The sequence below is a fragment of the Acinetobacter amyesii genome, assembly GCF_002018365.1.
GTDB classification, from domain to species: Bacteria; Pseudomonadota; Gammaproteobacteria; order Pseudomonadales; family Moraxellaceae; genus Acinetobacter; species Acinetobacter amyesii.
The window spans coordinates 57,672-115,342 of the sequence record NZ_MVKX01000007.1; the positions used below are offsets into that span (position 1 = coordinate 57,672).

The window sequence follows — 57,671 nt, forward strand, 5'->3', positions numbered from 1 at the left end:
TGCCACGCATAGGCATGATTCATGGCCCTTCTAAACGTCGACTACGCATCGGTTTAGTCCCACAATCAATTACAGGGCAAATAGATAGTGAAACAACTGCAACCTTAATGCATAGCGCAACACTCTTAGAACAATTAGGTCATCATGTTGAAGAACTTCAGTTACCTTTTTCCTTAAGCTTTGTTGAAGATTTCAGTGAATATTGGGGGATGTTGTCCTTTTTACTGAGTACCTTTGGCAAGAAAATCTTTGGCGCTGACTTTAATCCCAAAGAGTTAGATCACTTAACCGTTGGTTTATCGAAGTTGTATAAAAAGAACTTTTATAAAACCCCGCTATTTCTGTATCGATTAAAGAAAATGCAGCAGCAATATCGTGAAATCTTTAAGCATTATGACGTTTTGCTATCGCCTGTACTTGCACATACCACACCTAAAATTGGCTATTTGTCACCTCAATTACCGTTTGACCAGTTATTTGAGCGTATACAGAACTATGTGACATTTACACCTATCCAAAATGTGGTGGGTGCGCCGGGTATGTCGATTCCTATGGGAGAAACGCAAAACGACGGACTACCGATCAGTATGCAAATATCAGCCGATGTCGGGGATGAAAAAACATTAATTGAACTGGCATTTGAAATTGAAGAAGCTCAGCCATGGCGACGTATTCAAGATATGCCTCGAATTGCATAACAGCCCATGCAAGGATAAAAAAGGGAGCTGATGGGCTCCCTTTTTTTATTTTCAAATCTGCGAATCAAGGTTTTTCAATTGTTCACTGTATTTGAATACAAGATGCTTAATTAAAATGATACGTCAGTCCTGCATATACCGCCCGACCTTCGCCCGGTGTTAAACGAGCAGGATCTTTGCCGGCGTCGTTATAGCCCGGTGTAACGGTAGATGCATATTTTTTATTGGCCATATTTCTGAAATCCAACCACGCCATATATTGTTTTTGTGGTTGTATATAGCCGAATGATGCTCCCCAAATTTGCCAATCTTTTGCGTAGAAACTATTTGCATAGTCGGTTGCGACCTTTGCGGCATAAAGTGTATTAACCGCAGCATAAAAGCCTAAAGGATGTTCATATTTAAGTTCAGCCTGATAGATGTGTTTTGGTATACCTGCAAGTTCATTTTTTCCAAATACTGCATCATTTTTATAGTGAAAATCATTCAAGGTATAGGCTTGTTTCAGTTGAACTTGTCCATATGCATCATTTTGCCAAAGTAAACTGTTTAAACCGACTTCAAGCCCCTGATGAATGGTGTCTGAAGCATTCGATTCGGCAATAATCTTTTTAGGCTCTGATTGGATTTCAACAGCCAACAGTTCATTTTTAACCTGTGAATAGTAATATGCGATATTCCACTCACCCAGTGCATGTTGACCACGTCCACCTAGTTCAAGAGTGTTCGCTGTCTGACTATTCAAATGAATCGGAGCACTTTGGCGTCCCGTTGCTGCGCCACTACCATCGGGGAAGTATTGATCCGAACCCCAAATTAAAGCCCATGGATGTGGTGCTTCTAAGCTTCGACTGACATTGGCAAAGAGCTGTGTTTCTGGTTGGATTTGATATCGAAAACCTAGCGATGGCAGGACATTCCATTCACGAATATTTTCTTTATGGCTCTGCACAGGCCATGTCACTTCACTTTCACGATGGGTGTACGCCAATGCAACTCGACTATCGAGCCAAAACTGTGGGTGTAGTGCCAAGGCATTGGCATAATGTAAAACATAGTCACCACCTTGGTAGGTATAATGCCGCGTTTCTGTACCCGCAGCATACGCGCCTTGCGCTACACGCAAGCGTTCAACGACCTGACCATCTGGCAAATGCGTGGTGCTACGAAAACCTAAAGTATTTTGGCTTTCATGCCCCCATAGCATCCGGTCAAATTGGTAGTTAAATAAGGTACTGATATCGTCATAGTCAACATCTGTACTATACAACCCTTCTTGCAAATCCATCGGATAATGATGATAAGCCAGACCCAACTGTAAGCGATCGCCTGAGTCCAAAGTCATATTGGTTTTATTCGCCAACCAAATACTTCCCTGCTGCGGGCGATTATTATTCAGTGAGATATTTAGGGCTACTGCTTGTTTTGGATCTTGTTCAATCTGTTGTTGGGTTAGTCGTCCCGGTGTTTGGTGTTCAGTCTCTCGGTAACGCAGATAAAATCGTGTATCTAGGTTAGGATTTAATTGATATCCCACATTGGCCGATATACCTTTACTCTGGCTTGAGGAATGATCTTGAAAACCATCATCATCACTTTGCGTTAATGAAAGATAATAGTCTAAGTCACCGATTTGTTGTCCTGAGCTGATTTCACTTTTTTGATAACCGTGGCTACCCATTTCATGATGCACTGACAGTTTTGCTGCATTTTTTCCGGTTGGGCTGGCATAATTAATTAGACCACCCAAGCTTAATGCGCCACGTGTTAAACCATTAGCACCTCGTAAAACCTCTATATGGTCTACCCACAGCGGCTCAAGCAGTTCATAAGGTGTTCCTCCTGGTCCTGTAAATGGCAAATCATCTAAGCTCACATACAAACCTGAAGCATGTGCCCCCGGGGCGCGATTGATCCCCGAGCCACGTATCGACAGTTTCACCCCTTCATTTCCTGAAGATGCTGCGTAAATCCCCGGTTGATTTTTAAATAAATCAGCATTTGTACGCTTCGGTATATCTTGAATGTCTGCTGCAACGATCGCATTGGTTGCACCATTTACTTTAGTTAGTGCTTTTTTTATTTGTTCATCCATTGAACTTTGTTCAACGTTGATCGTGATTTCAGGTAATACATTGCTATCTGCAACACTATATTGTGCCATTGCAGTAAGCATCATCAGGCTTAAAAGCTTAAGTGACGTGTTGTTATATTTGGAAAATTGAGGGACATCCATGATTGCGTCTTCTAAGTGAAACGAAATTGACGGCAAGGATTGTAGTGTGTTTTATCATCATGTATGTATCAAAATATTTCAAAATTCATGATTTTTATCAATATCCTTCTTCGTATTTTTATATTCAAATGATTTGTTAAATGAAATAAAACAGATAATTATATTTATTAGTCAAAAAATAAAAGTTTCTAAATAAGATAAAAGCCCTCAATCGATAAAGATCAAGGGCGCGTATGAATTGAGAGTACGCATTGAAAGATTTTCGGAAAGTTAGATGTCAAATCCTGAACATACTTCCAATCACGCTCTCGTTAAATTGATATTGAAATTTCTAAGGCAATTTAAATTAAACAATTCTTTGTAACGGCATTAGAAGTTGTACATCGCGACCGCATTGATTCGGTTATCTTCACCCTTAGTACTGCCATTTGGCGCAGCACCAAAAGCTTCACGTTCACCATAGACATATTCCAGACCTAAACTAATCGGCTTAACAGGGCTGTAAAATACATTTGCCCATGCTTGCCACAAGTTTTTATTGGCCTTGGTTTTATCGACTAATGAGTTGACATAATCAGCATTATTATCTGCTTTCATATAACCATAGCCCAATGTTCCGCGCCATTGTGCTGATATTTGTTGAGTTAAACCTACTGTAATCGAGTCAAATTCATTGGTGGCGATGATGTCTTTATCCGCATTGGTCACAAAACCTTGGTTCGTCCATGACACAAAACTACTGTCGCCTTTGACATGGTAATAATCAGCTTTGAGCACTGTTTTATCCGTCAAATCTAGTTTTGCGCCTAGACCAAGCCCCCATGCAGTTTCTGTATCCGTATCCGTTTTCTTTTCAGCCCCCATCGCACGTGCGCTCAACATGAGTGTATCTGTCATTTTATGGTTTAAACGCGCTGTTAATGCAGGCAAACGCATATTTGAGCTGTCATCCTTAGAATCTTCCGCTGCGAGTACGAGATTTGTCTCTGGACTAAATTTGTGACTATAGCGAACTTGCGGTGTACGTTTAACAGCACCACCGACATAGCCTAATGCATCAATGGTTTCAGGCATATAATCAGGTACAGCAAAGTTAGACCATGTTTGCCCCACCAACCAATCACCATAGGTCAAATAGGCATGACGAATCCTCAGTCCATCATTTGCGCCCAAAAAGTCGACTTCAATTTTACCGCCTACCTCTCCCACTTGAGTCGGTGTTTTAAAGTCTAGTCCTAATCGTGTGGCAGCAAGTGTTGCTTTTAAACGATCTGAACTTTCAGCATTCCCTTCTAGCGGAACACTATTCATTTGGTTATACAGGCGAGATAAGCTGCCGCCTTCTGCCTGATAAGATGCATCTGCACGCACATTGCCATACAAGCTAAACTCAGCGCCCGATTTGGTATTTAAACTCAGGCTCGGTGTTTGAGTCGTTTTTTGAGTCTGTGCAGTAACTACAGGCCCTTGTTTTACGTCTTTGATTTCACTTGATAAGGTGTTTTGCTGCTGAACATATTGCTGCATCATGGCTTTTAATGCTTTGACTTCATCACGCAACTGTTCAACTTCAGCTTCGCTGACTGCCGCATGTGTCCACATGGGGAACGCGGCTGCACAAGCTAGTATCATCGGTTTAATTTTAAAGGTTTTTTTGACTAAATTTAGCTTTTGAGTTTTCATCCTGACCTCGATTTGGGCGATGCCCTTTCCTTATTTTTTGTCACAATTTCCCACTAGCCCTCATGCTGTGCATCAGGGCTGGAAACTTAAACTTTTGGGTAATGTTAAATCTGTAAATGATGACTTAATTCGCTGGATTTTTGATGGCTTGCGTATTGATCTTTGGCGATTGACCTTGAGTAGACGCTTCTACCGATGCTTGTAAATTCACCATAAAGATCGCCAATGCAGCAATGACACCAGGAATGGCAATCACCAAGAAGTTCATCTGATGCGGTAAATTCATCGTTAAAAGCGCACCAGTAAGTACCGGTCCAACGATTGCACCAATTCGTCCAATGCCCGATGCCCAGCCCATTCCTGTAGAACGTACCGTGGTTGGGTAGTACTGCGCGACAAAGGTATAAAGTAGGATTTGCGAACCGATGGTAGCTGCACCTGCAACAGCAATTAAGGTATACAGAACCATTTGCGGACTGTTAAAGCCCAGTAAGATTAAAGCCAATGCGCCACACATGAACATGATGCTCAGTACTTTTTTGATATGGAATCGGTCTGCCAAAGCACCACCACCAATAGCACCTACCATTCCACCAATATTCAGCGCAAAGAGGAAGATCATACTTGCACCAAGTGAATAGCCAGCTTGAATCATCAATTTTGGTAACCAACTTCCAAGTGCATAAACCATCAATAAGCACATGAAAAATGCAATCCAGAACATAAACGTACTGAAACTACGGCCTTGTTGAAATAATGCTTTTAATGGCGCTTTGTCTTCTTCAGAAACTTCATTGAGTACAAATTGAGTATCCGTTGTGAGGACTTGTTCAGGGGCAATTTTAGAGACAATTGTTCGAGTCGTATCAGTTTGATGCTTTGAGGTTAAATACATCAATGACTCAGGGAGGAATTTCCAAATTAAAGGCAGTGCAAGACATGGAATAATTGCAATATAAAACATGATTTTCCAGCCATATACTGGCACTAACCAAGCACCCAATAATGCTGAAGCCATACCACCAATGGCATAACCACTAAACATTAGTGCAACCAAGGTGCTACGTATACGTTTTGGTGCGTATTCTGTCATTAACGCGACCACGTTCGGCATAACGCCACCGATGCCTAGACCGGCAAGAAAGCGTAAAATACCAAACTCAACTGGGGTACTTGCAAAAGCGCCACAGAAGGTAAAACCACTAAAGATACCGACACAGATCATAATGGTCTTTTTACGACCAATTTTATCGGACAGTGTGCCAAAACACATGGCACCAAACATCATGCCAAATAAAGCCGTACTTGCCAGTAAGCCGGCTTGTACCGCAGATAAGGACCATTCTTGCATCAACAACGGTAAGGCAACGCCATAGATCACCAAGTCATAACCGTCAAAAATAATAATCAAAAGACACCAAATCAAAACACCCCAATGAAATGGCGTAAATTTGGCTTCATCAACCAAGGTATTAATATTAATTTTCTGGTTTTGCATAGCCCACCTCCTAATTGTGAAGCTTGTAAAATTCGCTTTTCACAATGAATAAGTCGGTGCTTAATGTCCAAAACCGATTAGGCATGTTTGTATACCTAAAAAGTTGAATGCAAATTAATTCCTTGATTCCGCTTTATTTAAATAGATCATTTCATAACTGCAGTTCATCTGAACGTCTATCGACAGTATATTCAAAACACAGCACGATCATATGGAATCGCTTCTAAATCATACACTTGATAAACACTATCAAATAAACCACGAATATCTTCGCTTTCATCCATATTACGCACAGTCATAAATACAGGGCTAATCGCGGCTTCATCTAAGATCGGAACAAAGGTTAAATGTGTTAATTGCACACTTTGGGCACTCATTGGGGTGATACAAACCCCTTCGTTCGCTGCAACAAAGCCCAATGCCAGTTGTAATTCACGTACTTCACGTACTTTTTTAGGTTCCAGACCATACTCTGAAAATATGCCACGCACTTGGGTCGAAAAGTTTGGTTTGTTGTGATTTGGATAAAAAATCAATTGCTGATCGATCAGATCTGCAAGATAGACTCCTTCCTTTTTTTGTGCCAAAGGATGACTAGCGTGTAAGGCAACTACTAAGCGTTCTTCACGCAGTAAAACCCGTTTAATTGCAGGGTCTGAAATACGCAAACGCCCAAAGCCGACATCTATACGACCTTCTTTTAATGCTTTGATTTGTTCAGTAGTGGCCATTTCCTCCATTTCTATTTTTAAATGTGGATGTTGTTGTTTAAATAAATACAAAATATTCGAGAGTAAACCAAACAATAAAGAGCTCACAAAACCGATTGTCACTGTTCTTTCTGTCAAACCAATTCGTTTCGTCATCGATTTAATTTCTTCTGCATTAGACAAAAGTTTTAAAGCATGATGATAAAAAAATTGGCCTGCTTCCGTAGTCTTAAGCGGACGGCTACCGCGTTCAAATAACTGAATTCCAAGCTCATGTTCCAAATTTTGAATCTGCCGACTCAAAGGTGGTTGAGCTATATATAGTTTTTCTGCCGCTTTGGTAAAACTCTGCTCTTCAACCACTGCGACAAAGTATCTTAAGTGTCTTAGTTCCATGGCTATCGATACCTATTAAGTATAATAAAATGCAAATTTGATCTTCGACGTGAAGATTTTATTCTTTTAAGGTATATCACATAGACAGGATTAAGCAACTTTAATCCCATCCAACAGATCAAAAACATCGTGCAGCCCATTACCTGAAAGAAACTTCAGTCGCTACACGAAACAACTTAAAAAGTATTGTTAGACAACCAAACAAGGAACGTGGCAGCCAAAGACCTCTTTTATCGAGTGATAGCCACCCATACTTAAATGCATACTTAAGGAGATATAGTATGAACCGTCAAGAGATTGATGTTCTGATTAAACAAATGAACGTAGATACAGCGACAGGGCCTGTTGACCAACGTGTACAGCAAGTTGTGGTACGTTTATTGGGTGATTTATTCCAAGCGATTGAAGATCTAGATATTACTCAAACTGAACTATGGAAAGGTCTTGAGTATTTTACAGATGCGGGTCAAGCAAACGAATTGGGTCTTTTAGCCGCAGGTTTAGGTTTAGAGCACTATCTAGATTTACGTGCCGATGAAGCTGATGCGAAAGCAGGTATTACAGGTGGTACACCACGTACCATTGAAGGCCCTTTATATGTGGCTGGCGCACCTGAATCAGTGGGCTTTGCTCGTATGGATGATGGTACGGAAACCGATAAAATTCCAACTCTGTTTATTGAAGGTACAGTAACAGATACCGAAGGCAACATCATTGAAGGTGCTAAAGTTGAAATTTGGCATGCCAACAGCCTAGGTAACTATTCTTTCTTTGATAAGTCTCAATCAGACTTTAACCTTCGCCGTACGATTCTTTCTGACCAAGACGGTAAATATGTTGCACAAACTACGATGCCAGTTGGTTATGGCTGTCCTCCAGAAGGCACAACTCAATTTGTTTTAGACAAATTAGGCCGTCATGGTAACCGTCCATCACATGTACATTATTTTATCTCTGCACCGGGCTACCGCAAGCTAACCACTCAATTCAACATCGAAGGTGATAAATACCTTTGGGACGACTTTGCCTTTGCAACTCGTGATGGTCTGGTGGCAACTGCTGTTGATATCACAGACGAAGCTGAAATTGCACGTCGTGGTCTAAACCAGCCATTTAAACACATTAGCTTTAATGTTGAGTTAGTTAAAGAACAAGCTGCAGCACCAAATACTGAAGTTGATCGTCGACGCGCTAGCGCTTAATTACTCAATCTAAGGAAGCCGAGCTGTCTCATCCAAGTTTGACAACTCGGCGACTATCCCCTCATTGGACAGTCGGAGAATGGACATGCCACGTATTCCTGTAATTAACACCAGCCATCTAGATCGTATTGATGAACTTCTTGTCGATAATTTTGACACTGGTGAATTTAAACTGCACCGCTCAGTATTTACCGATCAAGCGTTGTTTGATCTTGAAATGAAATACATTTTTGAAGGTAACTGGGTGTATTTGGCACATGAAAGCCAAATTCCAAATAACAATGATTATTACACAACTCATATTGGTCGCCAGCCGATCATCATTGCACGTAACCGTAATGGTGAACTGAATGCCATGATCAATGCCTGCTCACATCGTGGCGCACAGTTATGTCGTTATAAAAAAGGCAACAAAGCGACGTATACATGTCCATTCCATGGTTGGACCTTTAATAACTCAGGTAAATTGCTCAAAGTTAAAGACCCTGCCGAAGCGGGTTATTCAGATTGCTTTAACCAAGATGGTTCACATGACTTGAAAAAAGTCGCACGCTTTGAAAGTTATAAAGGTTTTCTATTTGGAAGCTTAAATCCTGATGTACCAAGTCTAGAAGAATTCTTAGGTGAAACTACCAAAATTATCGACATGATCGAAGGTCAGTCAGAAAATGGTTTAGAAGTTTTACGTGGTTCATCTACCTATACCTATGAAGGTAACTGGAAACTGACAGCTGAAAATGGCGCAGATGGCTATCACGTTTCAGCCGTGCATTGGAACTATGCAGCGACCACTCAGCACCGTAAAGAAGCGCAAGCAGCTGATAATATTCGTGCCATGAGTGCGGGTTCTTGGGGCAAGCAAGGTGGTGGTTCTTATGGTTTTGACAGTGGTCACATGTTGTTGTGGACCCAATGGGCTAACCCAGAAGACCGTCCAAACTTTAGCAAAGCCGATGAATATACTGAAAAATTCGGCGCGCCGATGTCAAAATGGATGATCGAGCGTTCACGTAACCTATGTCTTTATCCAAATGTCTATTTGATGGATCAATTCGGTTCACAAATTCGCGTTTTACGCCCGATTTCTGTCAATAAAACTGAAGTCACCATTTACTGTATCGCCCCTGTCGGTGAAGAGCCAGAAGCACGTACACGTCGTATTCGTCAATATGAAGACTTCTTTAATGCTTCAGGCATGGCAACACCCGATGATTTAGAAGAATTCCGTGCCTGCCAAGCAGGTTATGCAGGGATTGAACTGGAATGGAACGACATGTGCCGTGGTTCAAAACACTGGATTCATGGACCGGATGATGCAGCCAATGAAATTGGATTAAAACCGCTATTAAGTGGCATCAAAACGGAAGATGAAGGTCTTTACCTTGCTCAGCATCAATATTGGTTAAAAACCATGAAACATGCCATCGCTGAAGAAAAAGAACTAGCTGAACAAGTCGCAAATGAACAAGGAGATGTCGCATGAATGCAACTGCACATTTAGACAGCGTAAGCATTGAAGCTGTATCTCAGTTCCTCTATCGCGAAGCGCGTTTTTTAGATGATGAACAGTGGGATGAATGGCTAGCGTGCTATGCCCCATCTGCATCATTTTGGATGCCGGCTTGGGATGACGATGACCGCCTCACGGAAGATCCACAGTCTGAGATTTCTTTGATTTATTATCCAGACCGTCAAGGTTTAGAAGACCGTGTCTTCCGCATTAAAACCGAGCGTTCATCTGCCACGATGCCAGATACTCGAACCAGCCATAACATTAATAACGTAGAGATTATTGAACGTGATGGCGACAAAGTCACGGTGCGTTTTAACTGGAACACCTTAAGTTTCCGCTACAAAACCAACTATAGCTACTTTGGCATGTCACGTTATGAAATTGATTTTTCAGGCGAGCAGCCAAAAATCCTCAGCAAATATGTAGTTCTGAAAAACGATTATATCAACCAAGTTATTGATATTTATCACCTCTAAAAGCTTATTTCACTAAGCAAGGTTTAACTTTCAGCCAGAAGGATATTTGGCTGAAAGGACACGTTATACCAGATTTTCAAAAGGATATTCAGCCATGTCAAACCATAATGTTGCACTTCAATTTGAAGATGGCGTTACTCGTTTTATTAGTGTTGCTCAAGGTGAAACCTTATCCGACGCAGCCTATCGTCAAAAAATCAATATCCCTCTAGATTGCCGTGATGGCGCCTGTGGGACATGCCGTGCATTTTGTGAGTCGGGTACTTACGACATGCCTGAAGAATCTTATATCGAAGACGCTTTAACCCCCGAAGAAGCTGAGCAAGGTTATATTTTAGCTTGCCAATGTCGTCCAAGTTCAGATGCGGTTTTCCAAATCAGTGCATCATCTGACGTGTGTAAAACTGAAATTCATGAGTTTCAAGGCACATTGTCTCGTGTTGAAAATATGTCGGATTCTACGATTACCTTTGATATTCAACTGGATGAAGGTCAACCGGACATTAACTTCTTGGCAGGTCAATACGTCAATGTCGGCATTCCGGGGACTGAAGAAACTCGTTCGTATTCGTTTAGTTCAAAGCCGGGCAATCGTTTAACAGGCTTTGTGGTTCGTAATGTCCCTGAAGGAAAAATGAGTACCTTCCTGAGTGCCGATGCGAAAGCTGGCGACAAAATGACCTTCAAAGGACCTTTTGGTAGTTTCTATCTGCGTAATGTCGTCCGCCCTGTGGTCATGCTTGCAGGTGGTACAGGTATTGCGCCGTTTATGTCTATGTTACAAGTGCTTGAAGAAAAAGGGTCTGAGCAACCTGTTCGTCTTGTATTTGGCGTAACCAATGACTTTGACATCGTGGCAAAAGACAAGCTCGATGAATTACAAAGCAAACTCCCGTGGTTCGAATACCGTACTGTAGTCGCTCACCCTGAGTCACAGCATGAACGTAAAGGCTATGTGACTAGTCATGTTGAAAAAGATTGGTTAAACAACGGCGATGTCGATATTTACCTCTGTGGTCCTGTGCCGATGGTCGAAGCGGTACGTGGCTGGCTAGATACAGAAGGCGTTAAACCTGCAAACTTCTTGTTTGAAAAATTCTCAGCGAATTAAGGGAGAATAGTTTAATGTCAAAACAAGCTAGATTTAGCAATAAAGTTGTCATCGTAACCGGTGCCGCTCAAGGTATCGGTCGTGGAGTCGCACTACAAGTGGCCCGAGAAGGCGCTCAAGTGGTATTGGCAGATCTCTCGGATTTTGTTGAAGAGACGCTGAACGATATTCAAACCCACAATGGCGATGCCATTATTGTTAAAGCCAATCTTGAAACATTTGCAGGCGCCCAAGCAGTTGCTACCCAAGCCATTGAAAAATATGGCCGAATTGATATCTTAATCAATAACGTTGGCGGTGCGATTTGGATGAAGCCCTTCCAAGAGTTTTCAGAAGAAGAAATCATTAAGGAAGTTAATCGTTCATTATTTCCAACTATGTGGTGCTGCCGAGCCGTGTTACCTGAAATGATTCAAAATCAGCAAGGGACAATTGTGAATGTATCTTCTATTGCAACCCGTGGTATTAACCGTGTGCCATATTCAGCGTCAAAAGGTGGGGTTAATGGCTTAACCGCTGCACTCGCTTTTGAGCATGCAAAAGATGGTATTCGAGTCAATGCCGTAGCCACAGGTGGCACAGAAGCACCACCACGAAAAGTACCTAGAAACGCCAACCCATTGTCAGATCATGAAAAACAATGGATGCAAGACGTAGTCGATCAAACCATTGACCGTACATTCTTAGGACGCTATGGCACAATTCAGGAACAAGTCAATGCCATCTTATTTTTGGCATCCGATGATTCATCTTATATGACTGGAACGGTCGTCCCTGTTGGTGGTGGAGATCAAGGTTAATCTCTAAAAATCATTGGTTAAATTCAACAGGCTCATTGACATAGTCGCATGGAGGCAAAAGCGATGGCACCCCTGTTAAAAACATTAAAAGAAGATTGGTCGATTTCAGCGACGGTTGCAGGATTTTTAGCCGTACTGATCTCCTATTCAGGCCCATTGATTATTTTTTTCCAAGCCGCACAAAAAGCTCAAGTTTCCCCAGCCATGATGATTTCATGGATTTGGGGGATTTCTATTGGCGCAGCGCTGGCGGGTATTTATCTCTCAATTAAATATAAAACCCCGGTGATTACCGCGTGGTCAGCGCCTGGTACGGCTCTTTTAGTCACCCTATTTCCGAATATTTCACTGAATGAAGCCATAGCAGCTTATATCACGTCCGCTATTGTTATTTTCTTGATTGGCATCACTGGCTATTTTGACAAACTCCTAAAATGGATTCCTCAAGATGTCGCTGCAGGGATGATGGCAGGTATTTTATTTCAGTTTGGGCTTGGACTGTTCACAGCTACAGATAGTATGCCGATCATTGTCTTTAGCATGTTATTGGTCTTTCTGATTTCTAAAAGACTATCGCCACGCTACGCGATGATTTGGGTCTTACTGACTGGAGTTGTTTTGAGTTTTACATTAGGGAAAATTAATCCTGTTGATGTGAATTTTCAACTCGCTATACCGCAGTTTATTGCCCCAATTTGGACATGGAACTCAACTTTAAATTTGGCGATTCCCTTAATTTTAGTCAGTCTGAGTGGTCAATTCCTTCCGGGGATGGCGATCATGAAACTCAGTGGATATGACACGCCAGCCAAGCCGATTATCACAGCGACTAGTATTGCCTCGCTCGCTGTCGCATGTGTCGGAGGCATTACCATTGTTTTGGCGTCTATTACCGCAGCTATGTGTATGGGCAAAGATGCACATGAACTAAAAGAAAAACGCTATATAGCCGGTATTGCCAATGGTATTTTTTATATTTTAGGTGGCTTATTTGCAGGCAGCATTGTCATGTTATTTAGCCTATTACCTAAAGAGTTAGTCGCTGCACTTGCAGGTTTAGCGTTATTAGGTGCGATTGGGACAAATATGTCAGTTGCGATGAAAAATGAGGCCAATCGTGATGCAGCGCTGATCACTTTTTTAGCGACAGCCTCAGGGATGCATTTTTTAGGGCTAAGCTCAGTATTTTGGGGGATTTGTATCGGTGTCGCGGCACATGTCATTTTGACCAAACGAGTAGCCACACAAGCGCCGATGACAACGACTCAAGACTCTAAAAGTTCATAATATCCAAATGCATTACCCAAACAAAGAAGATGGAACACTACATCTTCTTTGTTTAATCAAAAACTAAATGCTTTCATTTAGACTTCGGTTAATTCAGGTAACTCTCGATGAGCGATTTCAAAAGCTTCTTGCGTATCTAATCCCACCGCAGTCAATAAAAGCTCTGCAACCTCAGAACCAATTTCACGCCAGGTTTTATGTCCTTCTAAAACTAAAAAAATAGAGGATAAAACTGATCCCGTGACCATTGCCATAACGGCAGGCAAGAGTTCAGGACGGATATGATAGCGCTGCGTTTCTATGCCTTTATGCAAATCTGAAAGCGGTGAAGCTTCACCCGTCCACAGACCGCTTAATGATTGTGAGTTAAATGAAAACTTGCAGATAAAACGCCCCCAATCTGGCTCTTCATGAGCACGGCGGATATACATGCGTACACCTGTGGCAATACGCCAAGCTGCGTCTTGATCATCACCAAAGGTTTTGATCACACGCGTGTTCATTTCATGTGTCAACTGATGAGCGATGTCTTCAAATAAAGAATCTGGATTTAAGCCATTGTTATAAATCGTGCCGCGGGCGACGCCTGAAACTTCAGCCAATTCACTAACGGTAATTGCCGTTGAACCTTTTTCAGCAAATAAACGCAGTGCCGCTCGGTGGATTCTTTTTTGTGATGAAGAAATTGCCATTTGGCTCCTCTTTTGAACAAATCCATTTAATTTGAACAAACTTTAACATATTTAACACTGCCGATCCTCAATGTTTTTGCGCAACAGAAGCCGTATCTAAGTGGTCTGCTCGATCATCAAAAAAGGATTTAGATTTCACTGCGCAGCCACAGTTCGGTTCTTTCCCAGAGCTGCTGTGCCAAAGCCAAATCCTGCGCTGCTGGTGACGACTGCACCACTTTGCAGTCTTCATAATAAAATCCGCTTTCCCCCGCCAGCTGCGGCTTAGTCGCGCAGTGCAAAGATGTTAAAGCACCTTGCTGCGGCGTGAGCATAAACTTGCCCAGCAACTTAGACATGGGTTTTGGTAATTTTCGCCAAATATCGGTTGCCACTACACCTGGGTGAACCGCATATACCGTTACCCCTGTGCTGAATAAACGGCGCGCCAACTCTTTGGCAAATAAAACATTTGCCAGCTTGGCTGTACTGTATTCCTTGATCGCGCCTAAGCTCGACGCGGGCTTTAAAAGCTGATCAAAGTCGATGCCCTTAGCATGACGGTGCGCTTTACTTGCTACCACCACGACACGTGCAGGCGCTGACTGCTGCAGTTTTTCAGTTAATAATTGAATCAGCAGAAAATGCCCGACATGACACACGCCAAAAGTTTGCTCAAAACCTGAATCAGTGAGCCCTTTTGCTCCTGCGACACCTGCATTGGCAATCAGCAGATGCAGCGGTAAATTGAGGCTGAGAAAGTTTTTAGCGCAGGCTTTGACAGATTCAAGATTGCCCAGTTCCAGTGCTAAATACTCTGCTTTCGCGGTTTGTTCTGAGCATTGATCAATTTCGTCCAATACAGGCTTGGCCTTGGCAAAATCACGGCAAGTGATAAATACATGATAGCCTTGTAAAGCCAGCTGCTTTGCTGTTTCACGTCCTATGCCTGAACTTGCGCCAGTAATCAGCGCCACTTTCCCATTCGGCTGTACTTGTGCCATTTTGATTTCCTTTTATTGGTTCGCTTTTATACATTGGTTTTTTAGTTTTCGTGCCAGTGATGCCAAGGTATTCTTAGCCTTGAAACTTTGGCATCACTTTGCATTGATCAGCTTCCATTAACCAGCTTTCATTGATTCGCATAATGTTTATTTATAAATTTGATCTGCAGCCAAAAAGCATGCCGCAGCCCTGAATGCTGTGCAATTTCCATTCATCTCAAACAGCAGTATACATAGCATAATCCGAGTGCTTTCCAGCTATTTTTGCAGCATCAGCAATGTCTCAACCCTGTTTTCAAGTTCACGCACTTTTAAACCAATAAGGCTTCATCTTGCGGCATTTGGCAAGGACTGGCACTGAGATTCAATTGCAGTTTTAACTGCTGTACAGCTGCATTTAATTGTTCCGGCGCAACCAAAGCAAAGACAAAACGGTCTGGTCTAAGCAGTACAATGCTTTGATCTTTCTGGGTTTTAACACCTTTAAGCCATTGCTGAAACTCGCCGTGAATATCTTCTACTTCTGCCAAGTTTGGGTTTAAATCCCGAAGGATTCGGCCTTGCGGACGCCCTGCGTAGGCATGAATTTGTACGGCTTGTGCATTCAGCCTGCTTAAAATGGCTTTGGACTCTGCAGACAATACCTCACTCGGATCACACTCAAAACCAATCAAAGCATAACTTTCACCCAATACATCATCCAGCAGAATCCGTTTGCCGTTAAAACCGCGCAGTGTCGGCTGCGGTATCAATTTCCCTTCCGGTGAACGGCGTTTAGTTCTCGGCAAGCCTAAATATTGATGTGCTTCATACACTGGCGCAGGTTTAAACCCGCCTTCTTCAGACCATTTTTTTAAAAATGGCACAGCCTGTATAGTTTTAAGCACGCCATCGCGCAATTTTGTCCCAATCGGGCTAGTCATCGACACCACATCTTTGAGTAATACCGATGAATCAATCATGGCTTTGGCATGATGAAAGCGCTCTTTGGCATAACTGTCCAGCAGGCTTTCATGCGCACGGCCAGATAAAACATCACTGAGTTTCCAACCGAGGTTGTAGGCATCGCGCACGCCTGAGCTTGCGCCTTGCCCCATAAACTGCGGGGTCATGTGCGCAGCATCTCCCGCCAGCAGAACACGGCGATCACGCCATTGATTCGCCACCAAAGCATTGAAGGTATAGACCAGTTTACGCTTCACTTCAAAATCATCTGGATTGACATATTTAGCCAGCAATTCACGCACAGTTTCTGGACGCTCCATATATTCTGCGGTTTGGCCTTTTTGCAGCATAAATTCAAAACGGTGGTGACCGTCTGGCTGTACACAGCTCACAACTGGCAAATCAGGATCGACTACAAAATTAAAATACGGCATATGGCGCAGGCCTTTGTTGCGGTCTTTTTGCTTTAAATCCACGACCAGCCAAGGCTCTGGAAAATTCTTACCCGTCATTTCAATACCCAGCTTGGCCCGCACTGTACTGCGCCCGCCATCGGCACCGACCAAATAGTACGCGCGGATTTCCTGCACATCCAGATTGCCGTCACCTTCAGTTTTATCTGCGCTGCTGTCATTAAATCGATATTGCTGTGTGGCCTGATGCACAATGGTCACGGTATCGGCATCTTGGCTGAAATTCACCAACTCACGGCCGCGGCGGATCTCCACATTGGAATATTTGCTTAACCCATGGGTTAAAGATGTTTCTAAATAGGGCTGATAAAAGAAATTAACCACAGGCCAGCCATTTGGGCGTTTTAAAGGCTTATACTGCGACAGCACTGTGCCGTCTGGCCGCGCCAGCTGTACAGGCGTATCCAGCAGCATATCTTTTTGCAGTTCTTCCGCCATGCCGATGGACTGGAAAATCCGCATGCATTCATCATCGGTATAGACTGCGCGGGCATTGCCATAAAATACCGGTTCACGCTCTAAGACCACCACTTGATGGCCGCGCTTGCCCAATATATGCGCCAAAACCAAACCTGTAGGCCCCAGTCCTGAAATAACAACATCTACAATCTCAGGACGTTTCATATTGATTTTTTTTGTATTGCTTCGCTGCATCGTATTCACCATTGTTCTTTCTGTTTTTTCTTGCTTAGACCTAAGCACGTATTTTTTTTAGGCAAAACTGGGCTAGAGCAAGCACTCAGCTGCGCCTGCTTTGGGGTTTTGCTTCATTGCCGTTTAAATATGGATGCTCTAAATCGGGGAATATTCGTCCCGTTTCAGTGATTTCAGCCCGCGGTTTAACTGGCCGAATTCGTGCAACAATTTATGCGCAGGTGTTGGATTGCGGGGTTTATGCCCCCACACGCTAATCGACGTGTGCTTCACAGGTATCCAAAGTGCTTCATCAATTTTGATTGGATTCCAGCCCAGCTCGACTTCAAAATCGGACGGACTAGCCACATAAAATGACACTTCACGGTCATTGGTATGCAGGCCAACATCCCATACCACATGAAAGCCATAATCTTTGCAGCGTTGATATGAAGCGGTAATGTCTTCAATATCCAGCACTTGAAAATTGACATGCTGAATGCGGGTGCGGATGGGATCAAGATGCACGCTGCCGCGGGTACGCGCCACAGCAACGGAATGATGGCGTTCATTCAGGCGTAAAAAGCTGACATCCAAAATGACGCCATTGATCTTCTGTTCAATGGTATCGGTGAGCCGCGCATCAAAAAATTCCTGCCAAAATCGAATCATTTTTTCGGGTTTGCGTGAGGTCAGCGCTACATGCCCCATACCACAATCACCAGTATAAAAACCGCTGACTTTGGTCTCTAAGTCATCCTGTGTATGCAGCGCGTCAATAAATAGCTCTAACTGAATATCTTTGGGGCCGCGCAAGGTCCAAAATGCTTTGACCCCGCGTAATACCGCATCTTCTGCTGTGCCTTGCGCATAATCTATGCCGCGCTGATCAAAGCGGTGCAGCACCTCCTGCAATACAGATTCATCCGCCAGCTGCACCCCTAAATGCGTCACATCTTCCTGTACTCCTTTTTGAATGATCAAGCGTTTTTGATGATCATCAATACGGAAACTGAGCGCTTGCTCTGTGCGTTCTGACAGCATCAGACCAAGGCATTTTTGTGCAAAATCAACCCATTCATCGAACTTGCTGGATTCTGCAATCAAATAGCCTATTTTTACTTTGCCAAAGATATTCATATCCACCTCTTAACCCTATGACGATGTTGAAGCTTGCGCTGCAGGCGTATGCAGGCCCATAAAGCTCGCGGTGACTGCATTAAACTGTTCTGCCCGCTCCCACTGCACCCAATGCCCCGTTTGCGCAAAATAATATAAATCACAGTTTTTCATGGTTTGACGCAAGGTTTCGCCGCCGCTCGGACGGTTGACTTTGTCATCCGCCCCCCACAGCACCAGCGTTGGCGTATTACAACGTTTTAAACGCGGGTCACGACTGAAATCCATGCGGAGTGCGCCTTTTAGGCCATTTGGACGCTGTAATGGCGGTGATGCAATGACTTCTGGGTCAATGCTGGCTTGATAGCGCAGCTCAATTAAATCTTCTGACACTTGCGAGCCGTCATAGACCAAATATTCACGGATAAAGGTGCGCAGCTTTTCCCGTGTTGGCCCTTCACCGCTGTAATAATTTAATAATTGTTGCAGGCCTTTGGTCGGCAAGCCGCGCGTCGTATTGATGCCGCCCGGCCCCATCAGCACTAAAGAAGCAACCCGCTCGGGCGCTTCCAACGCCATCCGCAGCGCGCAAGCGCCGCCCAATGAATTGCCGACGATATGAATTTTAGGAATATTCAGCTGATCCAATAGACCCAGCATCACTTCGGCTAAATCGCCAAAAGGGTCTGAACGTTTGACGCCTTTGCTGGACTGGCCATAGCCCTGCATATCGGGAACAATCACGCGGAAGTTTTGCGCCAAAGCTTCAACATTTTTTGAATAATTGGATAGGCCTGTTGCGCCTGCGCCGCCGCCATGCAGCATCAGCACGGGAAAGCCTTCACCTGCTTCACTGACAAAGACCTTGCGCTGTGCAAATTCAACAAAATAGCTTTTCAGCCCATGTATTTGTACTTGCTGATTCATACCAAGACTGCCTCTTTATGTTTATTTTTAGACAATATTGAACAATAGTGTTCAATTTATCAATAGATTTATTTATTATTTTTTGATCAATTTAATTGAACTTTAAAAAAACATTTTATACAGTAGTGTTCAATTATTAAAAAATGAGTATAAGAATGGCCTTAAATCTGCTGCGTTATCACGATCAAAATCAATGCGCTTGGGGCGTGCTGGAACGCGGACAGATTTATCCGCTCAAAATTGATGAAAGCACAACTGACACGACAGCTGCAGTGATTCGGCTGGGCATACAAGGCATACAGCAGCTGGTCAATCGGGAGATGGCACTGCCTTTAGATGCGGTTGAACTGCTCAGCCCAATTACATCAGAGCAGAAAATCATTTGTCAGGGCGCCAATTACCGCCAGCACATGATTGATTCGGGCATGAATCCCGATGAGAAAAATTTCAATATGTTTTTTACCAAATCCAGCGCATCTATTCATGCGCCTGTTGGCGCCATTGCAAAGCCCAAGCATGTGCAGCTGCTGGATTATGAAATTGAGCTGTGCCTGATTTTAAAACTGGACATCGATCACCAAGTCAGCGTCAACGATAGCAACCTGCATGAGTATGTGGCCGGTATCTGCATCGGCAATGATATTTCTGCACGGGATGTGCAAATTCCGCAAACACAATTTTACAAAGGCAAAAGCTACCGCAGTTTCTGCCCGCTTGGCCCTGTCCTATGCCTGCTGGAAGCGCATGAAATGCATTATCTGCAGCAAATGAATTTGTGCTTAAAGGTCAATGGCACAGTGCGTCAGCAAGACTCCAGCGCCAATATGGTGTTTAAGCCTGCCGAAACCCTAAGTGAAATGTCGCAAGTTTTTAACTTCCGTGCGGGGGATGTGGTTATGACAGGAACACCGTCTGGCTGCGCGCTGTCGATTCCATCTCCGCTTTTGGTAAAAATTTCTGGCCTGCTGCCTGAACATAAAAAATGGGAAATCTTTATCAAGAAGCAAAAAGCCACAGGCCGCTATTTAAATATCGGCGATGTGCTGGAACTGCAGATTCAAAGTGCTGATGGAAAAATAGATTTGGGCACACAGCGCCACACGGTTGAATTTTTAAAATAATGAACTTCAGTCCAGTTAAAAAATTGATTCATCTTTTAAGGAAAAAATATGAATAATTACAGTATTGATGTACATCATCATCTGATTCCGCCTGCGTTTATCCGCACTATGGACAAATACGGTATCGATAAAGTCGCAGGCGCGCCGCTGCCGCCGTGGAATGCACAGCGCTCGATTGAAGCCATGGATTTGATTGGCACGCAAACAGCAATCACCTCGCTCTCTGCACCGGGCGTGTACTTTGGCCATTTGCCAGAAGCCTGCGATTTAGCGCGCGCATGCAATGAGTTTTCTGCTGAAATTAAACAGCAGCACGCTGGACGCTTTGGTTCTTTTGCAGTATTGCCCATGCCTTTTACCGCAGAGTCTTGCCGTGAAGCCGAATATGCGCTGGATGTGCTGCAAGCCGATGGCATTGTGCTGCTGGGCAGTACCGAAGGCGTCTTTTTAGGCGATCCGAGTTTAGAAGAACTGATGCACTGCTTAAATGAACGCCAAGCCACAGTTTTTATTCACCCAAATATTCATGAATCCAGCAATCAGGTTCAATTGAATATTCCCGGATTTATCTTAGAGTTTTTATGCGATACCACCCGCGCCTCAGTGAATTTAGTTGCTTCGGGCGTGCTGGAAAGATACCCGAAGATTAATTGGATATTGGCGCATGCCGGCGGCTTTTTACCCTATGTGGCATGGCGTGTGTCCTTATGCAACATGATGCCTGAGCTGGCCGAAAAAACACCGCAAGGCTTTTTGCACTATATCCGCCGTTTTTATTTTGATACCGCGCTGTCGCCGTCGCCCTATGCCATGGCTGCGCTGAGTGAATTGGCCGACCCGAGTCATATTTTATTTGGCAGCGATTTTCCGTTTGCGCCTAAGCAACTCTCAATTTTGCAAAGGCAGAATTTTGATGAACTGAAAGTCTTTAGCGCTGAGCAGAAATCACAAATTTTACGTGAAAACGCTTTGGCGCTGTTTCCGCAATTTAAAGTCGAAGCAGATCACAGCATTCCAGAATTGCAGCGTTATTCAACAGCGCCTTTTGGCACCCGCCTGCGTCATTCACTGATGAAACCGATGTTAAAGCTTGGAGAAAATATGCGTAAGCGATAAGCATGGAAACAAAAGGTTTACTGGAGAAAACCTTTTGAAACACTTCATCGGCTGCTGCTTTAAGGATAAAGGAGGAATCGGCGAAAACAAGAAAAGTATATGCACATGAAAGCTATGAACTAGAAAAACTGTGAAGAAAACAAGTACTAAATCACTCAAGGAATGACATAACAATGAAAGATATCGTAAAGGGTTCAAAATTATTTAAATCGGCATTATCTATGGGAATTTTGACCGTCATGTGCGCGCAGATTCATGCCGCAGCCTTAGACCGCTCAGGACAGCCGATTACCGCATTTTTGCAGGATGGCAATTATGCAGAAGCCTCAATTTCAGTGCTTGATGCAGATGTATCCGGTACGGCGCGGCCTCATTACGCAGCAGCGAATACCGATCCTGCAACGGGCAATATGGCCAATAACTATCAATTTTATAATGCAGCGCTCAAACTTCAGCTCACGCCGCAATTTTCCTTTGGCCTGATTTATGATCAGCCCTTTGGCGCAGATGTCACCTATGAGCGTCTTGCCAACTCAACCTATTCCTCTGCTGCAGGCGCAACAACAGCAGAAGTCAGCACGCAGAATTTATCTTTTCTCTTGGGCTATCAGCCAACTGAAAACTGGAATATTTATGCAGGGCCTGTGTATCAAACCATTCAAGGTGACCTTGCCATTAACGGTTTAGGCTTTAGTGAAGCCAGCGGCTATGGCTATGATGTTAAGGAAGACAGCGCGGTCGGCTGGCTCGCTGGCGTGGCCTATCAAATCCCGGAAATTGCGCTGAAAGCCGCGCTGACTTACCGTGCGGAAATTAAGCACGAATTTAATGCAGTAGAGAGCTTTTCTTTACCGCTAAGCGCATTAGTTCCGCTGGCTGGCACGGGGCAAACGGAGCTGACGACACCGCAATCGGTCAATTTTGATTTTCAGACCGGTTTAAACCCAAGCACACTGGCTTTTTTTAATGCGCGCTGGGTCAATTGGAAAGACTTCTACATTAAGCCTTATCAATTTGGCAAAGTGACTGAACTTTTAACCACAATGCAGCTGAATACCCCGATTTCATTAAATCTAGTCGATTATGATAAAGATCAAATTTCCATAAACGCAGGGCTGGCTAAAAAACTGAATACGCAATGGAGCGTGATGGCGCTGGCGGGCTGGGACAGCGGCGCTGGCAATCCAACCTCGACTCTAGGCCCGATTGACGGATATTGGACAGCAGGTTTGGGGGCACAGTTTAATCCTGCACCGAATTACTTTATTCAAGGCGCGTTTAAGTATTTATGGTTTGGCGATGCCACCGGGCAGGCAGCCACTTATGCCATTCCAGGCAATGCCGAAGCAGCAAAAGTCGCAGATTATTCAGATAATACCGCTTGGGGCTATATGCTGAAAATGGGTTATAAATTTTAAATATATCAGCGCTAAATGAAACCGTAAAAAACGTCATTTCATTTAAGCGCTGTGTTTCATTCAAACTTCAAATGAAAAAAATCGTTAATTAAATTAATAAATGCTTGTACACTTTGCGACGCATTTGTACTGCGCTTACTCATATATAAATTGATGGTTGGAAGGTCCGTATCTAACTTTTTGACAATAATATTTTCATAAGCAATATCAGCAATATAACTCGGTAAAATCGTACACGACTGTGTAATATTGATTGAATTAATGTTGAATAAGATATTACTGGCGCGTTGGATAATTTTTAAGTTGATCTTTTTGTCTTCTGCAAATTTTAAAATCTTGTGATGCAAAACTGACGAGACTTCCTCAGCCGGAATAATAAAATCTATTTCTTCTAAAGATTTGACTGATATTTTATTTTGATTTGCAAATGGATGCTGATTATTCATCAAGAAAATCAAAGGCTCTTCAAAAATCAACTGACTCGAAATTTCATGGTTATTAATATCTGCCCTTGATATAGCGATATCAATACGCCCATTATGTAAATCACTGACGATTTGCGTGTCATTTAAGCTCAAAAGTTCAATTTTTAAGTCAGGAAACATCTCTGTGAGTTTCGGAATAATAAAAGGGAAAATTTTCATTTCAGCAACTGGTACAAAGCCGATGGTAATTTTTTGGTCTTTGGCTTTTTTGACTTGGCGCGTCATTGCAACTGCTTTATCGGCACTTTCTAAAATGTTTTTGGCATGTTCTAAAAACACTATTCCTTCATCGGTCAGTTCTACTTTACGTTTAGAGCGAATAAATAACTGTACGCCAATGAACTCTTCGAGGTCTTTGATTTGTTGGCTAAGAGAAGGCTGAGCCGTATAAAGTTTTAATGCCGCTTGGCTAAAATTAAGTTCTTGTGCAACCATGACAAAATATTTTAAATGTCTTAATTCCATTTAAGTCACCTATGTAGTCCAATCCTTAGGACGTTTTTAATACAATTCCGTTAGCAAGCTAAATAGTCTTATATTTTAAGGTGAAGTGTTCATTTTTTATTTAAATATCAATTTTTCTCATATTTCACTTCTAAATAGTTCAAAATTTTTAATCAAATGAACTCATGCTAAATTTTTGTGATTTCAAAATAGCGTCTTCTCTAGCACCGCAAAATTCATTTTAGAAATACATTTTCAAATATATATTTTGACAATACAGAATCAATAAAAAGGGATCATGTTGCATCATCCCTTTTTTACTCATCTTTGAATTATTTACGTTTTTTCTTACCACTGAGCAGATCTATTGCTTGGGCATATCGTGTAGGTGCAATCCGCTGAATTAGATCAATAATTTTGGCGTCATTACCGATCAAAACACGACGTTTATTCTGCTTTACCGCATCTAAAATCACTTTTGCTGCAACTTCAGGCGGTGTTTTCAATACTTTATTAAAGGCTTTCGTGGCTCTATCTGGATTCATACCCAACGCACGAATACTGTCACTCATACGTGCGCTATTTGCAATATTGGTTCGAATTCCACCCGGATGCACACAGGTAGCGCTCACTCCGACATTTTCCAAATCTAATTCTTGACGTAAGGATTCTGTAAATCCACGGACTGCAAACTTCGTTGCATTATAGGCACTTTGCGTCGGTTGAGCTGTCAAACCAAATAAGCTGGAAATATTCACAATATGTCCATCACCACTTTGTTTTAAATACGGTAAAAATGCTTTTGTCCCATATACCACACCCCAGAAATTGATATTCATAATCCACTCAATTTCATCATAATGCATACCTTCTACAGTACTGGCTAGCGCGACACCCGCATTGTTAAAGATCAAATTGACCTGACCAAATTCAGCTTGGGTTACAGCCGCCCATTGCTCGACAGCGGCACGATCAGACACATCTAATTGGGTCTGAGTTATTTTCACACCGGTGTGCTTAATCATTTCAGCCGTTTGTGCAAGGCCGTCGAGGTTGCGATCACTTAATGCTAGATGCGCACCTGCTTGAGCCAGTTGAATAGCTAACTGCTGCCCAATACCTGAACCTGCTCCGGTAATGGCTGCGACTTTGTTGTTAAAATTTTTCATCGTTATTCCTATATATACTTAATCCACTTCAGTGATCAAGCCGCATTTTCATATTATTCATAGCACAAGCTTAACGAGATCTGATCTATGAATGAAATGATTTTATTTAATTCTAAAATATGAATGCTATACATAGCTTTTTAGCGGTATTTTTTTAAATCAAATTAATCTAATTCACCATGAATAGAGCAAAAATTAAAAGCTTTAATGAACTTTTTAGCTAATACTTTTTTACGGATTGTAGCTCCAATTCTTTTAAATCAAACTGCGTTTGATATTTATAAAAGTGATACAAACCCCAAATGTTATAAACAAAGCTCAACATTTATTCTATTTTTCTACACGATCCAGATTCTAGATATTCAAAATCAGTATATAAAATCCACAATATATACTTATTTTTTTGTGAATATAGCCCTTGAAGACAGCAAGGCTGATGCTTTGTAATTTTCCAAGTCTTGTGTATCCACCTTTTGGAAGATCAGGGATGCACATCTCTTACTATGTTCAATAGAGGTTCTAAAATGATAAAAACAACTCTTAGCCTAATCGGTTTGTCACTGGTGTCTAGCTTAGCTTTGGCTGCTGATCCATTGCATGGTACTAAATGGAAAACCATCGATGACCAAACCAAAAAACCTTTATCTGTAGTTCAATTTAACGAAACCTCAAATGGCGTTTTATCTGCAAAAATCGTGGATGTACTGACCCCGGGTGAAGCAGAAAACTGCCAAAAATGTGTAGGTAAATTCCACAATAAACCATTACTCGGTGTACAAATCGTGAATGGTTTAAAAAATACCGGTAAAAATACCTATGACGGCGGTAAAATTACTGACCCGAAAAATGGTAAAACCTATAGCTTCAATGCCAAAATGTCGAATGACGGCAAGACCTTGAATGGTCGTGGCTATATTGGTGTATCTGCACTTGGACGCAGCCAAACATGGATACGTGTAAACTAATCCTTAGCGTACAAATTCAAAAAGCGACTCGATTGAGTCGCTTTTTTTGCATGAAAACTTCAAATATAAAATTATGCGATTATAAAAATTATACGGTATATCGTTTGCTTAGCCCCCATTCGGCTAATATGCGACGATAGGTTGTCGACGAGCGATCTGCTTCGAAATGCGCCTCCATACTGATATCCAGTGGCAATTCCTCTGGTTTTTGACTTTCCACCATGTCCTGATCTTCAGCAAAAATTTGTGCATTAAAATCATAGACCGCTTGTAAATCTCCTGTAGTATCAAAATTTCGAGTTAAAGGCACAAATAAACGGGTTTTATTATGCGATACAGGACAACAGGCATTTAAAATTTTCAATACCCCATTTTCAGGAAAATCGATGGTTAAAATTGCTGAAAATGGCGGATAGACATCAAACGTTCTTTTCCATAAAAAATCTTCTGGCGCTAAATGTTGTAAGCCATGCGGATAATTACTCACATCACTAAGATACTCTGTATGTAGTCCATAGTCCGTACGTACTGTGGAATATTTTTGTACTTTAGGATTTTCACGGTCTGCAAAGCTCTCATGATGCACCCATGCGAAATGTGCAACATCAATAAAGCCTTCGAGCTGACGCCCACTTGAACCACCAATATCTACATAAGGTGGCAATATCGATTGGTGCTGCTCGGTATCCCACGTGTCTAAATCTGGAAAATTGGCCGTAGACTCATCGCGGTTAAATAAACTGGTCCACACTAATCCATATTTCAATACAACTGGAAATTTAGTTAATGAAAAACGCTCTGAAATTTGTGTCAACTCAGGCTGTGCAGGAATTTTTACACACTTTCCTGCGCCGTTATAATGTAAACCATGATATGGACAAATGATGTCTTCACCTTTGACCCAACCTTTGGTTAATGGCACCCCTCGATGTGGACAGATATCACGAACCAAATGAATTTTTCCACTTTCAGTTTGATACAACGCCATTTTTACATCGAGTAATTGCACTTGTTGTGGTTCAATCGAAACATCTTCTACACGTGCAACGGGATACCAATGCTGCGCCAAAATATTCCAGTCGTTGGCATCAAATGTACTGCACTGAGGTTGGGTAAATAAATTGAGTACTGGAATGGCATTCATAGTTCATCTCGACATTTTCAATATTTCTTCAGCATTTAGCGCCATTTAATTTTTGCTAAATCCTTATTTTCTAAGTCGAAATTAAAATCTAAACACATTTCTGTCTATTAGAATGATTTGCATAGATTGTTCTATTTTTTAGAACATTAAGCATTGATCCCTGCTTAATTTGATAAAGCTGGCATGAATATCGCTTAAAATGCATAACATTATGATTCGCTGATCACGCGATAGAGATTGAAGCCTGTATGTCGATTACCTTTTCTAGATTTTCTGAATATTTTATGGCGGTTGCACGGACTGGGAGTCTACGCAAAGCTGCTGAACAACTTTTTATTTCAGTCTCGGCAGTACATCGACAAATCGTTTTGGCAGAGGAAGAACTCGGTGTTGCCCTATTTGAACGATTACCTCAGGGCTTAAAACTGACGCTTGCTGGTGAATTACTGTATGCCGATTTATTAAAATGGCAAAAAGAATATCAACTGACGCGAACTCGATTTGATGAAATCCAAGGCTTAAACCGTGGAAACATTGAAATGGGCTTTATTGCAGCTTTGAATGACAGTTTTGTCGTCGACTGCATTCAAAAGATGGCTGAAACTTATCCGTGGATCAACCTCAACATCAGCATGAATAGCAGTGAAGACATTTCCAGAAAAATCGTCGATGCAGAATTAGATTTTGGCATTATTTTAAATCCCAAAAGCCATAGCCAATTAGAGATTTTATCCTTTATAGAAATTCCGTTGGGCTTTGTGATGTCACCGCATCATACCTTGGGTGGGATGGATAAAATCTATCTTTCAGATACGTTAAATGAACGGCATATTTTACCGAGCGATCCACTCATTATTAGTGAATATGTACAGACTTTATATAAACATCATAAGTTTAGTCCGATTCAAAAGATCGAATGTAATGACATTAGAATGATATTGTCATTGGTTCAGCAACAATTAGGCATCAGTTTGATGTCATATATGGATGCTTTGCCACTGCTTGAGAATAATAAGATTATTTTTAAACCGATCCGTGAAAAGGGTTTACACAGTTTGACCATCGCTTTATGTGTCGCATCGAAACGCCAAACCTCCCGAATTTCTCAGATCATGATTAATCTTTTGGTGGAAAAAATGGAAGAAATTAAGATCAATTTAAAATCTTTAAACCCCTAAAACCAGTATATAGGCTTTTTTTGTCACTTAATTTTTATAAAAAAAAGCCAGTGCGAATAACCCGTACTGGCTGCTGAAAGCTAAAGTTTTATTAGTTTATTTTTTTAATCCAATGGATTACCTACAATATTACTAATAATGCCTTTCATAATATGATTACCTTGTTCTTTACGTAGTTCTGCATACCATTCACGCGTCACACTTTCATCTTTCATATGGGTCACATCACAACGTTTACGCGCTCGCAGAACCAATTCATTGGCACGTTCATTACGTTTATTTTGATAACGACGCAATGAATCTTGTAATCCTAAGGTATTGATTTGCAAAGAACGAGCTAAATAAATTGCGTCTTCCATTGCTTGGCAGCCGCCTTGTCCAATATCCGGCGTTGTGCTGTGTGCTGCATCACCCACGATCACCACACGACCTTTGTAGAAATCTGCAAAAGGCTCAATATCATGAATTTCTACCCGATTGGTTTTTTGGGCATCTACAGCATCAATTAGCTTTTGAACCGGTTCACACCAGCTCTTAAAGTATTCTTTAAATAAAGCCTTATATTGTGTCCGATCATTCTCTAAACCTGCTGCTAAAGGGACATCAAAGAAGAAATAGAATCGGTTGTCGGCAACGGGCATCAGCGAAACGCGTTTGCCTTCTCCTACAAATGTCGTCCATTGATCTGCCGCAGCAAATTCTTCTGAAATCTCGACTAAACCGTTCCAATTGACGTAACCTGCATAGCGGCGCTCAACTTGTGCCCCCAATACATACACCCGTGTCAATGAATGTGTACCATCTGCACCAACCAATAAATCAGCCTGAACCTTACTTCCATCGGCAAAATGTGTGATTACTTGATCATCTTGTTCTGAGAAGCTCACCATTTTTTTGCCTAGATGAATATTCTCACGACCAAATTCATCCATGAGCATATTTTGTAAGTCTGCACGTGAAACAGGATAAGGTCGCTGTCCAACTTCTTCGATTAAAGGAAACAGACTAAACTGCGTCATAACATCGCCAGTTAAGCCATCGATATAGGCTAAATGATCCATCTTGCCACCGAGCTTTTCGACTTGTTCGGTTAGCCCCAAATAGTTCAAACATTTGACACCGTTAGACCATAAAGAAATAGCGGCTCCAACAGGTAAAATTTGTTCTACCTGTTCATAGATGGTTACTTGGTGTCCGAATTTTTTCAAAGCGATCCCTGTCGTTAGGCCCGCCATACCTGCACCAATAATTGTAATGTCCATCTATAACTCCCCTGTGTTTTTTTAAATATCTTTCTCCTAAAAAGCGAAAAGCATGCCATTTTTTTCAAACAAGCAATAAAAAATTCTAAAGTTGGCACACGCTGTGCTTCTAAACACGTGTAAATGCTTGTTTTTATCAAATGTTAAATTTTTAACACTGAAAGCAAAATGCATATGTTTTAAATGAAAATAGTGAATGGATTTTATATATGGCGACTTTACTCGCACCAAGTTTTGATATTCCTGCACAATTACAGACACTTACAAATTTAGCAGATGACCGTATTGGTGCAAAAATACTTGAATGTTCAGATGATTTTTTTGCAGAAGCAAAACGCATGCTTCAAATTAATGCACCTATCTTCGTCGAAGATAAATTTGATGATCATGGCAAATGGATGGATGGTTGGGAAACGCGTCGTAAACGCCATGCAGGTTATGATTGGGCAATCATCCAACTCGGTGTTGCTGGTCGAATTCAAGCCTTAGATATTGATACAACATTCTTTACAGGGAATTATCCTGCTTCCGCGTCAGTTGAAGCCTGCTTTGCACCAAATGGCGAGCTAGCACAGGTAGCATGGGTCAATATCTTAGACAATACCGTATTGGGCCCGAGCCAACACCATATATTGAAGGTCTCAACTGATCAGGTTTTTACCCACGTGCGTTTAAATATATATCCAGACGGCGGTATTGCGCGATTTAAAGTCTATGGTGAAGTTCAGGTTCAAATTCAAGACAGTACGAGCACATTAGACCTCGTTGCACTGGAAAATGGTGGACGTGTTATTGCTTATAGTGATGCTCATTTTGGACATCCACGAAACTTAATTAACCCTGGTCGCGGCATCAATATGGGAGATGGTTGGGAAACTAAACGTCGCCGTGCACCAGGTTTTGACTGGTGTATTTTGGCTTTGGGTCAATCTGGTGCAATAGAGAAAATTGATATTGATACTGCCCATTTTAAAGGCAACTTCCCTGCCCAAGTGTCGATACAAGCGATCTATGTAGAAGATGCCACTGACCCTCAACTGATTCCGCAAAGTATGTTCTGGCCGTTTTTACTCGATGCACAAGACATGCAGATGGATCATATTCATAGCTTTGTCAGTGAGATTTTAAAGCATGAAAAAATATCGCATATCCGCATCAATATGATTCCTGACGGGGGGATTAGTCGCATACGGTTATGGGGGAAAATGCATCCTTAATTGCAATATTGATAAAATAGGAAGCCTTCGGGCTTCCTATTTGTATTGTTTCAATTTTTTTAATTAAATGCCCTACTAAGATATCTAAACATGACACATAGCATAAAAATACAAGCTCTAAGTATTGAAGGCTTTGCGCCTTTTGGAGAGGTCATTTGCACGACTGGACATGATTTTTTCCACATCAATGACGCACATACAGAGCGATATCACGCCCTCGTGGAAACAGAAATTTCAGGTGATGCGGTTGCTGGAATTAGCATCTTTAGAAATATCAAAACCACTGAATTGCCTTTTACGATTTCGATGTTAGAGCGGCATCCCAACGGCTCACAAGCGTTTATTCCAATGCAAGCGCAGGCTTTTTTAGTGGTAGTTGCACCTGCGTTGGATGATCACAGCCCTGATCTTACACAGCTATGTGCTTTCATCACTGATGGTAGCCAAGGAGTCAACTATCGTGCAGGAACATGGCATCATCCTCTCCTGACACTCGAAGCACCAAGCAGCTTTGCCGTCATCGATCGTATTGGCATTGGACATAATTGTGATGTGTTCCAGTTCCCAACGCCTATTTATATATCGAATTAAATGATGTTACGCACGTAAAAGTAATTACGCATTTTTTTAAATGATTTTTAAGTTTATTCGGCAGAGTCTTAGATCTAGGCATTGTATAACAGGATTAACCTTCAGCTGAAGGTACTCTTACGAAACGTTGTTTCTCATTCGGAAAAATGAGAAGCGAAGCTTCGCAAGGAAACCAACTTGCGGAGCAATGCTCCTCACTGCAAAACTCGTTCACTATCATCAAATTACTTAAAGTATCGCAAAAACATTTTTGATTAGAAGTCTTCCTGTTTCAAATACTTGTGGATGACTTTACCGCATATTGTTCTTTTATTTGAATCAAATTGCGTTTCTGATGTTAAGCAGTAACATCAGTTATTTATTACTTTTTTTACCAAAGATATACTCTATAAGGGATATCCATAGAGTCCCACCTAGTCCAATTAGTAAACAAACTTTTAAAGCAAAAATGAATGAAAAGTTCGAACCACTTAAAATCGATGAAAATAATCCTAAAAAAAATAAAGTTATTCCTATTAAAACACCACGGGTTATAAGATTAATAATTGGATGTTCAGAGGCTCTAAAGTTGGCTATGAAGCCCCCCATGATTATCTCAACAAATATTGTTAGCATTACTTTTCCTTTTTTTATCTTTTTGATCAGTTGCTGATTTTAACTGAACGTGTACCTAGTTGACCAAGAACTTGTTCATGTCCCCAGATAACTAATCTAGAAGCATTTTTTTTAATAACTGATGTTATGCACATAAAAGAAATTTTGCATTTTTTTAAATGATTTTTAAGTCCATTCGATGAAGTATTACATCTAAAAAACAGACTTTATTTCACCTCTTGATATAGTTTAATTAAAAAATAACGCATTAAAAAAGCCCTCAATTTAGAGGGCTTTATTTATACTATACAAACTATATTCTATGAATCATCGTATGGTTCAAGACCCAAGATCTGCCATGATTAATGATGCACATCTATCGCCATGCTTGGTTTTTTAACCTGATCTTTGCTCATTGTCACTTCTTTATTTTTAAATAAATTCAAATGATTGAACACAATATTTAAAATAATCGCCATCAAACAAGTTGAACTAATGCCTGAATGAAAGAGTGTTTGCACCCATTTCGGGAAGTTTGCATAGAAAGAATGATCGATAATTGGAATCATCCCTGCTGCAATCGCAGTCGCAACAATGATGAGGTTCTTTTGCTCGTTATAATCAATTTTCGCCAAGGTACGAATACCACTTGCCGCAACCGTTCCAAACAAAACTAAACCAGCACCACCTAAGACAGGGACTGGAATCGCTGCAATCAGTCGCCCCATAATTGGCAATACGCCTAATACGACTAAAATCATTCCACCCGCTGCGACAACAAAGCGACTTTTCACGCCTGTAATGGCTACTAAACCGACATTTTGTGCAAAAGCACTTTGCATGAATGAACCGAAGATTGGTGCTGCTGCACTAGATAGCATATCTGCACGTAAGCCATTGGTAATACGCTCAGCATCCACTTTGGTACCAACAATTTCCCCGACAGCAATAATGTCTGCCGTCGTTTCAGTCATAATCACTAAAGTTACGATCAGCATGGCAATAATGGCACTTAACTCAAAAGTTGGCATACCGAAAGCAAAGAAGCTTGGAAATTGAATCCAGTTACCATTTGCAACTTTAGAAAAATCGCCAAAGCCAAAGGCATAAGCCAGCACCGTACCGAAGACAATGGCTAACAAAATAGATAAACGTCGAATGGTTGCATTACGGGTTAAGTTTAGCGCAATCACGATACCCAAAGTTAAAAAAGCCAAACTGATGTTCTCAGCACTTCCCCAGTCTGGTGCTTTATTGTTCCCACCCATCATCCAGCGGACCGCTACAGGCAGCAATGAAAGACCAATCACGGTGATCACACAGCCAGTTACAATCGGTGGGAAAAAACGAATAATTTTTGAAAAATAAGGTGCTAGAAAAAAGCCAATTAGAGATGCAACAATCACCGCACCATAAACAGCAGAAAGCCCACCGCCTGCGGTTACTATGGCAATCATCGTCGCCACACCTGCAAATGAAACCCCTTGTACTAAGGGTAATTTTGCACCGATATATTTCACACCTACGGTTTGTAGTATGGTCGCCAAGCCACCCACAAAAAGTGCTGCCGCAATCAATAAACCGATTTGCGCAGGTTCAAGTCCCGCGGCTGTACCAATAATCAATGGTGGAGCGATAATACCGCCATACATGGTTAATACATGCTGTAGACCATAGGCAAGGCTTTTCCCTGCGCCTAAATATTCATGTTCTGGTGAAACTGTTTTATCTTGTTCTGTCATTTTTATATCCCCTATTGTTAAACTTTGCTCTTAACTGCCACGATACGTTGAATATGCAAATGGGCTGATGAGTAAAGGAATATGAAAATGCTGCGAGGCATCTTTTACATAAAAATGAATCACAGCTTTTGGAAAAAAGGTTTCGGTATTTAAAGTCTGAAAATATTCAGCAGTCGCAAATTCAAGGCTATAAGCACCTGCTGTAAAGTCCTTCAGCGCAAAATCATTGACACGACCATCTGCATTGGTTTGGGCTGAACCTAGTAACTCTCCATCGGCGTTAAATAATTGAATGCGGACATTCGCTGCAGGTTTGCCTAGATTGGTATCTAAAATATGTGAGCTAATCATGCGCTAAGCTCCTGTTTTAATCTTAATAAGGCAATTTCAGCCAGTTGATGATGAACAATTCGTTTTTCGGTTTCAGGATCATTCAATAATCGATATTGCAGCGCCTGTAGTACATCTTCACTACTGAGGCCAGAAGCTTTGATTAAAAAGAGATATCCGTACTTTTTCTCATACGCGATATTGCCTTTCAGCAATGCAAATTGAGTTTCTTCATCTGCTGAAATTTCAGACTGTTCTCGATTTGAAAATTGTTGTTCCAAACTACTTAATTCAGCCTGTGCCTTTTTTTCACCAATCCGTGGATGGTTATCTAGAGCATTTTTGATTTCATCCCAAGTCCAAGCATTTGCAGCTTTTACTGCTTGCTCTGTGATTTGCGTGACAGAGGTATAAGGACGCTGCGCCACAATGTGTTCTGCCCAGCCTTCAATTTGCACACAGTGCTTTAAAAAAGTTTTTACATCTGCTTCGGATGCTTTATTAAATTCAACAAGTTGCACTATAAAATCGCCTAAAATTATTGAATGATTGTTCAAATTTAGTTTTGCAATATCAGTGCCAACCTAGGTCTATGATGTCAGTTACCTAAGTACAGGCCTAAAAAAAGAGGAGCTAAGCTCCTCTTTATCCAAATATTTTTTTATTAGACTGCATGATGTGTATACCAATGTTCCGCGATATCACCACGGCGACAGATCCAGACTTTTTCATGTGATTGCACATAATCTAAGAATCGTTGTAGTGCTTTAAAACGGCCTGGTCGCCCTAAAATACGACAATGCATCCCAATCGATAACATTTTTGGCGCGTTTTCACCTTCTGCATATAGCACATCAAAAGCGTCTTTAAGGTATTGATAAAATTGTTCACCACTGTTGAAACCACTCGGTGAACAAAACTTCATATCATTGCTTTCGAGTGTATAAGGAATAATTAAATGTGGACGGGTTTGACCACTTTCATTCGTCAAATGACTCCAAAAAGGTAAATCATCACCATAGTGATCGCAGTCATATTTGATTTGTGGAAATTCAGCCAATAGCTGACGTGTGTTGGGACTGTCACGCCCTGTGTACCAGCCAATAGGCGTCTTTCCAAATAATGCTTCAAGCACACTAATTGCCTGATCCATGTGCTGACGTTCCAGCTCTATCGGCATATCCTGATAATGTAACCAGCGTTGTCCATGTGAAACGACATCATAGTTGGATTGTTTGATTGCATCGACGATATAAGGATTACGTGCTAAAGCCATACCAACGCCAAACACCGTCATGGGTAAATCACGTTTTTTAAATTCTTCATGAATCCGCCAAAAACCGGCTCTGGAGCCGTATTCATACATCGAGTCCATCGACATATGTTTGGTAGGAAAACTGGCCGCTCCAATAATATCGGATAAGAATTGTTCTGATCCTGCATCCCCATGTTCGATGTGGTTTTCTCCACCTTCTTCATAGTTCAACACAAACTGCACTGCGATACGTGCCTGATTAGGCCATACGACTTGAGGTACATCGCCATGATATCCAATTAGGTCTCTGGAATAATCCTGTTGTTGGATCTGATCAATTAATTCTTGTCCACGTAAGTAGCCTGTAGTCACTTCAACTTCCTAATTTGTTATATCAAACAGTAAAAAATTAGGTAGAAACAAGCAAATTATGCGCCAATGTCGTAGACGGCTAAATAGCTTTTCATATCAATGACCATTGCCTTTTTTTAAAATATTGAATGGTTGCCCTGAATCATCTGCAATGATTGAAATTTGCCAAATTTCATCTATTTCTGGAAAATTCTGATGCAGTTGATCAATGAAATAGTAATAACCCGGTGTATTTTCGGTAATATGAATGATTGTATTTGAACACAATATATAGAGTTGAATCTCATCAATGGTTCCAAGATCTTGGCGTACGACATCTATACTTTGAATATCTTTCCATAATATAGTTTTTGTGCTTATTTCAGGCCCAGTTATAGTGTATGTGAAACCATCATTAAAATATTCAAAATCACCTTTATCCTGTCTTAGAATCTCAAATTCATTTGTTTTATTTTTTATATCTTGTTTTAAATTAATTGAATCTACAAACCAAATATGAGGATGATAAATTATTGCATTCCAAATAATAAAAATACAAAGTGTAATTAACCAGATATTAGCTGTAATTACTATTGTAAGCACTGCCAATATAAATAAGATAAAACCCAAATTTAGGTTTAAAAATAATATAATTGAAGTTCTTATTGGTAGCCGTACTTTCATTGGCAACTGCTTGAATAAAATATCATCATCATTCAATTTTTCGTTATATTTAAAGTAAAAACAAATTGCCAGTATTAAAAATGATATTAAGCTAATGAATGTAAAATGTTTTTCCCATATTTGCCAATTAGATAAAAAATATATAAAAATGACCATAAATATTGAAATTGAACAATACATCGTAAGTAAGGAATTTAAAAAAATATGCATTTTCATTGATTTTTTAATCTAGTAATTTTTTTAATGGTATAACGATACTTAAATATACATAAATTTAAAGCATCATGATCAAATATTCTTTGCAAAATCAACATACCTAACGCTGAAAATTAATTTATATATTTATTTACTTGCTTTTTCATAGGTATGTAGTGAATTCCCCATTGCTGAGTTAATTCACCTACAATCTCAAAGCCAAATTTTTTATAAATATCCAAAGCATAGAAACTCGAATTTACCGTAATATGCTCAGGCTCATGCTGCATTATTTCGCTTTCTATAAACTCCCACATTTGACGTCCAAAACCTTGGCCATGATATTCAGGTTTCAAGAAAAAATGCATGAGATGTGCAGGATGCACATAAGCTACATTGCCAACGATTTTTTGATTTATTTCAGCAACAAAATAATGGATTAAATCACGCTCAAAAATATGTTTGAGCATGTGGGGCTTAAAGCGCTCACGGCCTTCTTCACTGCAAATAACATCATCGACAAATGGCTCAATAACTGCCGCGATTGCTTCAACATCCCCTACACAGGCTGGGCGTATGATCATTTTTAGCATGTTGTTCTCTTTATAAAAGTAATCCTTCAACTTCCTCCGTCAAAGAAAATAAACTTTCTTAAAAGAGTCATTTAATGAATTATCGCTTTTAGCTGTTATTTTTCAATACGTTTAAAAGTTACTTCAGCTAAACTTAAAATAGATGTTGTTCATCTTATATGCAATTGTCATTCAAATATTTTTTATCACAATTTTAAAAATATGCTAAGCATAAACGCTGAATGAATTCTAAAAATATAAAAAAATCCCCCAAGTTTGGAGGATTTTTTTACTTTATTTATTGAATAGCCATTATTATTTAATACACATCACGGCGGTAACGACCTGCTTTACGCAGTGTATGCAGTTGTTCAATGCCCAGTATCTCTTGCAAAGTGGTATCTACCGCTTTAGCCATATTTAAACTGCCGCAGATATAGAGACAAGCCCCTTGCTCTAGCCAATCAATCAATTCAGCTTTTTTTACAACTAGGACATCTTGCACATACTTTTCAGCAAAACCATCACGAGAAAATACTCGGTCGATTTCTACAATTTTAGCTTGGCTTTGTAATTCATGCAGCTCATCAGCAAAAATTGCATCGAAAGCTTGTTGACGCTCACCATAAATTAACCAGTTTTGATAGTGCTCTGTTGCGACACGTTGCTTAAGATGTGAAAGCAAACCCGCCATTCCTGAACCATTACCAATCAAAATCGCAGACTGAACGCCCTCTGCTAAGTGAAAATTTGGATTCGCACGAATATAAGCATGAATGCATTGACCAAGTTTTAAATCTTGCGTTAATAAACCAGAACCTAAACCTAGTTCATTGCCATGCTGCTCTTGACGTACAACGAGCTCTAATTGTTGGTCATTACTGCGGCTAGCAATCGAATATTCACGTATAGGTAAAGGTTTAAAATCTTCTAACCACTCTGCTAGAGATTGCTGATGTGTCCGTGTTGGTATTTGTCTTAAATTTCGATCACGTAATTGTTCAATATGCAGCTCATTCAATTCAGGATGAACCGACTGAAAATCTGCTAAAACTTCATGGTTATTTTCACATTGGATTTCAACGATATCGCCAGATTGCCAAAGCATTTCTTTTGGTACATCAAAAACCAAATGATATAAAGGTTGACCTTGGCTACCTGCATTTAACAAACGGCGAGATTTCAGCTGAATTTTATTCCATACCCGTGTTGGCTGTTGCAAAGCCATATCGTGCTGAAAATGCTGAGAAAGTTGGATATTCCAATGCGATAAATCATCTGCAGACATTTGATCAACCGTGACGAGATCAAACCAAGCTTTCGCTTGAGACTGTTGCAAAAATTGATTTAAGCGATGACCAAATTCACAAAAATTGGCATACCGACGGTCACCCAATGCCAAAATTGCATAACTTTGATGGCTTAAATCCAACGAATGTTGTGCCAAATAATGATCAAAATGTTGTGCGATATCAGGCGCATCACCTTCGCCATACGTGCTCACAATCCAAATCACTTGATGTGCTGTCTTCAATTGTTCAGCGTTGAAGGATTCAATACTCATCAGTTCAACAGCTTGCCCAGATTGAGCCAAACGTTCGGCAGTTTGTGCTGCGATTGCTTCAGCTTGACCCGACTGTGTCGCGTAGACGATCAATACAGCATCAGCACGAATGGCCTTGACCGATTTTTCTTTGGATTTTTGCAGCCACAAATAAATGATCGCAAAAACATACAAGGCAAAAATAATGGCAAAGAAAATCAGTAGCGTAATTACAGCTTGTGTCATGACAATGCACCTACACCGCTGTCCAGATCAGTAAAATAAATACCGCCAAACTGATTGCAGTGAGTAAAAGATGCGTCATTAAGCGTGATTTGATACTTAAAAACAGAATAAAACCAGCAATAGACAAAATAAGGATGACGATAGCACTGATATCAATCAACCAGCTCCAAGCAGTTCCCGCATTTTTCCCTCGATGCAAATCATTGATCAATGAAACGGTTGAAGCTGGTTTAGTACTGATTTCAACTTCACCCGTATCTAACATTGCCCATACATCGGTAGAACCCGCAGGACTTTCTAAGCGAATCATCACCTCAGTGTCCATGACTTCACTACTTTGATATCGCCCAACAATGTCCTGTTTTGTACGAACAAAGTTAAGAATATCGGTACTCGGATTTTCCTGAGCGCGAAGTTTCTCGAGTAGTTCGGGAGCTAATGTCACAGTAACAGTATTTTCGTCTTTTGCAGGTTCAAACCAGTCTGTGTTATTCAACAATAAACCAGTTAAAGCAAAAAACATCAAAATTAAAAATGCAAAAGCTGACAACCAGCCATGCACATAGCGTGCATGGCGATAAAAATCACGACGTTGGTACACTTAAATAAACCTTTTATCCAACTATCTTAATGAACTTTTTGGAAGTTCATGTTTACAGCACCAATTTCAGCTTGTGCTGCAAGGTGTTGTTTACTTGGTTTACTGCCTACGCTCAGGTTCATCGTTTGATATGAATGGTCGCCATGCTCACGTGAAGTTTCGATATGCACAATATAGTTACCTGCTGCCACGGCACGACCATGATCATCCTTACCGTCCCATGCCAACTTATAATTTCCCGGATGTCGAGATGGCTTAGCCACGGCATCCAAATTGGTCATTTGACGGCCGTATCGTTTCCACCAAACATAGTTTGAATTGATCCATTTTTCATCCTTACCCCAAACGGCTAAAGTACGGACAATTTTCTTATTTGCATCGGTCACCCATACAGACACATAAGGTGCTCGATATTTCTCAACATTCAATTTAGGAATGGTTAAGTCAATCACCGCTTGATAGCCCGCTGGCCATTTTGCTGATGAGCCTGCCGCAACGGTCAACATTTCAGGTGACTGAGCTTGTAGTAAATTATTCCATCCGGCTGTTTGGAAACTATCGCCATTTGACAAGGTCATTTGCGCTTCAAAGCCAATTAAACTTTCAATCAGTTCAATCCCTTCTGCAGGTGACATTGCAGCAAGTGCTGTAGCCAACGCATCTGCATCTGCGGCACACTGACCGACCACGACACATTGTTCAACTTCTTGTAATGGCATCCCTGTTTTAGGATCGAGCAAATGGCTTTGTCCTGCGAGTGTACGATAGCCTTTACCTGAAAATGCGACAGCTTGGTCATTTAGGTTGAGCACTTGAGTCGGCACAGCAAGGTCATGATGATTAAAGGCGTCTTGAACACCAATACTCCAACCTTGTTTTTGTGGTGCATTGCCCCACACACGGATATCACCACCAATGTCCACCAATATACCTGCGATGGCTGGCACGTGTTCACGAGCTGCAACCAATGCACGGTCGATGATATATCCTTTGGCATAGGCATCTGGTGCAATTTTTACATCAGCATTTAATTGAATCGATGATTTTTCTTGGTCAATCAATACAGCATCTGCTTTAAGTTCTTTGAGTACAGCTGCACGAGTTTCATCATCTAGCTTGACCACACCTTGTGATTTTTCCCAAAGTGCAATGAGTTGACCTAAACGTGCATCAAACGCGCCACAAGTTTTATCACGCCAAACTTCACATGCAGCAATCACTTCAATCAATTCAGGTGAAGCTTGATTAGCCTCTCGTTTTTGATTTAAGGCTGAAATTTCACTATCTGTACGCCAAACCGAAAGTTTTTGGTCTAAAGCTGCGATTTCCTGACGCAAGGCATCCATCGCTTGATTGGCTTCTTGCTTAGACACACCAGTAATGATCACGTCTAAAGATGTACCCAACACATGGTCTTGATGAAAACGATGCGTCAATTGTGACGTTTGTTCTGTGCTTGTAGCGTCATTGATATTGTCAGCAGCGAATGCCTGTAAAGGAGAAATCAGTGCCAGCGCCATTACCAATGGTGTGAGACGAAATGCCTTACGAAGCGGTCGATATTTATTTACAGCAACTGTCATGCTGATTCTCCGAAATATTTTTTTGAATATTATTGATAATGATAGTAGTTATCAAGTAGATTAGGTCGGAATATCTTAAATATTATTTCCTAAGAGTACGGAAAATGAATAACTGGCTAAAAATTGCATTATTGACGTCCCTTCCAGTATTAGGTCATGCACATAGCATGAGTCCATTTTTGTTACCTGAAGTCTTTGATACCAATGCGGGTCAAAATATCAGTTTCCAAAGTGCGATTACCATTGAAAAGTTTTTCATTCCAGGAATTAATTTTAAAACAACTTATGTTGTGACCGAGCCAGACGGTCAGCAAAAGCCGGTTGAAGCAGCGGCGAGTTTGAAACGCTTTAATATCGCTGAAATGGAAACTACCAAAGAAGGTACGTACCACATTCGCACTAAAGATGCGGTGGGTAATGCTGGCAAATATGCCTTGGTCGATGGCCGTTGGTTACGTGTTCGTGCCGTACGTCCTCAAACTGCACCACAAGCTCCTCGTCCTGCAGAAGCAGCAAAAGCACCTGCCCAAGCTGCAGCACCAGCTCAGCCACCTCGTATGATCGCTGCAGATCAAGTGCCTGCAAATGCACAAACCCTCGAAGTAGCCAATCATTTAATTGCTGAAACTTATGTAACTAAAGGTAAGCCGACGGCTCTACCAAAACTCACCAATAAAGGTTTTGAAGTTAAATTATTAACTCATCCGAGTGAACTTTATGAAGGTGAAAGCCTAAAATTACAGGTTTTAGTCGATGGCAAACCTGTTCCTAACTTAGAGTTGGATGTGTTTAAAGGTGCGAGCAGCTATGAGCCAAATGAAAAGCGTGAAATGCCGCATGTGACAACCAATGCCAAAGGTGAAGCTGAAATTAAATTTAGCGATGATGGCATCTATTTAATTACCGCATCTTATCCTGAAGCAAATCCTGACAATACTAAAAAACCTGCGGCGGCAAACTTTACTTATGGTTTGACTGTTCAAGTGAACGAATAAATTGATTTATTCTTAGTAAATATTAATCGCCCTGATATTGCATTGAAATCAATGCAATATCATTTACTCACATTAAAATCATCAAAATTCATGTGAAACATGATTCATTCAAGATCTTTTAATTAAATAGAGTTTAATAATTTCACGCTTAGACTAAACAACTGAATAAATACTATAATAAAAGCTAAAAATTCATTCGCTATTTGCGAAATCTTCGAGCAATCATGTCCAAAAATCTTGCAACGCTGATTGGATTCAGTGCAATCTTACAATGGTCTTCTATTATTGGTTTACTTAAGAAAATTAGTTTCAGTATTGGCCCTGATCTTGCTGTGCTCTTTATGTATACCTTGAGCGCAATTATTCTATTGCTCTTATTTAAAATTCCAAACCTTAAACTGGTTCCTCGCCAATTTTTGATTTATGCCACCATTTTATTTGTGATTTATGAGTTGTGTTTTTCTTATGCCATTGCTTTGGCTCAAACAGCTCAACAAGCGATTGAAATCAGTTTGGTTAATTATTTATGGCCAAGTCTGACGATTGCCGCATTAATCTTATTTAAAGAATTAAAATTTAACTTTTTCGTAATCATTGGTTTAGCCATTAGTTTGGGTGGCATCATTTTGATCCAAACTGGTAACGGAAGTTTTAACTGGTCTACAGTCTTTACGAACATTCAGTCTAATCCATTAAGCTATTTTCTTGCTTTTATGGGCGCGAGTTTATGGTCACTCTACTGTGTGATTACACGTAAATACAGTCATGGGCATAACCCTATTTCATTCTTTTTCGTTGTAATCACAATTGTGCTATGGCTAAAAATGTTGATATTTCACGGTATTCCGCAAATGCCTGCCGTAGACTTACATACCGGTATGTATATGTTGATCGTGTCCATCGTGACTGCTTTGGGCTATGCGGCTTGGAATGTGGGCATTATTAAAGGCAATATTACGATATTGGTGACTTTATCGTATTTTAGTCCGATTTTTTCTTCTGTTATTTCAATGTTTATATTACAGACACCACTGAGTTTAAGTTTTTGGCATGGTGCCATTTTAGTGACATTAGGTTCGCTGGTATGTTGGATTTCAACCAGTTGGCCACAAATAAAAGCCAAATTAATACAACTGCGTCATGAATAATATGGCGCAGTTAATTGCCTCTGATTATCTTAAACTGAATAACAAAACCGCGATTAGGCACAGCATGTGAAGTAACTGTGTTGGTGCAAAATATAGAAAATATTTCCAGCCACCTGTGAGAAATGCATTCACACATTTTGAAATTGCATGGGCTGATAATCCAATCACAACAGCATAAACCAGTGTCAAATTATCGATATTACCTTGCATCACAACGGTTGCCATAGCAGCATGGACTTCAAAGAGTGACGCTAACAATGTCCCTAAAATTAAACCTTTATCACCTAAAGCGAGATTTAATCCATACACAAGTGCTTGGATCAAAGTGAGTGTGATGGCAATGATTGCCGCCTGTTTTAAGCTAAACATTCGACTATCGGTATTTTCTAACGCCGCTGATTCATTCGCTTCTACACGAAGCATTTCGGGTTCTGACTCTTTATTATGCTGAACTTGAGATGAGCCATAAATCAGATACAGCGCAGCAAGGACTAATATCAAGATGCCGACGATACTTGGTATAACTAATATTTTAAACCATGCAAAACTCACCCCAAGGACGATGATCAAGAGTTGAACCAATGTCGCAACACATGAAAAAAGTCCTGCCCCTGCATTAGTTTTGGCACTGGCTTTTCCTGCTCGTACTTCCATACCTAAGCTTGCGATCGTTGCGGTGCTCGACACAAAACCTGATGCTAAGGCCGATAAAATAATCGCCTTATCAGAAGATAGTAGCCGCTTGGCGATGTGCGCTAATGACTGCACCACCAAAATCAATATCAGTAATTTTAAAATCACATAGGGATTTAATACTGAACCCCAATAGGCTTGATTCGGAGTTAACGGTAAGGCAATTAGAATCAATGCCAGTAAAAAGACCCCATCTCTTAACTCATAGTCTTTGATCCAATGCGCTGCAAAATGATGTAAACCTTTTTTTCCAAATAATATGAGGGTCAGCACGACAGCCAAACACGCAGCCAGTGGAATATTAAAAACACAAGCGGCGCCGATTAAATAGGTCATAACAAAAGCAAGTTCAGTGGTTGTTCCAATATCTTGTTTTTGTTGACTTAATCCATAATAGCTAAACATACTGACGACAATTGCACCGATCACACCAACAGCTAAATGGATTAAAAAACACAATGCTCCAAACAACGCGCAAATGGTAAATGAGCGTAAACCGGCAAAACTCTGTTCACTGTCCAAATTGTTGTTACGTTGACGCTCCAAACCGATGAGCAATCCACAGCCTAAAGCCGAAGCTAAAATCGTTAACAATGCTGGGAAGGATAAAGTTTGTATGAGTATTTCCAAATTTAAGCCCTTCCATCAATACATTGTTTATATTGGCAATATAAATAAAAAATAATTAAAAAAAATTAACGCTAAAATTCGAAAAATAAATATATAAATTGAACAACTTGAACATTTTCAATCATGTTCAAAGTTTAATCATCCTTTAAATCATAAACAATTCCATGATAAATATCTTAGTAAACATTAATTTTTCTCATATTTTAATTAAAAAAAATATTCGAAAATCTGACTTAAATTTGGCCTTTATTTGCCTTCATGACTGTTTAAAGCACACATTAAGCCCAAATCACCATAATCGCCGCAATCACCACTAAGGCTAAACCCCAATGATCAGTTCTTGCGAGTTTTTCCTTAAAGAAATAGGCAGAGATTAATAGACTAAATAATATTTCGATTTGACCTAGGGTTTTAACAATCGCAACTGTTTGCATGCTCATAGCAGTAAACCAGCCCAAGGACGCTAGAAAGCTACAGACACTAACGCGAAAGGTCAGACCGACTCTCTCCCACATGGCAATGAGCGTTTTGCGGCTAAATAGACTGAGGTACAGCAGCATAATTACACATTGAAAGCCAATTACACTCAACAATACCCAAGCCGCACGATGCAAAGTCGGTAAATCACTTAGCTCTAAACTGGCTTCACGAACCAATAAAGAGGTAATTGCAAAACTTAATCCACTCCCTACACCGATGCATAACGTTGGCAGAGATAATTTTTGTCGTTGAGAACCTTTGCTTAAAAGAAAAACGGCAACACCACCAACCAAAACACCAATCCAACCAAATAAACTTAAATGTTCACTTAAGAAAATCACCCCAACAATGGCCGCAAATATCGCTTCACTTTTCGCTAAACCGACACCGATGGCATAATTCTTTTGCTTAAAAAGTAAGACCATTAAAATCGTCGCTAAAATTTGACTTAGTCCTGCAATCACCACATACACCCAAAACATAGGTGTAAATGTGGTCACTTGAGTCACAGGCTGTTGTTGGTACAGCACAAATAAATAAATGCAGGCAAATGGGAGCCCAAAAATAAACCGTGCAAGGGTGACACCATACACATCAACAGTGGTACTGAGTTGTTTTTGAAATGCATTTCGCCATGACTGCATAAAAGCAGCCATTAAGTGAACAAGATCCAAACTGGAAACATAAGAAAGGTGGTTTAACGGTGGATGCCTCACCAATTTACGCTTTTATTGAATTGAATGCGACCCAACACAGCTAGATTATTCATTGAACTTGGTTATGGATTCATTGAAAAAAATTTATTTAAAAACCTAATATTAAGAGCTTGGTATGTATCGAAAGGTAAGTTTTTATAAAAAAACGCAAAGGCATGTCACCTTTGCGTTTTGCACTTTACCAACATTTAGTTAGTGACTTACATTAAGTTAGCTTTCTAGTAATACAGCACCAAATTGCTCACGTAGATCTTTTTTCAACATTTTACCTGTGCCGCTCAAAGGAATGGCATCCACGAAAATCACTTTATCTGGTACCTGCCATTTAGCAACTTTATCTGCATAATAATCCAAAATTTCTGTTTCAGATAAATCAACATCTGGCTTTTTAATCGCAATCAATACAGGACGCTCATCCCATTTCGGATGGGTCGCTGCAATCACTGCCGCCATTGCAATTTTAGGATGTCCCATAGCTAAATTTTCTAACTCAACAGAAGAAATCCATTCACCGCCAGATTTGATCAAATCTTTTGAACGGTCACTAATTTTTAAGAAACCATCTTCATTTAGGGTTGCAATATCCCCAGTATCAAACCAACCATCTGAGGTTAATGCAGACTCTGTTTTGCCAAAATAATTGCCAATAATCCAATGCCCTTGGATCTGTAAATTACCCGTCGTTTCGCCATCACGTGCAACTTCGTGTGTACCGTTTTCTTCATCGGTAATACGTAAATCGACCCCGAATGGTGGACGACCTTGAGACAATCGTACTTGTAATTGTTCTTCTTCAGATAATAACAAGTGTTTGGCTTTAAACTGGTTTGAAGAACCTAATGGACTGGTTTCGGTCATTCCCCAAGCATGAATCGTTTCGCAGTTAAATTGTTCTTTAAAGACTTTTAACATCGCAGGAGGACAAGCAGATCCACCAACCACATTACGCACTAAACTTTGGAGCTGACTGCCCGCTTGCTGCGCAGCATTAATTAATCCCTGCCAAATCGTTGGAACACCCAATGCAACGGATACTTTATAGTCATCAATCATTTGCGTCAGGCTCGCACCATCTAAACCTGGGCCTGGCAGCACTAAAGTACATCCCACCATTGCCGCAGCGTATGGCGTACCCCATGCATTGACATGGAACATCGGCACAACAGGCATCATAATATCTCGCGCTGAGATATTTAATGAATCCGGCATACAAATCGCATAACTGTGTAAGACTGTTGAACGATGGCTATATAACACACCTTTCGGATTGCCTGTGGTACCCGAGGTATAACATAAAGAACTAGCCGATAATTCATCTAATTCTGGCCATGTATAATCTGCAGATTGCCCCGCGATGAGTTCATCATAAAATTTAACGTCTGGCACCGCTTCGACAATCGCTGCATCTGGTGCATCTAAACAAATAAAGTGCTCAACAGATTTTAATAGTGGTTTTACTGCTTTGATTAAAGGCAAAAAGGTTTTATCAAATAACATCACGCGGTCTGCGGCATCATTGATGATAAAAATTAATTGTTCTGGAAATAAACGCGGATTAATAGTGTGACAGACATAACCACTACCTGAAATAGCGTACCAAGACTCTAAGTGACGATGGTTATTCCAAGCGATGGTCGCAACACGATCCCCTAAATTTAAACCGAGTGAAGCAAGAACATTGGCAAATCGTTTTGAATTTTTATGAACATCACCCCAAGTGGTTTTCGTAATCGTCGTGTCTGTATTTTTTGAAATTACTAAACTATCCGCATGATAGCGACCTGCATGTTCGATCATGCTACTAATCAAAAGCGGTTTAAACATCATATTACCAAGCATTCTTTGCTCCCACATTCATCCATATTGAGTTGTTGTTTTTCCGCACTGTCCTGCAGATTTTTTAAAACTTTGCACCATGTCAAAAGTGATTATTCTTCATCGACAAGGCTGAAAGCAGTAGATATGAAACGCATATCCAAAACTGATTCTTATGTTTTAACCTTAATTGATTTTAGAATCCACTGTTTTATTGCTCAAAATATGAATGCTTTAGTGGTATAAAATGCAAAAATGAATGCTTTTGCCTAGTTCAAAATATGGTCGTATTTTGTTTTCGCTCTGCTGCTTTAAATGATGTCGTTTTCAGTTATCAAATAATTGAATGAATCAATTGGCATAAAAAAACCCAGTCTAGATACACTGGGTTCATTCGTCGCATTAGCCGTTGTAGTTAAGTTGAAATAGTTACAGCACTTCAAACTCAATACGACGGTTTTTCTTACGACCTTCAGGCGTAGTATTGTCTGCTACAGGCTTATTTGAGCCCATCCCTTCAGTACTTAAGTTCGCCGCTGCAATATTTTTTGAAATCAGGTAGTTTTTAACTGCATTAGCACGATCTTGGCTTAAACTTAAGTTTTTCTCAGGATTCCCCGAGCTGTCTGTGTGACCAATAATTCGTACTTTTTTCCCACCGACGCGATTCAGTGCGACAACCATTTCATCTAAGATCTGTACCCCAGATGGCGCTAAAATCGCGCTTCCAGATTCAAATTCAATAATACGATTACGTAAAGCCGCATCAATAATGGCCTGTTCAGCTTGATTGACAGAAAGCTGTGCATTGAAACGATAAGGTGCTGTGACCAAAGACTGGAACTTGGTGGTCGTTGGTTGGATATCGTTTTGATTTGACATCTTGCCGCTTAAATCGACTTGCGTTCCGCGAACAGAGAGTTTTCCCTGTTTTACTTTCTTTAAGTCGTCATTAATCATTTGGCTTACGCTATTACCCCAACCATTAGGTGCTGTAACCGCTCGAACCTGAATTTTATCAACCACATTTGCCTGACCATAGGTCAAATAGGCTTTATTTAATATTTCTTGCTTGGTTGCTTCATTCGGTACAGCACCTTCAATCACAATAGGCTCTGCCCAAAGCAAAGTCGAACAACCTAAAATGCACACACTCGCAAGAAATTTGGGCAACATTGGTAAGATTCTTTGCATCATTATTCTTCTATAAAAGTCTGTCTAAAAAGTTTAATGCCATGAATAAGGCTGATCTGACGCTCACTCAAAGACTGTTCCAAAACGGCTAAGCCTGCATTTTGTTCAAGATAAGGATCAATCCAACTGGCATCGATCAGGGAAACCCAATGATCACTTTGCATATTTTGGGTAAATACATCACTCAGCGCTGTAATATCAGCGCCTTGAAAACCAAACAGTAAAACAGGTGAATCACTGTGTAGGATGCCGATGAGTAACTCAGCATCTTGGTTTTCGACAAAGCGACTAATCAAATTGACCCAAAAAGCCGCGATTTCATAGCAGTAACTAATATTATTGATTGGTAAGATCAGCACTTTATTCAACCGAGACGTGCCCTGATGAATAATCGGTTGTAGCAGCAAACCGAGACCAATCATGCTTTGCGCCAACTGATAAGGCGTAAAATTCAATAAACGTGCAAATGAATGCAACGTATGGTGCTCATAAAAAGAAGAGGTTTCCTCTGTTCCGAACACTTGGATTTCGTTATTCAATTTACCTAATTTATCGAGCAAAATATCGGGATCGCGAATTGAACGCATCACTCGGTTACGCTGATATAAATCAATTAAGGTCTGTTTATAACGATATGGTGCATACAAAATATTATCGAAAGGATCATCGATTTCTAGCAGATGAGCCAACACCATTGGAAATTGACGCTTTGAACTGTCTTCACTGCTAATCAAATTGGCAACCAAAAAACGCTTATCTTTTGGACTGGCAATAAAGAAATCTAATGAAGGTAGTGAGTTATACGCTGCATTAAAATTGTCTGAACGCATAGCGAACTCAAGCGCCTCCGTGATCCACTGATCGATTAACTGAATCAGTGAATATTGTTCACGGCTCTTTAAGAAGTCACCACGAGCTGGACATTTTCCATAATACAGCGGTGTCGTTCTCACTTCATACATCGTCACACTCCTTGTTCTTTTGCACGAATGCCACCGCTCTCATTTTTAAATTCATCATCATGGTGTTGCTGTTCCTTGTACAACACTCATCGGTGAAGTTGCTGGTGGCGCTACAGGCGCTTGTCCTGCAGGCATCGTTTGCGCTGCTACGACACGAACACCTTTATTCGTCACCACTTGATCAACAAGAGTCATACCTGAATAGCCTGAACCTGTAGTTGGGCCAGATGCGTTACCACTAATTAAACGGAAGTTCACTTTTACAAACACTTTTGGATTTTGTTTGCTACGCCATACCATTTCAAATGAATTACCATTTTGTGTACGCTGAGCGCCTTCAACCAATCGGTTAATACCATATTCCCCCGGCTCATCAAAAATCGTATGCGTTTGACCATCCAAGTCAATCGCGGTAATACGTGCACCTGGAATTGCCCCTTTATTTGGCCAAACGAAGTTCACCCATTGCTGAACACCGTTTTCATACACCATACGCTGACCATCGATATCAATGGTATATGAAAGCAACTGTGTATTCTCTAACGGGAAGAACTGGAAGTTTGATTGATTGGTTGCCGCAGGTGCTGCTTGACTCAATTCCCCTGTAGCTACGCCATTACTTGGGGCAACATAGCGTTGGAAATTCGCTACAAATTGTGGATTTAACCCTATACCCAAATCTTTCCATGTTTTCGTGGTTAAGGTATAGCCACGACGAATCACCAATGGATCTAAATATTCTTTTACAAAGCGAGCGATACTTCCGTTTTCACCAAAAATTTGGCTAATTTCATTACTGGTCGCTTGTAAAGTTGCATTGCTATTAAATGGATATTTAGGCGCAAGATTAGTTGTAAATGGTTGATACGCCTGCATTGCCCACAACTTATTAATTTCGTTTTGAGCTGGGATCAAAAGAACTTCAAATGACTGAGTCACCGGCTGCATAAAGAGTTTTTGAATCAACTGTTGATCTAATTCATTTAGACCCACAGACATTTTTTCATCTACGAATTTTTGTGTGCTATTAAAGACAGAGCTTTGATCATTGATGGTTTGTTTCACCAATGTCATGCTTGCAGGTCCCATATCACCGCCACTCTTTAAGTCATTAAACTTACTACGCACTTGACTCAAAGACAGCATGTATTCATCTAAAATAGATTTGTTTTGCTGATCATCACGCTTACGAACCAATTGATAGAACACATCAAATTCTTTTGCAATAACACCTTGACCTGCTTTAGAAGCAACTTGCTGTGCCTGCTGCGCATCATCACGGCTAAGGACTTTACGTTTAAACCACGCAATAAAGCCTTTCTGAGGTGCAGCCAGTTCTGCTTGAACAATTGGATTATCCCAACTGGTTTCTTTCGCAATACGGTCAACCACTTTACGAATTGGCGAATTTTCAGGTTCACCTAAAATATCGATAAAACGTGACTGCTGAGCGACATCTGCGCCTTTGCCATAATGTACTGCATTTAAGAATTTACGCCATTCAGCGATATATTCCTGCTTATAAAGTTCGGTTAACTGTTTACTGATCTGATCTGGACTACCACTAAACGTTAGATCATCAGAACGATTGGTATTGAGTACCCAGTCTTGGGTATCTGTCGGATTATTCGCAGCTTGGTTAATCGCATCTTTTACATAATCATTCCAAGCTTGGTAAGTAAAAATACCCGGCAAGGCATAACTACCTAACATGCTGTTTTGGCCTGTTTCACCTAAAATTTGCTTCACAGTTACTGCAGGGAAACGTACCGAACCACGCATTTTAATTTCATTATAAACGCGGTCACGTGCGGGAATACCCATGGTAACAGCTGTTAATAATTGACGTGTTTGATCAACCAATAAAGGATCAGATTCCATTTGCGGGAACGCAGGATCGGCAGCTAAAGTCATCGCATAAGATAAAACTTGTTCGGCTTTTTGAATCATTTCCCCACGTGGCATTTGACCGCGATTTGAATCTAACCACGAACGCCAGAAACGAGTAACCTGGTCACTCAAATGGCTCGATTCCATATATTTATGATTGCTCATCATCAAATACGCCTTCAGTGCATTATATGCATCCTGAGGATTGGTATCCGATGGTTCTAAATAGGGCTGATTTGATTTCACAGCTTGAGTGATTTGCACATTGACGTGATTTTCTTTCAACGTCGCTTCATTGGCTTTAACGCGTTGTAAGTACTGCGCCATATTTTGCTGAGATGGTGCCAATACAATTTGTTGAATACCTCTTAAATACTCAACTTTGAGTTTTTCACGAATTTTATTCCCTTGGTATAAACCAAAGCTATATTTCAAAGGACGATCTTCATCAAAATGATCGAGCTGCTGTAAATGCCCTTGTAATATCAGCAATGCATCCAATTGAGTCGAAAGCTCACTTCCGCTACGGCTTTCCATTTGTACAACTTTGTCTAGGTCTGCCTGAACTTCAGCCACGAGTTGTTGGTTATTACGATACGACCAAACCCATAATCCAAGCACCACAGCAACCAATAACAATGCAGCAATAAATGCCATAAAGCGCTGACGTTTACGTGCAGGATTAATATGTTGTTTAACCAGATTTTTATCTTTTAAAATGACGGTTGAAAATAGTCCTTTTAAGAAATAACCATGGTCTTGTGAAACAGAATTTGTCGGAATGCCAAACTCGCTATCCGTACTTTTCACCAAATGAAAATCTTCAGCAATTTGTTCGGTCATCGGACTTTCAATTACACCTTCTTGCAACGCACTGGTGAAATAGAAACCACGGAATACCGGTTTAAACTGATAAGGATTGTCTTGAAACAACGTACCAATAAAAGTTTTTAACACTGGCTTTAAACTTTTAAACTCAAGTGGAAATGTCATTACACTTGGAGAAATATTTTGCGAATGACGACGACTCAAGTGTGTCGTACTGACGCTCTTCAAACCATCATATAAAATTGAATAATGCTTTTCGAACATCTCAACGGCATGTTCAGATGAGTCTGGATCATAAGGCAGTGTTGCACCCCAAACTTGATCAAATTCATCCTTATCATAACAATCAAAAAATTCAGTAAAGCCTGCAATCAAATCCATTTTTGAAAAAACGATATAGACTGGCGCAAAAATTTCTAAACGTTCAGTCAAATCCTGTATACGTGCGCGTAAATTTTTGGCTAATTTGATTGATTTTTCAGGGCTTTGACTGACAAGTTCAGCCACAGAAACAATCACGATTAAACCGTTAATTGGTGCTTTAGAACGGTTTTTTTTGAGAATATTTAAGAAACCTAACCATTCTGAATGGTCTTCGGCATAAACTGAATAACGACCTGCGGTATCGAGTAACACACCATCTGTAGAGAAAAACCAATCGCAGTTACGTGTACCACTTAAACCTGCAGACACCATTTTCTGATGAGTTTCTTCAAATGGAAATCTAAGACCAGAATTATAAATCGCTGAACTTTTACCCGCTGCTGGGTTACCAATCACCATGTACCAAGGTAATTCATATAGGGCTGCATTACCCTTTTTATCGCCAAGTTTTGATTTACGGATAAGTTGAATCGAGTCTTTCATTTGCTGATTGATCAGCGCAAGTTCTTCTTTATTCTTTTGTTTGCCGTATTCAGCTTCATTATCTTTGGCAATTGCCTCAGCAAGCTCTTCGCCTTGCTGTTTATGACGATAATGCTGCACTAATTCATATATACCCCACAGAATTAATCCGAGAATATAAACAGCAACCACAATGTAAAAAGTCTTTTGTGGAATCGAATTATGCATAGCCACAATGGCCACAAAAAATGACAAAGCCACCATCGCTTTAGGATTGGTGACGTACTGCCAAACATAACCGAGGATCGTATAAAATAGTGTGTTCACAATGTTCTCAATTTCGTCTTAATTCTAATTAAACAGTTTCTTGTTCAAGTTCATCTTCTACTGAAAATGCTTGAATAAAAGCAAATGTCGATTCTTGGTCTGTGCTATAAATCATGGCAGTTAACTCTTCTGGCAAGTGCATACCCAACATGAATCCAAAAATTTTTGCCAATTGCTGGGTATTTCCAAGATTCTGTTTTGTATATAAAAAATGATAGGTTTCAATCGCGGTTTCATTAAATTTATGCTGTAATTTTTGCACCACTTTCATATCTGTTGCATCATCTAACATCAATAAAAAGGGTTGTTCTTGATCATACTGATCTAAATTATTCAGTGCTTTAAGCTCTAAATTACGTTTCAACTCAGGCTCATGTGCCACCACTTGTAGCACTTTATTTGGAATTAACCCTCGAACTTGAACGTCTGAAGCAGCCAAACACCAACTCGATGTAAACTCTGCAGCAATGTACTTTTCTTGCAGCCACATCTTTTCATCAATCCATTCTTGGTCGATTTCAGAGTCGGCATTGAGAATCAAACTGACTTCAGACTTTTGTTTTGAAATCATCTCTAAAATGCTTAACCATTCTGAATAAGCGACTTGAGTACCGATAAAATGTGGCTCGATATGAATTTGTTCAGGAATGATCGAAAATCCGTCAGAAAGATACTGCTGAATAATCTGGGCAAAATCATCATTCCATTGATGAATCAAATTATCAGCAAGCAAAATATGGACATTTAAACGATTTAAACGTGAAACTTGCAGTGCATTGTTCGCCAAATGTTCTGGATGTTCATCTTGCGTATAATCTGGATCCACCCAACCCGGATGCATACGGTACTGATATGCCAATTCACTATCATAAAAGAGTGCTGATTGCTTCAGATGCTCAGCAATTAAAAATAGACTTTCAACGTGTTGCTCTAGTTGTTGCTGAATAAGTGACTGGATTCGTTTTTCACGCATGGTGATGGCACTAAATTCATCATCACCCTTTTCACTAGTAAGTTCATCTAAATCTTTGATTCGAAATGAAAGAACAGGCAAACCGTATGCATTGAATAATTTATCATCGAGTTCAGGACTTTTGAATTGTTGAATATCTTGGATAATTTGTTCGTTTTCACCAAAACTATGCCAAGCCGCTGAAGAATAAACATTTAAACGAAATTGCTGTACATCAATAGGCTTCGGTTTTGCTTGTTCAATGGCCTCAAGTTGTTGTTGCTCAGCTTGTTCTTCTGCACGTTTTTCAGCTTCAAGTTTTTTTTCTTTTTGATGTTGAATGCCCTTATAAATCAAATAAGGCGACAAAATAATTGCACATAAAGCGACAGGAAGAAGTAGAAAATAGGTGACCAGATCAAAAGCTGTCGGGTCATAGCCTGTATCTCGCCAGTAAAAAATCACGAAAGCAGTACACAAAACAAAAAGCGTACTAAAAGTTCCAATTATTAATTTCAGCATTATTATAAATTCCCCATTAAGGCATAACAGGTTTCTGTATTATCGACCTGTTTATTCGGCTGTAAAAATGCTCCCTGAGCTAAACCAATTCCGCTCAAAGAATTTAAACACACCGGTTTTATTTCTTCTTTTTGTAAAATTAAGCGCACATCCACCATTAATGTTGGACTGCACCAAGTTTGAATCATTTGTTTTAATTTTTGGCTGCGTGACTGATTCGGTAAAAATGTTAAATAATCTTCATGATTTAAAGGTCCAATCACGATTTCAATTTTTTCGTCAATCTGTTGAATCTTTTCACCACAAAAAGTATTTAGTCCCAATAAGCTCGGTTGAGATCCACCTAAACATGTTCTCTGATCTTCTTCAAATACAAAAGTTTCAGGGATAAATTCTCTAATATCAAAATTCTGCTTAAAGATACAGTTCAGCATGGTTTTTAATGCATAAGCTGTATTGTTTTGTCCCTGCATTAAACCTGAAAACTCAGCAAAATAATCATCTAAATCTGGCTGATCATGCTGGTTACGAATATAACCATTTAATGCATGTAAAATATCAAGATAGTGATTATCCTGCTCGATTTCATAACGAATAGGTAAATGATAATTTAAACTGGCATCAACATAATGTGCTGTTAATTTATGATTAAACAGCCCTAAAAACTTTTGTGTTTCGTGTCGCTGATGACGCCCGCTGAGCTTAATCTTATTAGTATAACTATAAGGTAATGCACCTTGAATACCCGTTAAACCCACCATTAAATTTGTCAGTTCAACTTTTTCATCGTTGAACTCTAAACTTTCAATTTCAGTGTTCGGAAAGTTTAGATTAAGTGAACTATTAAACTCAAAGTCATTTGCCCAATGGACTTGAGCCGCTCCATAAGGTGCATGTCTTAACAAACGAGTGGCTTGTACAAACTCGTAAGCCTTTGGTTCTTGGAAAAGTCCGTCAATTACAGAGCTTTCTTGCCACCAACGTTCTGCACGCATTGGTATAACTCCTGTTGACTATTTGCATCAAAAACCGAGACATCGACAAAGCTGTTCATATTGACTTTTAAATTAAAAATATGGGCCAGCAATTGACTAAATATATACAGGCTATGTCCTCTAAATATATCCGCATCGATATCGAGCTGTACTTTTAAACCTCTGACAAATAATGGAAACGGTTTACTATCCACAAGTTTCTGCGTGGTAGAAAACTGAATATTTTTTATGGAGTCGATAATAATTTGGTTTTCTTTCGATTTCGGTAAATTATACAATTCCAAAAGTTCTTTAATATGAGAGACCGCATCGCCTTTCATTAAAGACATATTATTCAAAGATAAATGTGAAATGACCCGCCACTGTTCTTGTTTATTTTGTTCAAAATAATATGGAATCGACGGCCTTTTGAGCATCAGAGCACGACGGGCCAAATTACTATCATTCAGAGTTAATGCATTCTGATCTTTATTATAACTTTCGTAAGGTAACTCGCGATTACTACATAGTAGTTCCGTACTAATAAAATCGGACTGAGTACTATGTGGGTCTAAAGCACGAGATATGATTGAATAGTTTAATTCCTGATGTTTATTCTTCATCTGCTGCGGATTTAAACTATAATAAAACTGGACTTTATCCTGATGATAATGACTCATTGCAAAAAAAGGCAGTACCGGATAATACACTTCATCTTGGTTACTTTTTTCACGCACCATATTCATTTTTAAAATGCTATAGGCTTGAAAATATTCAGGATGGTGTGCATCTGTCACCAATGGATATTCCATTCGCTTATGATTAATCTTTTGCGGCTCTGCTTGTTTATTGAAAAGATTAACAATTGGTGTAGCAAACAATTTAAAATTTGCCGCATTTAATTCTGAATAATTTCGAATCGCCGCTTGATCATTTAAATTGAGTTTAAAGTGCATTTGAACTTCAAATTCACTGTGTTCTAAACTTAAAAACTTAATGAAATCTAAATTTAGATTTAAAAAATTGAATTTTTCAGGAACACAAAAATATTCCATCAGTAAACGATATGCATGATGCGTATGTTGATCAATGGGTAGAACACTTTGAACTTCATCAAAGCCCATAATTTCAAATGGATTGGCAATATCAAAAATGTGCTGCCCCACACGAATCGAAAAACTCGTAGTGGATTTAAAAATACTATCCAATACCTGTAAAGGAAAATTAGAAATAGCGTCTAAAAAGATCGGCAAAGTTTCATTTTTGAGTAAAGCGTGCTTATTCGAAAAAATTTCAAATCCTAAGCTCAATGTAGCATTTTGATTTAAATGCATATGTGCCGATGGATGAGTTTTGAAATTGAGCTGTTTTAATTGAATCGGTAATAATGTGACTTCTTGTACCGTATGATATTCACATTGAACACCGCGCGTACTTTTGGCTTTTAGACTGGTCGCCTTTGGAATAACGTGTCGATCTGTTAATTGCTTAATTTTATTTATATCTTCGAA

Annotated in this window: 46 protein-coding genes and 1 pseudogene (2 of these 47 cut by a window edge); 16 read left to right on the forward strand and 31 right to left on the reverse strand. The window is 40.3% G+C overall.

The genetic code is table 11. The annotated features are described in order from the left end of the window. A protein-coding gene (locus B1202_RS11400; RefSeq protein ID WP_078190724.1) for an amidase crosses the window boundary here: on the forward strand, window positions 1-698 show its final stretch. It extends 739 nt beyond the left edge of the window; only the last 698 of its 1,437 coding nucleotides appear in the window; its start codon lies beyond the left edge, outside the window; it ends in the stop codon at window positions 696-698. A gap of 106 nt (window positions 699-804) precedes the next feature. Here the strand turns inward: B1202_RS11400 and B1202_RS11405 are convergent, their stop codons facing one another. The 4 genes from B1202_RS11405 to B1202_RS11420 form a co-directional block, all read right to left on the reverse strand. Then, a complete protein-coding gene (locus B1202_RS11405) occupies window positions 805-2,934 on the reverse strand; it encodes a TonB-dependent receptor family protein (protein WP_078190725.1) in 2,130 nt (709 codons plus the stop codon). A 369-nt stretch (window positions 2,935-3,303) separates the two neighbouring features. Further along, complete coding sequence (locus tag B1202_RS11410) at window positions 3,304-4,617, reverse strand: DcaP family trimeric outer membrane transporter (RefSeq protein ID WP_078190726.1); 1,314 nt, start codon at window positions 4,615-4,617, stop codon at window positions 3,304-3,306. Between the two features lie 124 nt (window positions 4,618-4,741). Next, window positions 4,742-6,115, reverse strand: a complete 1,374-nt coding sequence (locus tag B1202_RS11415; protein WP_078190727.1) for an MFS transporter — start codon at window positions 6,113-6,115, stop codon at window positions 4,742-4,744. Window positions 6,116-6,306: 191 nt separating this feature from the next. Beyond that, window positions 6,307-7,221 (reverse strand): LysR family transcriptional regulator, encoded by a 915-nt coding sequence (locus B1202_RS11420; RefSeq protein WP_078190728.1) that lies wholly within the window; start codon window positions 7,219-7,221, stop codon window positions 6,307-6,309. A 281-nt stretch (window positions 7,222-7,502) separates the two neighbouring features. Here B1202_RS11420 and catA point away from each other — a divergent pair, with 281 nt between their 5' ends. The 6 genes from catA (at window position 7,503) to benE (ending at window position 13,610) form a co-directional block, all read left to right on the forward strand. Further along, complete coding sequence (gene catA, locus B1202_RS11425; protein WP_078190729.1) at window positions 7,503-8,423, forward strand: catechol 1,2-dioxygenase; 921 nt, start codon at window positions 7,503-7,505, stop codon at window positions 8,421-8,423. A gap of 85 nt (window positions 8,424-8,508) precedes the next feature. Then, entirely contained in the window at window positions 8,509-9,906 is a 1,398-nt protein-coding gene (gene benA / locus B1202_RS11430; RefSeq protein ID WP_078190863.1) for a benzoate 1,2-dioxygenase large subunit, read from the forward strand. Next, a complete protein-coding gene (gene benB, locus B1202_RS11435; protein WP_078190730.1) occupies window positions 9,903-10,412 on the forward strand; it encodes a benzoate 1,2-dioxygenase small subunit in 510 nt (169 codons plus the stop codon). Before benA ends, benB begins: the two co-directional genes overlap by 4 nt. 94 nt (window positions 10,413-10,506) lie before the next feature. Then, entirely contained in the window at window positions 10,507-11,523 is a 1,017-nt protein-coding gene (benC, locus tag B1202_RS11440; protein ID WP_078190731.1) for a benzoate 1,2-dioxygenase electron transfer component BenC, read from the forward strand. 14 nt (window positions 11,524-11,537) lie between these two features. Then, window positions 11,538-12,323 (forward strand): benzoate diol dehydrogenase BenD, encoded by a 786-nt coding sequence (gene benD, locus B1202_RS11445; RefSeq protein ID WP_078190732.1) that lies wholly within the window; start codon window positions 11,538-11,540, stop codon window positions 12,321-12,323. Window positions 12,324-12,386: 63 nt separating this feature from the next. Then, the gene (gene benE, locus B1202_RS11450; RefSeq protein WP_078190864.1) at window positions 12,387-13,610 is read left to right on the forward strand and encodes a benzoate/H(+) symporter BenE; all 1,224 of its coding nucleotides are present in this window, start codon (window positions 12,387-12,389) and stop codon (window positions 13,608-13,610) included. Window positions 13,611-13,687: 77 nt separating this feature from the next. On the opposite strand, the gene B1202_RS11455 is transcribed toward benE, so the two are convergent. From B1202_RS11455 to B1202_RS11475, 5 genes are all read right to left on the reverse strand, one after another. Continuing rightward, the gene (locus B1202_RS11455) at window positions 13,688-14,302 is read right to left on the reverse strand and encodes a TetR/AcrR family transcriptional regulator (protein ID WP_078190733.1); all 615 of its coding nucleotides are present in this window, start codon (window positions 14,300-14,302) and stop codon (window positions 13,688-13,690) included. 128 nt (window positions 14,303-14,430) lie between these two features. Then, on the reverse strand, window positions 14,431-15,285 hold the full coding sequence (locus B1202_RS11460; RefSeq protein ID WP_078190734.1) for an SDR family oxidoreductase: 855 nt from the start codon (window positions 15,283-15,285) through the stop codon (window positions 14,431-14,433). Window positions 15,286-15,596: 311 nt separating this feature from the next. After that, the gene (locus tag B1202_RS11465; protein WP_078190865.1) at window positions 15,597-17,357 is read right to left on the reverse strand and encodes a bifunctional 3-(3-hydroxy-phenyl)propionate/3-hydroxycinnamic acid hydroxylase; all 1,761 of its coding nucleotides are present in this window, start codon (window positions 17,355-17,357) and stop codon (window positions 15,597-15,599) included. A 138-nt stretch (window positions 17,358-17,495) separates the two neighbouring features. Next, entirely contained in the window at window positions 17,496-18,476 is a 981-nt protein-coding gene (locus B1202_RS11470; protein ID WP_078190735.1) for a VOC family protein, read from the reverse strand. Window positions 18,477-18,491: 15 nt separating this feature from the next. Next, entirely contained in the window at window positions 18,492-19,382 is an 891-nt protein-coding gene (locus B1202_RS11475) for an alpha/beta fold hydrolase (RefSeq protein WP_078190736.1), read from the reverse strand. A 155-nt stretch (window positions 19,383-19,537) separates the two neighbouring features. Here B1202_RS11475 and B1202_RS11480 point away from each other — a divergent pair, with 155 nt between their 5' ends. The 3 genes from B1202_RS11480 to B1202_RS11490 all read left to right on the forward strand — a co-directional run bounded on the left by B1202_RS11480 (window position 19,538) and on the right by B1202_RS11490 (window position 23,037). Further along, on the forward strand, window positions 19,538-20,503 hold the full coding sequence (locus tag B1202_RS11480) for a fumarylacetoacetate hydrolase family protein (RefSeq protein ID WP_078190737.1): 966 nt from the start codon (window positions 19,538-19,540) through the stop codon (window positions 20,501-20,503). Between the two features lie 48 nt (window positions 20,504-20,551). Further along, on the forward strand, window positions 20,552-21,619 hold the full coding sequence (locus B1202_RS11485; RefSeq protein WP_078190738.1) for an amidohydrolase family protein: 1,068 nt from the start codon (window positions 20,552-20,554) through the stop codon (window positions 21,617-21,619). 173 nt (window positions 21,620-21,792) lie between these two features. Further along, window positions 21,793-23,037: an OmpP1/FadL family transporter gene (locus B1202_RS11490; RefSeq protein ID WP_078190739.1), complete on the forward strand. Its 1,245-nt coding sequence runs from the start codon at window positions 21,793-21,795 to the stop codon at window positions 23,035-23,037. A 56-nt stretch (window positions 23,038-23,093) separates the two neighbouring features. On the opposite strand, the gene hcaR is transcribed toward B1202_RS11490, so the two are convergent. Further along, window positions 23,094-23,987 carry a DNA-binding transcriptional regulator HcaR gene (gene hcaR, locus B1202_RS11495; RefSeq protein ID WP_078190740.1) on the reverse strand — a complete coding sequence of 298 codons (894 nt, stop codon included), beginning with the start codon at window positions 23,985-23,987 and terminating at the stop codon, window positions 23,094-23,096. A 311-nt stretch (window positions 23,988-24,298) separates the two neighbouring features. Further along, a complete protein-coding gene (locus tag B1202_RS11500; protein ID WP_078190741.1) occupies window positions 24,299-25,135 on the reverse strand; it encodes an SDR family NAD(P)-dependent oxidoreductase in 837 nt (278 codons plus the stop codon). A 524-nt stretch (window positions 25,136-25,659) separates the two neighbouring features. Here B1202_RS11500 and B1202_RS11510 point away from each other — a divergent pair. Further along, window positions 25,660-26,100 carry a DUF2147 domain-containing protein gene (locus B1202_RS11510; RefSeq protein ID WP_078190743.1) on the forward strand — a complete coding sequence of 147 codons (441 nt, stop codon included), beginning with the start codon at window positions 25,660-25,662 and terminating at the stop codon, window positions 26,098-26,100. 88 nt (window positions 26,101-26,188) lie between these two features. Here the strand turns inward: B1202_RS11510 and B1202_RS11515 are convergent, their stop codons facing one another. Next, entirely contained in the window at window positions 26,189-27,244 is a 1,056-nt protein-coding gene (locus B1202_RS11515; protein WP_078190744.1) for an aromatic ring-hydroxylating oxygenase subunit alpha, read from the reverse strand. 248 nt (window positions 27,245-27,492) lie between these two features. On the opposite strand from B1202_RS11515, the gene B1202_RS11520 reads away from it, so the two are divergent. Next, on the forward strand, window positions 27,493-28,422 hold the full coding sequence (locus tag B1202_RS11520; protein ID WP_078190745.1) for a LysR family transcriptional regulator: 930 nt from the start codon (window positions 27,493-27,495) through the stop codon (window positions 28,420-28,422). A gap of 104 nt (window positions 28,423-28,526) precedes the next feature. Here the strand turns inward: B1202_RS11520 and hpxO are convergent, their stop codons facing one another. Next, on the reverse strand, window positions 28,527-29,684 hold the full coding sequence (hpxO, locus tag B1202_RS11525; protein WP_078190746.1) for an FAD-dependent urate hydroxylase HpxO: 1,158 nt from the start codon (window positions 29,682-29,684) through the stop codon (window positions 28,527-28,529). A gap of 209 nt (window positions 29,685-29,893) precedes the next feature. Between hpxO and alc the strand changes: the two genes are divergently transcribed. Together alc and B1202_RS11535 are read left to right on the forward strand one after the other, a co-directional pair. Beyond that, entirely contained in the window at window positions 29,894-30,901 is a 1,008-nt protein-coding gene (gene alc, locus B1202_RS11530; RefSeq protein ID WP_078190747.1) for an allantoicase, read from the forward strand. A gap of 90 nt (window positions 30,902-30,991) precedes the next feature. After that, window positions 30,992-31,492 (forward strand): ureidoglycolate lyase, encoded by a 501-nt coding sequence (locus B1202_RS11535; protein WP_078190748.1) that lies wholly within the window; start codon window positions 30,992-30,994, stop codon window positions 31,490-31,492. 956 nt (window positions 31,493-32,448) lie between these two features. Here the strand turns inward: B1202_RS11535 and B1202_RS11545 are convergent. The 9 genes from B1202_RS11545 to B1202_RS11585 form a co-directional block, all read right to left on the reverse strand. Beyond that, window positions 32,449-33,828, reverse strand: coding sequence for a nucleobase:cation symporter-2 family protein (locus B1202_RS11545; RefSeq protein ID WP_078190750.1), 1,380 nt, complete (start codon window positions 33,826-33,828; stop codon window positions 32,449-32,451). 30 nt (window positions 33,829-33,858) lie between these two features. Further along, window positions 33,859-34,179 (reverse strand): hydroxyisourate hydrolase, encoded by a 321-nt coding sequence (gene uraH, locus B1202_RS11550; protein ID WP_078190751.1) that lies wholly within the window; start codon window positions 34,177-34,179, stop codon window positions 33,859-33,861. Next, window positions 34,176-34,679: a 2-oxo-4-hydroxy-4-carboxy-5-ureidoimidazoline decarboxylase gene (gene uraD, locus B1202_RS11555; protein WP_078190752.1), complete on the reverse strand. Its 504-nt coding sequence runs from the start codon at window positions 34,677-34,679 to the stop codon at window positions 34,176-34,178. The genes uraH and uraD overlap by 4 nt, the downstream gene beginning before the upstream one ends. A gap of 143 nt (window positions 34,680-34,822) precedes the next feature. Beyond that, entirely contained in the window at window positions 34,823-35,785 is a 963-nt protein-coding gene (puuE, locus tag B1202_RS11560) for an allantoinase PuuE (RefSeq protein WP_078190753.1), read from the reverse strand. Window positions 35,786-35,881: 96 nt separating this feature from the next. Continuing rightward, window positions 35,882-36,448 (reverse strand): hypothetical protein, encoded by a 567-nt coding sequence (locus tag B1202_RS11565; RefSeq protein ID WP_143221605.1) that lies wholly within the window; start codon window positions 36,446-36,448, stop codon window positions 35,882-35,884. A 329-nt stretch (window positions 36,449-36,777) separates the two neighbouring features. Next, window positions 36,778-37,227, reverse strand: coding sequence for a GNAT family N-acetyltransferase (locus B1202_RS11570; protein ID WP_143221609.1), 450 nt, complete (start codon window positions 37,225-37,227; stop codon window positions 36,778-36,780). 307 nt (window positions 37,228-37,534) lie between these two features. After that, window positions 37,535-39,004, reverse strand: a complete 1,470-nt coding sequence (locus tag B1202_RS11575; RefSeq protein ID WP_078190756.1) for a sulfite reductase subunit alpha — start codon at window positions 39,002-39,004, stop codon at window positions 37,535-37,537. Between the two features lie 10 nt (window positions 39,005-39,014). Beyond that, entirely contained in the window at window positions 39,015-39,605 is a 591-nt protein-coding gene (locus tag B1202_RS11580; protein WP_078190757.1) for a PepSY-associated TM helix domain-containing protein, read from the reverse strand. A 26-nt stretch (window positions 39,606-39,631) separates the two neighbouring features. Continuing rightward, window positions 39,632-41,188 (reverse strand): DUF2271 domain-containing protein, encoded by a 1,557-nt coding sequence (locus B1202_RS11585; protein WP_078190758.1) that lies wholly within the window; start codon window positions 41,186-41,188, stop codon window positions 39,632-39,634. A 104-nt stretch (window positions 41,189-41,292) separates the two neighbouring features. Between B1202_RS11585 and B1202_RS11590 the strand changes: the two genes are divergently transcribed. Both B1202_RS11590 and yddG read left to right on the forward strand, forming a co-directional pair. After that, the gene (locus tag B1202_RS11590) at window positions 41,293-42,183 is read left to right on the forward strand and encodes a DUF4198 domain-containing protein (RefSeq protein ID WP_078190759.1); all 891 of its coding nucleotides are present in this window, start codon (window positions 41,293-41,295) and stop codon (window positions 42,181-42,183) included. A gap of 224 nt (window positions 42,184-42,407) precedes the next feature. Next, window positions 42,408-43,331: an aromatic amino acid DMT transporter YddG gene (gene yddG / locus B1202_RS11595; RefSeq protein ID WP_078190760.1), complete on the forward strand. Its 924-nt coding sequence runs from the start codon at window positions 42,408-42,410 to the stop codon at window positions 43,329-43,331. A 24-nt stretch (window positions 43,332-43,355) separates the two neighbouring features. On the opposite strand, the gene B1202_RS11600 is transcribed toward yddG, so the two are convergent. From B1202_RS11600 to tssF, 9 genes and pseudogenes are all read right to left on the reverse strand, one after another. Beyond that, window positions 43,356-44,654 (reverse strand): MgtC/SapB family protein, encoded by a 1,299-nt coding sequence (locus B1202_RS11600; RefSeq protein ID WP_078190761.1) that lies wholly within the window; start codon window positions 44,652-44,654, stop codon window positions 43,356-43,358. A 278-nt stretch (window positions 44,655-44,932) separates the two neighbouring features. Continuing rightward, window positions 44,933-45,819: pseudogene (locus B1202_RS11605) on the reverse strand (DMT family transporter). Window positions 45,820-46,060: 241 nt separating this feature from the next. Beyond that, window positions 46,061-47,689, reverse strand: a complete 1,629-nt coding sequence (locus B1202_RS11610) for a long-chain-fatty-acid--CoA ligase (protein WP_078190763.1) — start codon at window positions 47,687-47,689, stop codon at window positions 46,061-46,063. A gap of 405 nt (window positions 47,690-48,094) precedes the next feature. After that, window positions 48,095-48,841 (reverse strand): OmpA family protein, encoded by a 747-nt coding sequence (locus B1202_RS11615; RefSeq protein ID WP_228145165.1) that lies wholly within the window; start codon window positions 48,839-48,841, stop codon window positions 48,095-48,097. A 20-nt stretch (window positions 48,842-48,861) separates the two neighbouring features. Next, window positions 48,862-49,821 carry a type VI secretion system-associated protein TagF gene (gene tagF, locus B1202_RS11620; protein WP_078190765.1) on the reverse strand — a complete coding sequence of 320 codons (960 nt, stop codon included), beginning with the start codon at window positions 49,819-49,821 and terminating at the stop codon, window positions 48,862-48,864. A gap of 57 nt (window positions 49,822-49,878) precedes the next feature. Beyond that, window positions 49,879-53,712 (reverse strand): type VI secretion system membrane subunit TssM, encoded by a 3,834-nt coding sequence (tssM, locus tag B1202_RS11625; protein ID WP_078190766.1) that lies wholly within the window; start codon window positions 53,710-53,712, stop codon window positions 49,879-49,881. Window positions 53,713-53,740: 28 nt separating this feature from the next. After that, window positions 53,741-55,186, reverse strand: a complete 1,446-nt coding sequence (locus tag B1202_RS11630; RefSeq protein ID WP_078190767.1) for a hypothetical protein — start codon at window positions 55,184-55,186, stop codon at window positions 53,741-53,743. A 2-nt stretch (window positions 55,187-55,188) separates the two neighbouring features. Beyond that, on the reverse strand, window positions 55,189-56,181 hold the full coding sequence (gene tssG / locus B1202_RS11635) for a type VI secretion system baseplate subunit TssG (protein ID WP_078190768.1): 993 nt from the start codon (window positions 56,179-56,181) through the stop codon (window positions 55,189-55,191). Next, window positions 56,145-57,671, reverse strand: partial view of a type VI secretion system baseplate subunit TssF gene (tssF, locus tag B1202_RS11640; RefSeq protein ID WP_078190769.1) — the 3' portion only. 282 nt of this gene lie beyond the right edge of the window; 1,527 of the gene's 1,809 nt are visible here — the last part of the coding sequence; its start codon lies off the right edge, out of view — the gene reads right to left on this strand; it ends in the stop codon at window positions 56,145-56,147. The genes tssG and tssF overlap by 37 nt, the downstream gene beginning before the upstream one ends.

Coding starts and splice junctions, on each gene's coding strand:
- B1202_RS11405 (WP_078190725.1), bottom strand. CDS start 2,934: ATGGATGTCCCTCAATTTTCCAAATATAACAACACGTCACTTAAGCTT.
- B1202_RS11410 (WP_078190726.1), bottom strand. CDS start 4,617: ATGAAAACTCAAAAGCTAAATTTAGTCAAAAAAACCTTTAAAATTAAA.
- B1202_RS11415 (WP_078190727.1), bottom strand. CDS start 6,115: ATGCAAAACCAGAAAATTAATATTAATACCTTGGTTGATGAAGCCAAA.
- B1202_RS11420 (WP_078190728.1), bottom strand. CDS start 7,221: ATGGAACTAAGACACTTAAGATACTTTGTCGCAGTGGTTGAAGAGCAG.
- catA (WP_078190729.1), top strand. CDS start 7,503: ATGAACCGTCAAGAGATTGATGTTCTGATTAAACAAATGAACGTAGAT.
- benA (WP_078190863.1), top strand. CDS start 8,509: ATGCCACGTATTCCTGTAATTAACACCAGCCATCTAGATCGTATTGAT.
- benB (WP_078190730.1), top strand. CDS start 9,903: ATGAATGCAACTGCACATTTAGACAGCGTAAGCATTGAAGCTGTATCT.
- benC (WP_078190731.1), top strand. CDS start 10,507: ATGTCAAACCATAATGTTGCACTTCAATTTGAAGATGGCGTTACTCGT.
- benD (WP_078190732.1), top strand. CDS start 11,538: ATGTCAAAACAAGCTAGATTTAGCAATAAAGTTGTCATCGTAACCGGT.
- benE (WP_078190864.1), top strand. CDS start 12,387: ATGGCACCCCTGTTAAAAACATTAAAAGAAGATTGGTCGATTTCAGCG.
- B1202_RS11455 (WP_078190733.1), bottom strand. CDS start 14,302: ATGGCAATTTCTTCATCACAAAAAAGAATCCACCGAGCGGCACTGCGT.
- B1202_RS11460 (WP_078190734.1), bottom strand. CDS start 15,285: ATGGCACAAGTACAGCCGAATGGGAAAGTGGCGCTGATTACTGGCGCA.
- B1202_RS11465 (WP_078190865.1), bottom strand. CDS start 17,357: ATGCAGCGAAGCAATACAAAAAAAATCAATATGAAACGTCCTGAGATT.
- B1202_RS11470 (WP_078190735.1), bottom strand. CDS start 18,476: ATGAATATCTTTGGCAAAGTAAAAATAGGCTATTTGATTGCAGAATCC.
- B1202_RS11475 (WP_078190736.1), bottom strand. CDS start 19,382: ATGAATCAGCAAGTACAAATACATGGGCTGAAAAGCTATTTTGTTGAA.
- B1202_RS11480 (WP_078190737.1), top strand. CDS start 19,538: ATGGCCTTAAATCTGCTGCGTTATCACGATCAAAATCAATGCGCTTGG.
- B1202_RS11485 (WP_078190738.1), top strand. CDS start 20,552: ATGAATAATTACAGTATTGATGTACATCATCATCTGATTCCGCCTGCG.
- B1202_RS11490 (WP_078190739.1), top strand. CDS start 21,793: ATGAAAGATATCGTAAAGGGTTCAAAATTATTTAAATCGGCATTATCT.
- hcaR (WP_078190740.1), bottom strand. CDS start 23,987: ATGGAATTAAGACATTTAAAATATTTTGTCATGGTTGCACAAGAACTT.
- B1202_RS11500 (WP_078190741.1), bottom strand. CDS start 25,135: ATGAAAAATTTTAACAACAAAGTCGCAGCCATTACCGGAGCAGGTTCA.
- B1202_RS11510 (WP_078190743.1), top strand. CDS start 25,660: ATGATAAAAACAACTCTTAGCCTAATCGGTTTGTCACTGGTGTCTAGC.
- B1202_RS11515 (WP_078190744.1), bottom strand. CDS start 27,244: ATGAATGCCATTCCAGTACTCAATTTATTTACCCAACCTCAGTGCAGT.
- B1202_RS11520 (WP_078190745.1), top strand. CDS start 27,493: ATGTCGATTACCTTTTCTAGATTTTCTGAATATTTTATGGCGGTTGCA.
- hpxO (WP_078190746.1), bottom strand. CDS start 29,684: ATGGACATTACAATTATTGGTGCAGGTATGGCGGGCCTAACGACAGGG.
- alc (WP_078190747.1), top strand. CDS start 29,894: ATGGCGACTTTACTCGCACCAAGTTTTGATATTCCTGCACAATTACAG.
- B1202_RS11535 (WP_078190748.1), top strand. CDS start 30,992: ATGACACATAGCATAAAAATACAAGCTCTAAGTATTGAAGGCTTTGCG.
- B1202_RS11545 (WP_078190750.1), bottom strand. CDS start 33,828: ATGACAGAACAAGATAAAACAGTTTCACCAGAACATGAATATTTAGGC.
- uraH (WP_078190751.1), bottom strand. CDS start 34,179: ATGATTAGCTCACATATTTTAGATACCAATCTAGGCAAACCTGCAGCG.
- B1202_RS11565 (WP_143221605.1), bottom strand. CDS start 36,448: ATGAAAGTACGGCTACCAATAAGAACTTCAATTATATTATTTTTAAAC.
- B1202_RS11570 (WP_143221609.1), bottom strand. CDS start 37,227: ATGATCATACGCCCAGCCTGTGTAGGGGATGTTGAAGCAATCGCGGCA.
- B1202_RS11575 (WP_078190756.1), bottom strand. CDS start 39,004: ATGACACAAGCTGTAATTACGCTACTGATTTTCTTTGCCATTATTTTT.
- B1202_RS11585 (WP_078190758.1), bottom strand. CDS start 41,188: ATGACAGTTGCTGTAAATAAATATCGACCGCTTCGTAAGGCATTTCGT.
- B1202_RS11590 (WP_078190759.1), top strand. CDS start 41,293: ATGAATAACTGGCTAAAAATTGCATTATTGACGTCCCTTCCAGTATTA.
- yddG (WP_078190760.1), top strand. CDS start 42,408: ATGTCCAAAAATCTTGCAACGCTGATTGGATTCAGTGCAATCTTACAA.
- B1202_RS11610 (WP_078190763.1), bottom strand. CDS start 47,689: ATGCTTGGTAATATGATGTTTAAACCGCTTTTGATTAGTAGCATGATC.
- B1202_RS11615 (WP_228145165.1), bottom strand. CDS start 48,841: ATGTTGCCCAAATTTCTTGCGAGTGTGTGCATTTTAGGTTGTTCGACT.
- tagF (WP_078190765.1), bottom strand. CDS start 49,821: ATGTATGAAGTGAGAACGACACCGCTGTATTATGGAAAATGTCCAGCT.
- B1202_RS11630 (WP_078190767.1), bottom strand. CDS start 55,186: ATGCTGAAATTAATAATTGGAACTTTTAGTACGCTTTTTGTTTTGTGT.
- tssG (WP_078190768.1), bottom strand. CDS start 56,181: ATGCGTGCAGAACGTTGGTGGCAAGAAAGCTCTGTAATTGACGGACTT.